Raw genomic sequence first — 56,071 nt, 5'->3', positions numbered from 1 at the left:
GGATGGTCAGGGTGACGCCCAGCGGCACGACGTTCGGATCGCGGATGGCGGGGTTCGCCTGGATCAGCGCCTGCGGGGTCACCCCGCAGCGCGCGGCGATGTTGGTGAGCGTGTCGCCGACGGCCACCGTGTGCGTCGCCCCGCAGCCGTTCGTCTGCGCGCCCGCGCTCGTCGCGCTCGCCGACAGCGCGGCGGCGAGCGCCACCGCCGTGGCGGTCCGCCTCGCCGTATTCGTGCCCCTGCCCGTCGCCATGCTCGGCAACGCCGATCCGAACCTGGCGTTCCGCCGCTTGCGCATCGCGCGCGGCTGCGCTTGATAGCGGGGCATGGACATCCTCGTCATCGGCGCCGGCGTGGTCGGCCTCGCAGCGGCCAGGAGCCTCGCGCTTCGTGGTCATACCGTGATCGTGGCCGAACGCACGACCGGCATCGGCTCCGGCGTTTCCTCGCGCAACAGCGAGGTCGTCCATGCCGGGTTGTACTACCCGTCGGGCTCCCTGAAGGCGCGACACTGCGTCGCCGGGCGCCGTATGCTGTACGCCTATTGCGCCGAGCGCGGCGTCCCCGCACGAAAGCTCGGCAAGCTGATCGTCGCGACCAGCGACGCGGAAGCGGAGAAGGTCGCCGCCATCCACGCCCAGGGCGAGGCGAACGGGGTGGAGAACCTGCACCTCGTCTCCGGCGAGGAGGCGCGGGCCATGGAGCCGGCGCTCGCCTGCGTCGGGGCGCTGCATTCGCCCGAGACCGGCATCGTCGACAGCCACGCCCTGATGCTGGCGCTCCAGGGCGAGATCGAGGATCACGGCGGCGCCCTCGCCGTCATGACGCCCATCGACCGGCTCGTCTTCCGGGACGGCGCCTGGGAGGTCGTGGTGGAAGGCGAGGCGCACCGCTTCGACGCGGTGGTCAACGCCGCCTCGCTCGGCGCCCAGGCCATCGCACGCGCCACCGAGGGCTTTCCGGCGGAGGCGATCCCGAAGCTCGTCCTCGCCAAGGGCAACTACTTCGCCTGCGCGGGAAAGCCGGCCTTCACCCGGCTGATCTATCCCGCGCCGGTGGACGGCGGGCTCGGCGTGCACCTCACCCTCGACCTCGCCGGGCGCATGCGCTTCGGCCCGGACGTCGAGTGGATCGAGGGGGAGGATTACGACGTCGACCCGCGCCGGGCGGAGAGCTTCTACGCCGCCATCCGGCGCTACTGGCCGGATCTCCCCGACGGCGCGCTCACCGCCGATTATTGCGGCATTCGCCCCAAGCTCACCGGCCCCGGCGAGCCGGCCGCCGATTTCATGATCGCGGGCGAGACGGCGCACGGCCTGCCGCGGCACGTGGCGCTGTTCGGCATCGAGAGCCCGGGGCTGACGTCGGCCCTGTCGCTGGGGGAGGCGGTGGCGGAGGCGGTGGAGGGGTGAGCCGGGCCGTTGTCGGCGGCTCGGATCGGGGGTAATCCTGATCTACGATGGCGCGCGAATCCGTGCGCCCCAGGAGCCCTCCCGGCCATGTGCCGCTTCCTCGCCTACCGGGGCGACCCGGTCTTCATCGCCGATCTCGTCTGCGCGCCGAAGCACTCGCTCGTGCACCAGTCGCTCCACGCCGAGGAGGCGAAGACCGAGACGAACGGGGACGGCTTCGGCATCGGCTGGTACGGCGAGAAGCCGGAGCCGGGGCTCTATCGGGAGATCCGCCCCGCCTGGTCGGACGAGAACCTGGCGAACCTCTCCGAGCAGGTGCGCTCGCGGCTGTTCTTCGCCCATGTCCGCGCCTCGACCGGCACGGCGACGACCCGGGCCAATTGCCACCCGTTCAAGCACGGCCGGCACCTGTTCATGCACAACGGCCAGATCGGCGGCTACGGCCGGATCCGAAGGCGGCTCGAGGCGCTGATCCCGGACGGGCTCTACGACGCGCGGGAGGGCGGCACCGATTCGGAGGCGCTGTTCCTCGTCGCCCTCGCGAACGGGCTCGCCGAGGACCCGATCGGCGCCATGGCGCGCACCCTCGCCGTCGCCCGCGGGCTCGTCCGCGCCGCCGACATCGACGAGCCGCTGCGCTTCACCGCCGCCTATACCGACGGCGAGACCCTCGTCGCCTGTCGCTGGGCCTGCGACGACCGCCCGCCGTCGCTCTATTGGCGCGAGACGGAGGCCGGCCTCCTCGTCGTGTCCGAGCCGATCGACGACAGCCGCGAGGGCTGGCGGGAGATTCCGCGCGGCTGCACGCTCGTGGCGCGGCCGGGAAAGCCCGTCGTCCTCGACTGCATGCGCAGCGCCCTCGCGCGGGAAGCGGCGTGACGTCGGCCGAGCGCCGGCTGTGCATCACGCAAAGTTAAGATGATCAGGCGCAAATACCTGCCGAGTCGAAGCGGGTATTCGCCATGCACCGAACCGCCCTTTCAGCTGCCTATATCCTGATCATTCTGCTTCTTTTCTGGTCAGGACCGGCCTACGCCGCGCAGGATCTCGCGGCGCGTCTCGACGCCACCTGGGTCATGACCGCGGCTGCGCTGGTCCTCCTGATGCAGATCGGGTTCATGCTGCTCGAGGCCGGCGCCGTGCGCACCAAGAACGCCGTCAACGTGGCGCAGAAGAACCTCCTCGACTTCGTCTTCGCCGTCCTCGCCTTCGCCGCGATCGGCTTCGCCATCGCCTTCGGCGGGGCCATGGACGACCTCGCGACCGTGCTGGACAGCCGGTTCGTGCTGTTGCGCGATCTCGGCCCCGAGGAGATCGGCTTCTTCGTCTTCCAGGTGATGTTCTGCGGCACGGCCGCGACCATCGTCGCGGGGGCCGTGGCGGAGCGGATGCGCCTGTCCGCCTACGTCGTGTGCACGCTCGTCCTCGCGGCGCTGATCTATCCGGTCTTCGTGCACTGGACCTGGGGCGCGGCCTTGTACCCCGCGCCCGGCGCCTGGCTCGGCGCGCTCGGCTTCGTCGATTTCGCCGGCTCCACCGTGGTCCATGCCACCGGCGCCTGGGTGGCGCTCGCCGCCTGCATCGTGCTGGGGCCGCGAGCGGGCCGCTTCGATGCGAACGGCGCGCCGGTGCGCATCGCCGGGCACAGCCCCGTGCTCTGCGCCGCGGGCGCGCTCGTGCTGTTCGTCGGCTGGCTCGGCTTCAACGGCGGCTCGACGCTCGCGGCATCCGACGCCGTGGCCGGCATCGTGCTGAACACCATCCTCGCCGGCGCCGCCGGCGGCGCCGCCGGCTATCTGCTCGGCTGGACGCGCCGGCGGCTGCCGCCGGAGCGTTCGGTCAACGGCCTTCTCGGCGGGCTCGTCGCCGTCACCGCCGGCTGCCACGTGCTCGAGCCGGCCGCGGCGGTGCTGGTGGGCTTTCTCGGCGGGCTCGTCGCGAACGCGGCGAACCGCCTGCTCGAGACTCGGCTGCGGATCGACGACGCCGTGGGCGCCATCGGCGTGCACGGCGCCGCCGGAGCGTTCGGGACGATCGCTCTGGCGCTGCTCGCGCCGCTGGCCGATCTGCCGGCGGGCGATCGCCTCGCCCAGCTCGGGATCCAGGCGCTGGGCGTCGGCGTCAACGCCGTCTGGGCCTTCGGCCTCGGCGTCCTCGCGCTGGCGACGCTCGCGCGCCTCGCCCCGATTCGGGTGGCGGTCGAGGAGGAGGAGGCAGGCCTGAACCAGGCCGAGCACGCCACCCGGCTCGGCACCGGCCATGTCGAGGACGCCATGCGCTCGCTGGTGCGCGGCGACATCGATCTCGCCGCGCGCCTGCCCGTCCAGGACGGCGACGACGCCCAGACGCTCACGCGGCTGTTCAACCGCCTGATGGACGCGCTTCAGGCCGCCGAGGCGCGACGCGGCGACGAGACCGAGCGACGGCGGGCGGAGGAGGAGGCGGCGCGCCTCGCGGCCTTCGCCGACGCGAGCTTCGAAGGCATCCTGCTCCTGCACGACGGCGTCGTCGCGGACGCCAATTCGGCCGCGGAGATCCTGTTCGGCGCGCGGGTCGCCGATCTGCGCGGCCGCGCGCTCGCCGCCCTGGTGCCCCCGAGCGACTGGCCGGACCTGCGCCGGCGTCTCGAGAGCGCCGACGGCGTGCCGCACGAAACGCGGGTGCGCGGCGCCGGCGGGGCGCCGATCCCGGTCGAGGTCCGCAGGCGGGTCATCACCTTCCGGGGCGCCGAGGCGCAGGTCCTCGCCGTCGCGGATCTGCGCGAGCGGCGCGCGGCGGAGGCGCGCATCTACCATCTCGCCCTGCACGACCCTCTCACCGACCTGCCCAATCGCGAATCCTTCAACCGTCGCCTCGCCGCCCTGATCGAGCGCCCGCAGCACGACCACACGACGGCGGCGCTGCTCCTCGTCGATCTCGACCGATTCAAGGACATCAACGATCTCTACGGCCACCCCGCCGGGGACGCCGTGATCGGCGCCGTGGCGGAGCGGCTGCGCGGCTTGTGCCGCTCGGAGGACTGCGCCGCGCGGCTCGGCGGCGACGAGTTCGCGATGATCCAGACCGGCCTCGTCTTCGCGACGCAGGCCGCGGACCTCGCTCATCGCGTGCTGCGCGAGATCGCGCGACCCGTGACGCTGCCGAGCGGCCAGGAGATCCGCCCCTGCGCCTCGATCGGGCTCGCGCTCTTCCCCGATCACGCCGGGGACGCGGAGGGGCTCTTCCACACCGCCGACACGGCGCTCTACGCCGCGAAGAACGCCGGTCGCAACGGCTACGCCGTCTACGAGCCCGGCATGGGCGAGGCCCAGCGCCGCCGCAAGCGCCTGGGATCGGCGCTCGCCGGGGCGGTGGAGCGCGGCGAGCTGACGCTGCACTACCAGCCGCGGCTCGATCTCGTCACGGGCCGGATCGTCTCCTACGAGGCGCTGCTGCGCTGGACCGCGGAGGACGGGCCGGTGCCGCCGAGCGACTTCGTTCCCGTGGCCGAGGAGACGGGCCTGATCGTGCCCGTGGGCGCCTTCGCCCTGCGCGAGGCCTGCCGTGCGGCGGCCCGCTGCTTCCCCGAGGCGGGGGTGAGCGTCAACGTCAGCCCGCGCCAGTTCCGCGATCCGGATTTCCTCGAGACCGTGACGGGCGCCCTAGAGCAGATTCTCACCACTCGGGTTCATATCCTGCTGCGGTGAAGAAGTTCGCGCATTCCTCTGGCGGGAAGGCTTCGATGGCGTCGGCGACGGCGCTCCAGAGGGCGTCGCGCGTCCGGGCGGCGACCTTCCTGAGCAGGGCCTTCAGCTTGGCGAAGGCGTTCTCGATGGGGTTGAAGTCCGGGCTGTAGGGCGGCAGGAAGCGCAGCTCGGCTCCGGCCGCCTCGATGGCCTCGCGCACGGCGGGGGTCTTGTGGCTGGCGAGGTTGTCCATGATCACCACGTCGCCGGGGCTCAGCGTCGGAACCAGGACCTGCTGGACGTAGGCGAGGAAGCTCGCCGCGTTGATCGCGCCGTCGATCAGCATCGGCGCGTCGATCCCGCCGATCCTGAGCCCGGCCACGAAGGTCGTGGTGCGCCAATGGCCGTGAGGGATGCCGGCGCGCAGGCGCTCGCCTTCGGGGGCGCGGCCCCGCAACCGCGCCATCTTGGTGTTGAGCCAGGTCTCGTCGATGAAGATCAGCCGCTGCGGGTCGAGCTCGGGCTGCTCCTCGAACCAGGCCTCGCGGGCCGCGGCGACGTCGGCGCGGTCCTGCTCGCTGGCGTGGCCGGACTTTTTTTGAACGTCAGGCCGTGGCGGCCGAAGAAGCGGTGCACCGTCGAGGGCGCGAAGCGCTCGCCGTGCTCGCGCTCGAGCCGCTCGGCGATCTCGACGAGGGTGAGATCCGGCGCCTCCTCCACCATCGCGAGGATGACCGGGCCGAGCGCCTCGATCCGCCCGGACCGCGTGTCGCCGCCTTGCGCCCGCGGCGCGACCGAGCCCGTCTCGCGCCGAAGGTTGAACCACTTCACCGCCGCGGACGGCGCGATCCCGAAGCGGTCCGCCGCGGCCCGGCGGCTCATGCCGGCATCGACCGCAGCGAGGACGCGCTGCCTCAGATCCATCGAGAGGGGCTTCGTCATGGCGGCTGGCCTCCTCCGCCAGCCTCTACCGTGAATCACGAACTGGCCTCGAAGGGAATCCCCCGCGCGATTCCATCAGGAAGCGATCTGCTCTAGAGGAAGCCGGCCTGCCGGCCGCGCGGCTCGAGCTCGAGGTCACCGAGAGCGTCCTCGTCGACGACGACAAGCGCGCGATCGCGATCCTCAAGGCGCTGGAGCGTCTGGGCGTGCGCATCGCGCTCGACGATTTCGGCACGGGCTATTCCTCGCTCTCCTACCTGACGCGGTTCCCCTTCGACGCGATCAAGATCGACCGCTCCTTCATCCGCGCCATGAGCGAGGACGAGAGCGCCTGGCACATCGTCCAGTCGGTGCTGCGGCTGTCGGAGGGGCTCGGCGTGCGCGTCGTGGCGGAGGGCGTGGAGACGCCCGGCCAGCTGCTGCGGCTTCTCGCGCGGGGCTGCGACGAGGTGCAGGGCTACCTGATCGCGCGGCCGGCGCCCCTGGACGCGCTCCTGCGCGCGACGCCGGACGGCCTGCTCGCCCTGCTTCGCGATCCGGGCGCGGCCGCGGCGGATCTCGGCGTCGTGCTCGAGGCGGCGGCGGAGCGGATGAAGCGTGGAGAGCGGGAGGGGGAGCGGCGCGCGGGGTGAGGCTAGAGACCGAATTGCGCCTTCAACGTCGCGAGGTCCGCCACCAAGGTGTCGCGCATCTTCATCGTGTAGATGCGCGCGATCTTCCCGTCGTTCTGCCGCTCCACGATCTTGCGTAGATCCGACAGGCGAGCCTGCCAGGTCGTGCCGTCCGTGACGAAAAGGAGCTGCTGATCGTGGCGCTTGGCGTCGATAATGGCGTCGAGGTCGCCGATGATGTCCGTCATCTTGGATCCCGTCGCACCGTAGCCTTTCGTCTCGACGATGATCCGTGGGCGCGTGCTGTCCGGGATGGCGAAGTCGCACTTGGCGCGACGGCCGCGAACGCCGTCGAAGACGCAACGAGCGCGATAGCCGTCCGCTCCGAAAACTTCGACCAGGGCCGCTTCGACGAAATCCTCCAGCCCTCGTCCCCGGCGCTGCCCCTGGATCGCCGAACCCCGCCCCGAGCGCAGCCGCTCGACCAAGATATCGCTCCAGACCGGCTCGTAATTCACGGCGCGCGTCATCGCCGCCGGGAGGCCGAGCCGCTCGAAGGCATCGAGAAACGCGGTGCGATCCGTGGCGAAGCGCTTCGCTCCGATGCCGCCGGGCCCGAGCTCCCCGCGCAGGGCGACCTCCATCTGGTCTTTGGAGAGCGCCAGGAAGAGGCGGGCGCATATCATGCCCTCCTCGAAGTTCGCGTCGAGAAGGGCCGAGATGTCCTCGCGGCCGAAAGCCTCCTTGATGGGGAGTGCCGCGAGCTTCGCGATCACGCCTCCTGCCACCTTGTCCATCCAATCGACGGCGAGCGGGCTGAGCGCCGCGACGACTTCGTCCAAGCTCTGTTCGACGACTTTCATTCGCGCCCGACGACGAGATATTCGGTGACCCGTGCACGTTCTACCGAAGCGTGCGTTCCGAAATGATATCGATGCGAACGCTCGAAAATGTCAACCCTGCGCTTGTAGCGGCGGAGGAGCTCCTCGAGAACGTCCAGGTCGGGATAGCCGTTGGAAGAGTAGGACAGCACGATGGTGCTCTTCGAGAAGCGCGCAAACATGCGCTCGAACGCATCCACGGCCGTCCGTCGGTAGCTGAACGGCGTGAAGCGCTTGGCGATCTTCTTCACCTTGGTCCCGTGCAGGATCTCGAGGCCCTGCCAGTAGCAGGATAGCCCTTCGAGGAAATGGTACCGCTTCACATAGCAATTGTCGTCCGAACGCGGCACGTAGGGGGGATCGAGATAGACGAGATCGAAGCCGACGGGGTCGACGGCGAAGACGTCGGCCTGGAGCGCGCGATTGATCCGCCCGTTGTCGAACACGGCGGCGTTGAACACGGCGACCTGCTCGCGGAAATGCTCCTCCAGCGAGAGACGCAGATCCCGCCTGCCGTCGTCGTAATGGGCGAGGTCCCCCGACACGGTGAACACTCCGCGGGGCTGCTTCTTCAAGCAGGAGCGAAACAGCGCGGCATAGGCGAGAGCGCGCGCGTCCTGATCGTCGAGCCCGCGCAGTCCTGCGGAAGCGCGATCGAGAAAGGCGCGGTCCTCCGCGGTGAAGAACACGCCTGCGAAGGTCCGTGCGACGAAGTCGTCGACATCGGCGCGCAAGGAGAGGATCGCATCGATATCGGCCGTGTCGAGGGTCCGCGTGCCGTTCGCAACCGTCGCCTGCGCGATGAGGCTCGTGAAGCTGAGGAAATCGGATGCCGTCACCCGCCGCCCCATCGCCTTCATCAAGTAGGCGACGCAGCCGGTGCCCGAGAACGGATCGAGCGCCGTCTCGAAATCGAGCGTCGCGAGCACGTCGTGGATCCAGGGGATCAGCCGGCGCTTCGACCCCATGTACCGGAGTTCCGGATAGACGAGCGCTCGCGCCGGCGCGCCGCTCGGCCGGACCGCATCGGCTGGAGCCGCGGTCGAACAGGTCTCGTCGTCGGGATCGCGCAGCAGCATGAGTGGAAGGCCGGTCAGGTCATGGCATTGCGTCCAGCCTAGCAGCGCACGCGCCTTCTGTGAACAAACAGGGAATATTTATCCCCGATCTTTTTTGCAAGCCGCGCGCGCCCGCCCCGTCACGGCCGATCCTCCGGCATGAAGTCGAGCCGCGCCGCCTTCACCTCGCGCACGAGGAAGTCCATCATCGCGCGGATGCGGGCGATGTCCTTCAGGTCGGCGTGGACGATCAGCCAGTAGGAGCGCGAGAAGCTGGTCTTCTCGGGCAGGATCTGGACGAGGCGGGGGTTTCGGGCGGCGACGTAGTACGGGAGCACGCAGACGCCCGCGCCGGCGAGGGCGGCCTCCATCTGGGTCACCAGGGAGGACGAGGCGATCTTGGCGCGCAGCCCCTTCGAGACCTCGTCGAGATAGTCGAGCTCGGGCGTGAAGATCAGATCGTCGATGTAGCCGATGACCGGATGGTCCTGCAGGTCCTCCGGCGTCTCGATCGGCTTCGAGCGGTCGAGATAGTCCTGGGTCGCGAAGACGCCGAGCTTGTAGTCGGTGAGCCGGCGGGCGACGATCTTGCCCTCCTTCGGCGGGGCGAGCGAGATGGCGATGTCGGCCTCGCGCTTCGAGAGCGAGAGCAGCCGCGGCATGGCGACGATCTGCAGCTCCAGGTCCGGGTACTGCTTGGCGAGATCCGCCGTGCGCGGGGCGAGGAACATGGTGCCGAAGCCGTCCGGCGCGCCGATGCGCACCGTGCCCGAGAGAGCGAGGTCCGCCCCGCCGATCTCCGAGGAGACCGCCAGCGCCTGCGTCTCGATCGCCTCGGCCTTGGCGAGGAGGCGCTCCCCGTGCTCGGTCAGCGCGTAGCCCTGGGGCCGGCGCTCGAACAATTTCGCCTTCAGCGCGTCCTCCAGGGCGGTGATGCGGCGCGAGACCGTGGCATGGTCCGCACCGAGACGCCGCGCGGCGACGGTGAGTCGGCCGACCCGCGCCACGGCGAGAAAGAAGCGCAGGTCGTCCCAATCGAAGCGACTCATGATAGACTCCACTCGAAGGTCCCGGCGGAGGCGAAGCGGCGGACCGGCCCCCGGGGGCGTTTCCCCAGCGTTATGGTGCGTGCAGTTTCGCACGTGACGGCTTCGATTTCTCCTATAGCTGTGCAAATATCGCAAATGATATCGGTATGCCGCGAGAGCAAGGGAGGCGTGCACAATGCGCACGGTTGGACATTTCATCGGCGGACGCGAGGTCGAAGGCTCCTCGGGGCGCTACGGCGACGTCTACGAGCCCATGACCGGCGAGGTGAAGGCGAAGGTCGCGCTGGCCACCCGTGACGAGGTGCGCGCCGCCGTCGAGAACGCGCTCGAGGCGCAGCCGGCCTGGGGCGCGACGAACCCGCAGCGCCGCGCGCGCGTGTTCATGAAGTTCGTCGACCTGCTCAACCGCAACATGGACGAGCTCGCCGACATTCTCGCACGCGAGCACGGCAAGACGGTCGCCGACGCCAAGGGCGACATCCAGCGCGGGCTCGAGGTCTGCGAGTTCGTCATCGGCATCGCCCATCTGCAGAAGGGCGAGTACACCGAGGGCGCGGGGCCGGGCATCGACATGTACTCGATGCGCCAGCCGCTGGGCGTCGTGGCCGGCATCACGCCGTTCAACTTCCCCGCCATGATCCCGATGTGGAAGTTCGCCCCGGCCATCGCCTGCGGCAACGCCTTCATCCTCAAGCCGTCCGAGCGCGATCCGGGCGTGCCCATGCGCCTCGCCGAGCTGATGCTCGAGGCCGGCCTGCCGGCGGGCATCCTCAACGTCGTCAACGGCGACAAGGAGGCGGTGGACGCCGTCCTGGAGGACCCGGACATCAAGGCGGTGGGCTTCGTCGGCTCCTCCGACATCGCCCAGTACGTCTATGCCCGCGCGGCGGCGACCGGCAAGCGCGCCCAATGCTTCGGCGGCGCCAAGAACCACATGATCATCATGCCCGACGCCGACATGGACCAGACGGTCGACGCCCTGGTCGGCGCCGGCTACGGCTCGGCGGGCGAGCGCTGCATGGCGGTCTCGGTCGCGGTGCCCGTCGGCCAGGCCACCGCCGACCGGCTGCTGGAGAAGCTGATCCCGCGCGTCGAGAGCCTGAAGGTCGGCCCCTCCACCGATCCGAGCGCCGATTTCGGCCCGCTGGTGACCAAGGCGCACCTCGACAAGGTGAAGTCCTACGTCGACCTCGGCGTGCAGGAAGGCGCGAAACTCGTGGTCGACGGCCGGGACTTCTCGCTGCAGGGCTACGAGAAGGGCTTCTACATGGGCGGCTGCCTGTTCGACGAGGTCACGCCGGACATGCGCATCTACCAGGAGGAGATCTTCGGCCCGGTCCTCTCGGTGGTGCGCGCCAAGGACTACGCCGAGGGCCTGCGGCTCGCCAACGACCACCAGTACGGCAACGGCGTCGCCATCTTCACCCGCGACGGCGACGCGGCCCGCGACTTCGCGGCCAAGGTGAACGTCGGCATGGTGGGCGTGAACGTGCCGATCCCGGTGCCGCTCGCCTACCACACGTTCGGCGGCTGGAAGCGCTCCGGCTTCGGCGACCTGAACCAGCACGGCCCGGACGCGATCCGCTTCTACACCAAGACGAAGACGGTGACGGCGCGCTGGCCCTCGGGCGTGAAGGAAGGCGCGGAGTTCGTCATCCCGACGATGCAGTGACGGCCGGCGCGGGTTCCCGCAGACGAGCGTCGAGAGGGGCGCCCGCCGGAAGGCGGGCGCCCCTCTCGCGTTTACGGCGGGCGGCGGGGTGCCGCTTCCGAGCGCCCGGCCGCGTGCGCACGAAAAAAGCCCGGGGCGCGGCAGCCCCGGGCTTCGTCGTGTCCGATCCTCGCGGGATCAGAACTTGTAGTTCAGGCCGCCGCGGACGGTCGAGAACTCGGCGCCGGCGCTGGGCGTGCCGGCGGCGCCGAGGTTGTAGGTCTCGTCGTCGAGGTCGGTGTAGAGGTACTCGACCTTGGCGGTGAGGTTGTTGGTGAAGGCGTGCTCCAGGCCGGCGCCCAGCGTCCAGCCGACATGCGTGTTGTCGTCGGACGCGATGCCCGGGAGCGTCACCTCGGCGCCGCCGTAGGCGAGACCGCCGGTGGCGTACAGGAAGGTGCGGTCGAAGGCGACGCCGCCGCGGGCGCGGGTCGTGCCGAACCAGTCGAGCTGGGCGTCCGAGCCCGCCGGGATGGCCAGCGACAGGCGGTCGGCCTCGAAGTTGGCCCACTGCAGGTCGGTCTCGAGGCCGACCACGAAGTTGCCGAACTGGACATTGTAGCCGAGCTGGCCGCCGCCGACGAAGCCGTCGGCGTCGCCGAACAGCGCGCCGCCGGTGCCGGTGAAGTCGCCCCAGGCGTAGCCCGCGTTCACGCCGGCGTAGAAGCCGGTCCAGGTGAAGACGGGGGCGACGGGGACGAAGGGGGCCGGCTCGGTGCGCACGGGCAGGTCGGCGGCGAGGGCGCCGGCCGAGAACGCGACGAGGGCCGTGGAGGCGATGAGCAGACGTTTCATTCTGAGGTCCTCATGTACTGGGATGTCGCCTCGATATCGCGACTCGGGGGCCTCGCGAAAGTGCTCCAGAATGGTTTCCAAGCAATTGATCCGGTGCGTGCTATTTCTGCAACGAAACCACAGATCAAACACTTGGCCGTCTTCAAGTCGTCCCACTAGTGGCGAAAATGTGGCGGTGAGATTACGGGTAAATACGCGCTCGACGACTTTAACCATTTGGTAACCGCTGTCCGCGCGGCGCGGTCGCGTTGACAGGTGGGCCGGCGGCTGCGATTGCCTCGTGCCATGCCGATCCTGCACGTCTGCCCCCTGTCCCGCCTGGAGGAGACCGTCTTCGAGACGGGCGCCTCGCATCTCGTCACGCTGGTGAGCGTCGGCACCGCCATGACGCGCCCCGCCGCCATCGCGGAGGGCCGGCACCTGACGCTGTTCATGTCCGACATCATCGAGCCGCGCGAGGGCCACGTCCTGCCGAGCGTCGAGCATGTCGAGCAGCTCCTCGCCTTCGTGAGCGGCTGGGAGCGCACGGCGCCGATGGTGATCCATTGCTGGGCCGGGATCAGCCGCTCCACGGCGAGCGCCTTCGCCGCCGCCTGCGCGCTCGCGCCCGAGCGCGACGAGGCCGCGATCGCGCGGGCCCTGCGGGCGGCCTCGCCCATGGCGACGCCGAACCGCCGGATCGTCGCCGTCGCCGACGACATTCTCGGCCGGCGCGGACGCATGGTCGACGCCGTCGACGCCATCGGCCGCGGCGCGGACGCCTTCGAGGGCGCGCCCTTCAGCCTCTCCCTGACCTGACGGATCGCCGCCGCCGCCACCGCCGCGTGGCGAGCGGACGCGGATTTCGCTCTCGCTTCGCCTCCGGAGCATCGTCTCGTCCACCGACCGGATACCGCTCGGTGGGATGATGCTCTATGGATGAGGCGCGATGCCGCACGAGCGGCCGTCCGGGGGCGCGATCCACGTGAGCGACGACCTGTTCTTCCTCCTCATCGGGCTCGTCCTCCTGGCGATCCCGTCGCTCGCCGTCGCGGGCGTGGTGATGGGCTACACCGCGCGCCAGCGGGTGCGCGCCCTGGAGACGCGTCTCGCGCTCGCCGAGCGGGAGATGGCCGCGTTGCGCAGCGCGCAGCACGCGCCGCCGCGCCGCGATGCCACGCCCGAGGAAGCCCCGCGTCCCGCGCCCGAGCAGGACCTCGCCGCGCGCCCCCCGCAGGCGACGCCCGCGCCGCCGCCGCTTCCCCCGCCGCTGCCGCCCGCGGCGGCCGCGGCGCGCCCAACGCCGGAGCCCGAGACGGCCGTGGCGCGGCCCGGCTTCGAGGAGCGCTTCGGGACCCGCTGGGCCGTCTGGATCGGCGGGCTGGCGCTGGCGCTCGGCGGGATCTTCCTGGTGCGCGCCTCGATCGAGGCGGGGCTGCTCGGCCCCGCCGCCCGCATCGGCCTCGGTGCGCTGTTCGCGCTCGCGCTCATGGCCGGCGGCGAGATCCTGCGCCGGCGCACGGCGCCGATACCGGCCTTCGGCGGCGCCTATGCGCCCGGCGCGCTCACGGCGGCCGGCGCGACCACCGCCTTCGCCGTCACCTATGCCGCCTTCGCGCTCTACGGCTTCATCGGCCCGACGCTGGCCTTCGCGCTGCTCGCCGCCATCGCGCTCGGGACGATGGTCGCCGCCGCCCTGCACGGGCCGGCGCTCGCGGCGCTCGGGCTGCTCGGCGCGCTCGTCGCGCCGCTCCTGATCGAGACCGACGCGCCGAACGCCTGGGCGCTGATCGCCTATCTCGCCTTCGTCGCCGCCTCCGCCTACGGCGTCGCGCGGCTGCGGCGCTGGCGCTGGCTCGCCGTATCGACGGCGGTCGGCGCGGGATTGTGGACCGTGCCCGTCGGCTGGATCTCGGTCATCGATCAGGCCCCGACCCTCGCCCATGTGGCGCTGCAGATCGCGCTGGCGGCGGGCGCCTTCGTCGTCCTGCCCTACGGGCGCGATCGCGCCCCGCGCCCGCAGGTCGACGCGGTGGCGACCGCCGTGCTCGCCGGCTTCGCCACGCTCGCGATCCTGATCTTCACCGATGATTGGGTCGGGCCGGTGGAGCGCATCGCCTTCGGCGGCGTCCTCGCCGCGATCCTGGTCGCGGCGGGCCTGCGCTTCGCGCCCGCGGCGGCGGGGCCGCTGATGGGCGCGGCGATCGTCGGCGGCGCGCTCGCCTTCTGGCCCGTGGCGGACGAGATCGTCGACGAGCCGACCCGGGTCCTTCCCGGCGGGATCTCCCGCCCGCCCCTGCCGGAGGCGCTCGAACTCTTCCTCGCCTTCGCCGCGCTCGCGTCCCTCGCCATCGCGGGGGCGGCGATCGCGCGCCTCCTGCGCGGCGCGGCCCTGCCCCGCTGGCCCGCTTCCCTCGTCGCCGCGGCGGCATCCGGCGCGCCGCTCTTCGTGCTCGTCGTGGTCTATTGGGCGCTCACCGACCAGTTCCGCGTGCTGGAGGCCGCGCCGGTCCTGCCCTTCGCGGCCGTGGCGGGCGCGATCGCCGCGGCCTACGCGGCCCTCGCCGCCTGGCTTCAGCGCACGAGCGCCGAGGCCGACGGCGAGACGCCGGCGCGGCTGCTTCTCGCCGGCTCGGCCGCGGCGGCGCTCGCGGCGCTCTCCGCCGGCTTCGTCTTCACCCTCGACCGCGGCCTGCTCACGGTCGCCCTCGCCCTCGCGGCGCTGGGGAGCGCCTTCGTCGCCGATCGCACCCGCATCCCGACGCTGCGCCTGGCGGTGGGCGTGCTGGGCTTCGTCGTGCTGATGCGTCTCGTCGACGATCCGACCATCGCCGAGGATCCCGGCCGGACGATCCTCCTCAACTGGCTCCTCGTCGGCTACGGCGTCCCGGCGGTCGCCTTCGCGCTCGCCGCGCGCCTCCTCGACCGCACCCGTCGCGACAACGTCTCGCGCTTTTCCGAGAGCCTCGCCTTCGTCTTCGGCGCCTTCCTGGTCTTCTTCCAGATCCGCCACGCGCTCCACGGCGGCGACCCGCTCGCGCCGACGGTGGACCATCTGGAAGCCGGCCTGATGGCTACGGCGGCGCTCGCCTTCTCGACGCTGGCGACGCGGATCGACCTCCTGCGCCGGGACCCGGTGACAACCTGGGGCAGCCTCGCCTTCGCGGCGCTCGCGCTCGCCTTCGTGGCGGGCGGGCTCGGCATCGCCGCGAACCCGCTCCTCACCGACGAGGCGATCGTCGGCGGGCCGATCTTCAACTCCCTGCTTCCGGCCTACCTGCTGCCCGCCGCGCTCGCCGCCGGGCTCGCCTACGCCGCGCGGGGCGCGCGGCCGCCCTGGTTCGTGGAGGCCGCGGGCTGGCTGTCGCTGGCGCTCGGCACGGCCTGGGTCGGCCTGGCGATAAGGCAGGCGGCGCAGGGCGCGCGGATCGGGATCGAGCGGGCGGCGACCGAGGGCGAGATGTGGGCCTATTCGGCGGCCCTGATCGGGCTCGGCATCGCCGCGCTCGCCGCCGGCTTCGCGCGCGAGGACCGGCGCGCCCGCCTGGTCGGCGTCGCCTTCTTCGCGGCGGCGGTGCTGAAGGTGTTCCTGATCGACCTCGCCAATCTCGAGGGCGTGATGCGCGCCGTCTCCTTCATCGGGCTCGGCCTCGCGCTGGTGGCGATCGGCCTCGCCTATCAGCGCCTCGTCGCCCGCAGGCCTCCGCCTGCCGGCGCCGCGGGTGCGTGACGCGGGATCAGCCCTTCGTCCGGTCCGGCGGCAGGCCCCACGGGCCGGGGGCGCTCCCGCCGCCGCCCGGGAAGGGGGTCGGCAGCGGACCCCAAGGCCCTCCCGAAGCGCCTCCCGAAGCGCCTCCCGAGCCGGTGCCGCCCGAGACCGGCTTCGGCGTCTCCCCCGCCGCGCCCTCCGCCTCCGGGAACGGCACGGCGGGGCTCGTCTGCGGCGGCGGCAGGCGGCCGCCGGCGTTCTTCACCAGGGCCTCGACCCGGTCCTCGATCGAGGGATGCGTCGCCATCAGGGCCATGAAGCCGCGGCGCGGGTTCTCGACGCACATCTCCATCACCATGGCCGGCGCGCGCTCGAGATCGGCGTTGCCCTTGATCTTGAGCAGCGCCGAGATCATCGCGTCCGGCTTCTTCGTCAGCTCCACCGCGCCCGCGTCGGCCATGTATTCCCGCGCTCGCGACAGCGCGAAGCGGATCACCAGCGAGAACACCCAGGCGATCACGATGATGGCGATGGCGATCAGGAAGGCGATCGCCGCGCCCTTGCCGCCGCGCCCGCCGCGATTGCGCGAGACGCCGCCCCGCGGGCGCATGCCGAAGCGCATGGAGCGGAAGGTGAGCTCGCCCACGAAGCTGATCACCCCGGCGACGACGACGGCGATCATCATCAGCCGGACGTCCTCGTTGCGGATATGGGTGAGCTCGTGCGCCATCACGGCCTCGATCTCGTCGTCGTCGAGGCGCTCGATCAGACCCCGCGTGAGGGTCACGGCGTATTGCTTCTGCGTGATGCCGGAGGCGTAGGCGTTGAGCGCCGGGCTCTCGACGATCTTCAGCCGCGGCGTGGTCATGCCGCGCGAGATGCAGAGGTTTTCCAGCATCCGGTAGAGCCTCGGGTCGTCCTCGCGGGAGAGCTCCCGCGCGCCGGTCGTGGCGTCGACCACCTTGGCGTTGATCATCACCGAGAAGCCGACCCAGACCAGGGTGCCGACGACGAGCCCCGGCGCCCAGAAGACGAGATCCTCCAACGCGCCGGCGAGCAGCACGTCCAAAGGCGCGCCCTCGAGGTCGGCGCTCGCGCGCACGAGCAGCGCCAGCGCGTAGCCGAGCAGCAGCACCAGCACGAACAGGCCCGCGATCAGGAGGCCGGAGCGGAACCGGTTCGCGCGGATATGGCTGTAGAGCCCGAAGACGGGCGTCATCGCCGCCTCCTCGTTGGTCTGCGCAGGACGCGCGCGAGGTCCGGAACCTCCCGCGCGCGGGTCAGAACTTCACCTGCGGCGCGACGTTCATCTCCGCCCGGCGGTCCTCGCCGACGTCGAAGAACTCGCGTTCGGAGAAGCCGAGCGATTTCGCGAACAGCACGGCGGGGAAGGACTGGATCGCGGCGTTGAACTCGCTCACCGCGTTGTTGAAGAAGCGCCGCGCCGCGGCGAGCTTGTCCTCGACGTTGGAGAGCTCGCTCTGGAGGCCGAGGAAGTTCTGGTTGGCCTTGAGGTCCGGATAGGCCTCCGCCAGCGCGAACAGCCGCCCCAGCGCGCCGGTGAGCATGGTCTCCGCCGCCGCCTGGTCCGCGGGGCCCTGCGCCTGGGTGGCGCGGTTGCGCGCCGAGATCACCGCGTCGAGCGTCTCGCGCTCGTGCGCGGCGTAGCCCTTCACCGTCTCCACCAGGTTCGGGATCAGGTCGTGGCGCTGGTGCAGCTGCACGTCGATGTCGGCATAGGCCTGGTCCACGCGCTGGCGCATGGCGACGAGGCCGTTGTAGGTGACGATGCCGTAGACGACGATCAGCGCCACGACGCCGAGGATGATCCATTCCATTGCCGTCGCTCCCCCGAAGCGCGCTGTTTTCCGGTGGCGGCGAGCCTAGCCGCGCAGTGACGAAAATCCAGTGAATAGACGGGGGATGGCGGCGCGGGGTTCACTGCGCCGCCAGCAACGCCCGCCCGTCGCTCGCCGCGATCGTCGTCTCGACGAGCCGGCCCGGCTGCGGCGCCTGCGGGAAGCGCACCAGCGCGAAGGTCTCCGTGCGTCCCACGCCGCCGCGCTCGGTGAGCACCAGCCGGCGCGCGCCGACCTCGGCCGCGAGATGGGCGGCGAGCGCGGCCTCGCCCGCCTCGCGCAGGCGCCGCGCGCGCTCCTTGACCACCGGACCGGGGACCGGGGGCATGCGCGCGGCCGGGGTGCCGGGGCGCGGCGAATAGGGGAAGACGTGGAGATGGGTGAGCCCGCATTCCGCCACGAGATCGAGGGAGCGGGCGAACATCGCCTCGGTCTCGGTGGGAAAGCCCGCGATGACGTCCGCCCCGAACACGATTTCGGGCCTGGCCGCGCGCAGCTCGGCGCAGAGGCGGATCGCGTCCGCGCGGGAATGGCGGCGCTTCATGCGCTTGAGGATCAGGTCGTCGCCCGCCTGCAGCGACAGGTGCAGGTGCGGCATCAGCCGGGGCTCGGTGGCGATCGCCTCGACGAGATCGGGGTCCACCTCCACCGAATCGATGGAGGAGAGGCGCAGCCGCGGCAGGTCCGGGACCGCGGCGAGGATGGCCTTCACCAGCGCGCCGAGGCGGGGCGCGCCGTCGAGATCGCCGCCCCAGCTCGTCAGGTCGACGCCGGTGAGGACGACCTCCAGCGCGCCGGCTTCCACCTGGGCGCGCACGGTCTCGATCACGACCGGCAGCGGCACGGAGCGGGAATTCCCCCGGCCGAAGGGGATGACGCAGAAGGTGCAGCGGTGGTCGCAGCCGGTCTGGACCTGGACGAAGGCGCGGGTGCGCCCCCGCGGCGGCGCGGCGTCCGGGGCGCGGGCCGTGCGCGCCTGCATCACGTCGGAGAGGAGGCGGCGCGGCGCGTCGGGCCGCGCGAGGCGCGTCCAGGTTTCGGCCTCGAGCTTCTCTTCGTTGCCGACGAGGTGGGCGACCTCCGGCATCGCCGCGAAGGCGTCCGGCTCCACCTGCGCCGCGCAGCCGGTGACGACGACGCGCGCCCCGGGCCGCTCGCGCCCGATCCGGCGGATCGCCTGGCGGGCCTGGCGCGTCGCCTCGGTGGTCACGGCGCAGGTGTTGACGACGACCGCGTCGGTGAGGCCCGCCGCCTCCATGCGCCGGGCGATCGCCTCGCTCTCGGCGATGTTCAGCCGGCAGCCGAAGGTGTGGATCTCCGGCGCGGGAGGGGCGTCGGCCCCCGCCATCAGGCGCTCTCCGCGCGATCCGCGAACAGAGCGGGGGCGAACCGGCCCTCGTGCTCGAGCGCGACGGGCCCCGTCATCAGCACGTGGTCGTCGCGCTCGCGCCAACGGATCGTCAGCTCGCCGCCGGGCAGCGCCACCACGGCCTCGCGCCCGGTGAGCGTCTTGCGCGCGGCGGCGACGAGGGCGGCGCAGGCGGCCGAGCCGCAGGCCCGGGTGATGCCCGCCCCGCGCTCCCAGACGCGCAGCCGGATGCGGCTCTCCGAGACGATCTCGGCGAGGGAGATGTTCGCGCGCTCGGGAAAGATCGGGTGGTTCTCGAGCAGCGGGCCGATCCTGGCGAGATCGTAGGCGTCGACGTCGTCGACGAAGAAGATCGCGTGGGGATTGCCCATGTTGACCGCCGCCGGCGAGTGCAGGATCGGATCGTCGATCGGGCCGATCTGCAGCTCGATGGTGCGGGTATCCGGGAAGGGGTCGCGCAGGGGGATGTCCTGCCAGGCGAGCTTCGGCGCGCCCATGTCGACGGTGAAGGTCCACTCCCCGTCGATCGTGACGGGCAGGACGCCCGCCTTCGTGCGCAAGGTCAGCGTCGTCCTCGCGGGGTCGCCCATCGCGGGATCGCGCGTCAGCGCCCAGGCGACGCAGCGGGTGCCGTTGCCGCAGGCGCCCGATTCCGAGCCGTCGGTATTGTAGATCTTCATGTCGGCGTCGACGCCGGTGATGCGCCCATCGTGCACGACCATCAGCTGGTCGAAGCGCGAGGCCGGATCGCGCGCGATCGCCCGCGCCTCCTCCGGCCGCACGCGTATGTCGGTCCCGCGCAGATCCAGCACGACGATCTCGTTGCCGATGCCGTTCATCTTGAGAAAGCGGCGGTGCGCGAGGGGGGACATGGGGCGATACCTGGGAAGCTGCCTGGGCGAGCCGGAACGGACGCGGCTACATATGCGACAGGGTGGAGCGGAATGCCAGGGGGGCTCGCCCCGCCGTACCGCTCCGTATATCGTCGCGGAGCCACCGGCAGGGGAGGAGGTCGCTTGGCAGGCATTCGCACGCAGGCACGGCATGCTCTGACGGCGCTCGCGATCGCCCTCGCGTCGGAATCCTCCGCCGCCGCGGCGCAGGACGGCGTCTTCGTCGCGCCGACGGTGGAGACGGTGCGGCTGGTGGACCGGCCGGCGGCTCTCCTGCGGGAGCGCGCGCCCTGGGACGACGTCTTCGCCGCCCTGCAAGAGGCCACGCGCGTCCTGGAGGACGGCCTCGCCGCCGGCGGGCTCTCCGCGGCCGGGGCGCCGCTCGTCGCCTTCGAGGGCGGCGACGATCTCATGGTCGGCTTCGTCTTGCACCTGCCGCTCGCCCGCGCGCCGGAGCCGGAAGAGGCGGACGCCGCGCTCGCCGCCGCCCCGCGTCTCGTTTTCGGGGCGACGCCGTCCGGCTACGCCATGCGCACGGTGCACGCGGGCGCCTACGCCGAGATCGGCGACGCCTACGAGGCGCTCACCGCCCATCTCGACCAGGAGGGGCTCGTCGTCGAGGACGTCTATTACGAGGAGCTGCTCGCGCTCGCCGCCGACGCCGAGGCGCCGGGATCGCGGATCGCGATCCTGGTCGTCCCGGAATGACGCCTCCTCTCAGAAACGGTTTCGGTGCTCCCATTGCCGCTCGCCGATCAGGCAGTCGGTCGGAACGTCGACCTGGGCGAGCTCGATCAACGGCTCGTCGGGCGCCTCGCCGGCGATCTCGAGCACGAGCTTGGTGCGGATCGCGTCGACGAACTCCTCGGGCGCGCGCACGGGCACGACGAAGGCCCCCGGGCCGCCGATGACGCAGTCGATGTAGTATTCGTCCAGATTGTGAATATCGAGATAGCCCGGCCGCTTGAGCATGATCGGGAGGCCGTTGATGGTCACGCCGCGCTCGATCGCGCGATCGCGCGCCACCGTCACCCAGCGACCCTCGTTGTTCGGCCCGTCGCCGGAGATGTCGATCACCTGGCGCAACGCCCGCACGCCGCTCTCCTCGAGCATCTCGAGCCCGAACTCGATGGCGTTGGAGATCGAGGTCCGGCGCGCCCGGTGGATGCGCTCGAACTCGAGGTCCTCGGCGAAGCGGACGGCGCTCTCCGGGCCGTCGACCAGCGTCCAGGGCACGATCACGTGCCGATCGGCGACGCCCGCCCATTCGACATAGGTAACCGCGATCTGCCCGATCAACCCGCGATCGATCGCCTCGTGCACTTCCGGCGAGCGCAGGGCCTCGACGAAGCCGGCGCGCTGGAGCTCCTGCTCGTCGGTGTCCATGGAGAAGGAGATGTCGACGGCGAGCACCAGCGCGACGTCCACCTCGGTCTCGGCCTGCGCGGTCCGAGCCGGCCCGACGCTCGCGACCGCAGCCGCGAGGAGAAGGGCGGTCAAGCCGCCCAGGCGGGAACTCCCGCCGACACGCAACGCCCACATCGCCTCGGCCTCCTCGTCTGGAGAGCCCCCCGAGCGCGGTTCAAGCGAGGAGCATGCCAGCCGGCGACGGATCGAGGCTAGTGGGCGCCTTACGGAAGCGACGAAGCGCCGCGCACCTCCTCGACGACGGCGATCGCCCGGGCGAGGGCGGCGTCGATGTCGAGCTCGGTCGTGTCGAGCAGGATCGCGTCCTGCGCCTGACGCAGCGGCGCGGACGCCCGGCCCGTATCGCGGGCGTCGCGGGCGCGGATGTCGGCGAGCACGCTCTCGTAGGGCGGCGCGTCGCCGCGGTCGACGAGCTCGCGGTGCCGTCGCCGCGCCCGCTCCTCCGGGCTCGCCGTGACGAACAGCTTCACGGCGGCCTCCGGGCACACCACCGTGCCGATGTCGCGGCCGTCGAGGACGGCGCCGGGTTCCTGGGCCGCGAAATCGCGCTGCCGGTCGAGCAAGGCCGCGCGCACGGCGGGGATCACCGAGACGCGGGAGGCCGCCTCGCCCATCTCCGCTCCGCGCAGCCGGCTCTCGTCCATGTAGGCGAGGTTGAGCGCGTAGGCGGCCGCGGCGGCGGCCTGCTCGTCGTCGAGCGCGCGGCTCTTGTCGAGCAGGAGCCGCGCCACCGCGCGATAGAGCAGGCCGGTATCGAGATGCGCGAGCCCGTAATGCGCGGCGATGCGCTTCGACAGCGTCCCCTTGCCGGAAGCGGCCGGCCCGTCGACGGCGATCACGAACCCCATGCGGGAGGCTCCCTCGTTGCGAGCGCGTCGGCGTCGGCGCCGGGCCGCTCGGATGGCGAAAGCGGCGAGGCGCCGGCCACGGCGTCCGCGCGGACGTGAACGCCGTGCAGCTCCGGCTGGCCCTCGAGGACGATGGCGCACGTCTCGTCGCGCGTCTCCAAGGCGACGCGCGCGCCGAAGCGGCGCAGAAGGTCGACCAGCGGATCCAGCGCGCCGACGGGCGCGACGACCGTCACGCGTCCCGGGGAGTTGAGCCCGGCCAGCAGCACGGCCGCCGCCGGGGACGGCCCGCCTGCCGCGTCGACCGCCGCCTCGAACGCGATCGGGACCGTCTCTCGCGGTCCCGTCACGGCGAGGCCGACGGAACCGTTCTCCTCCCGCGGCTCGATCGCGGCGCCCATGCGCCGGAGCGCGGCCGCGACCGGCGCGAGCGGCGCGGCGCGTGCCGTGACGACGAGCCGGGCCGTGATCGGATGCGATCCGACGAGGGCGGCCACGAGAGCCGCGGCGTCCATGTCCGGCCCGAGATCGAGCGGGGCCCGGGGCGTCACGAGCCCGCCGACGCCCACCCCGGCCAGCGCCCAGGACGCGTCGCCCAGCCGCTCGACCCGTGCGCCCAGAGCGGCGCAGACCTTCGCCACGCGCGTGACCTGCGGACCGTCCCCGACGCCGTCGATGGTCGTCTCGCCGATGGCGAGGAGGCCGAGGAGAAACGCCGCGAGATCCGGCGCCACCGGCGCGCAGGCGCCGTCCGCGCGCGGAGCGTCGGCTGTGCCGGCGGCGGCGATGGCGGACGCTCGGGCGAGCTCGGGCACGGGGGGCTCCGGCAGAGGACCTCGGGACGGGCGGACGGTTAGCATGCGTTCGCCGTCGCGTCACGATCCGCCGTGCGCCGTCCTCGCGTGCCTTCGCGCCCCGTCGCGACCCGTCGCGACCCTTCGCGCGCACGGCCGTTGACAAGCGCCGCCGACGCGCCGACATAGCGGGTCCGCGTTGACAAGGCGTCGCGGAGGCGCTAGCCGCGCGTCTTCCCCAAGTTTCAGCTTCAACGAAGGTTATACCGTGGCCAGACCGGAACTCGGCACAAAGCGGACCTGCCCCGAGACCGGGCGCAAGTTCTACGATCTCGACCGCGACCCGGTCGTGTCTCCCTATACGGGCATCGCCTATCCCCGCTCGTCCTTCGAGGCCGTCGGCGCCAAGGGCGGGCGCGTCGTCCCCGTTCAGGCGGCCGAGGAGGAAGAGGAGGAGGTCGTCGAGAAGGCCGACGTCGAGCTCGTCTCCCTCGAGGAGGCCGAGGGCGAGGAGAAGAAGGCCGAAGGCGAGGAGGACATCGACCTCGGCGACGACGAATCCGACGACACGTTCCTCGCCGAGGAGGAGGAGAGCGACGACGACGTCTCCGGCCTCATCGACAGCGATATCGAGGACGAAGAAGAGGGTTGACATCCCCTCCGGACCGTCTAAACAGGCGCTCCGTCGCGGGGAGATCGACACCGACCTCCCCGCCGCGGACCACCCCGCGGGACCCAATCCGCGGGACGAGAGTGGGGCCATAGCTCAGTTGGGAGAGCGCTTGAATGGCATTCAAGAGGTCGGCGGTTCGATTCCGCCTGGCTCCACCAATCTTCCAGACGCAGGGCTGACGCCGTACCGAAGAGCCGCCGCGAGGCGGCTTTCCGCGTTTCGGAGCCCGGATCGCTGGACAGACGCGGCGATTGTGGGACGGTCGACGACGCGACATCGACCTGCGGGGGCGAGCATGGCGCGCGAGACGGCACGGCCCGACGGCGGGAATCCCACCCCGGCCGCGCGCGCCCGCGCGCGGTTCCGCAAGCCGACGACCGTGAAGGCGCCGCTCTCGGCCCGCGCCGAGGCGCAGCGGGAGGAGGGGCGCGACGTCGATTATTCGGCGCTGATCGAGCAGGCTATGGACGACTTTCCGAAAATCAGGGCTCGCCTTGCCGAGTGAGGTGGAACCGGGCTGGCTGACCGCGGCGACCGTCGTCGAGATCAATCGTCGCGAGGTCGCGCGAACAGGCGAGCCGTTCGGCCTTCTTCGCCCCGCCCTGCTCGAGAGCGCGGTCGCGAGCCCGCGCAACCTCTTCGCCTATTCCGGCGAGCGCGCTCTGCCGGTTCTCGCGGCGCGACTGCTTTTCGGGATCGCACCAAACCACCCGTTCGCGCAAGGGAACAAGCGCGCTGCCTTCACAGCCTCCGTCGTCTTTCTGCGCTCCAAAGGGCGGCGTGTCGCGCCGCCCGACGATCCGAGCATCGCGGATCTGGTCATCGCCGTCATCGAGGGCTCGAGGACAGAAGCCGAGTTCATCGCGGCCATGACGCCGCACTTGGCAGCGCCGGCCTAGTCCTCGAGAGCAATCCGAAACGTCCGCCCGGCTTCGCCGTTCTCTCCCTCGGCACCGCGATCGGGGGAGCGACGACGCGTGGACGGAAACACCATCCTGATCGGCTTCGGCGCGGCGACGGCGGCGGGGCTCGTCACCGGACTGGGCGCGGTGCCGGTGCTGTTCGTCAAGCGCCTGCCGAAGCGGCTCGAGGATGCGGCGCTCGGCTTCGCCGCGGGCGTGATGCTCGCCGCCTCGTTCTTCTCGTTGATCGGGCCGGGGATCGAGTACGGCCAGAGCATCTTCGGCGTCGGCGCCGCCGTCGCGGCGGCGATCGTGGTCGCGGCGGTGCTCGCCGGCGCCTGGGCGCTCGACCTCCTCAACCATTACGCCCCGCACGAGCACTTCATCGGCGGGCGGCAGGGGCCGCAGGGAGCGAAGCTCTCGCGCATCTGGCTCTTCGTCGTCGCCATCGCGCTGCACAACCTGCCCGAGGGGCTCGCGGTGGGGGTCGGCTTCGGCGGGGAGACCATCGAGGAGGGCGTGCCGCTGGCCGTCGCCATCGGCCTGCAGAACGCGCCGGAGGGCCTCTCCGTCGCGCTGGCGCTCGCCGGACTCGGCTATTCGCGGCGGGCCGCGCTGGGCATCGCGACGGCGACCGGAGCGGTGGAGGGCGTGACCGGGCTCCTGGGCGTGACCATCGTATCCGTGTCCGAGCCCTTCCTGCCGATCGGCCTCGGCTTCGCCGCCGGCGCCATGCTGTTCGTGATCTCGCACGAGATCATCCCCGAGACGCACCGCTCGGGCCACGAGCGGCTCGCGAGCGCGGGGCTGATGGTGGGGCTCGCCGTGATGACCTTCCTGGACACGTCGCTGGGATAGCGAACGGCGCCCGGCCGAGCTCCCGCGTCAGCGCAGGCGCAGCCCCCAATCCGCGAAGGCGACGTCGGCGCTCTCGTGCGCGCCGGGCCGCGAGGGCGGCAACGGCGTCGCCGGGGCGGCGGCGGCTCTGGCAGCGTCGATACGGAGCGCGGCCTGCGGATGCGCGCGGCGCCAGGCGGCGAGGCGCTCGGCCCGGGCGGTGAGCCCGAGCCTGTCGTCGATGCGTCCGCGCAGGGCCGGCGAGGCGGCGCGCGTCTCGTCTGGGTCGACGAAGCGAGAGCCGTCGAAGACGAGCGCGCCGTTCGTCGTCACCAGCACGTCCCCGCGCCGCAGCGTCGCGTCGCCCGACGCCCAGCGCGCCGCCGGACCCGCATCGGGCGCGGCGCAGGTGCAGCCGGCGACCCGCTCGGTCCGATGCCGGAAGGCCGCCGGATGCACGCCGTAGGGCGCTCCGGTCGCGACCGCGCGGGCCTTTGCGAATCCGCCGGCGCGCGAGCCGACGTAGAGCTCCGTCGCCGCGCCGGGGCAGGCGGCGGCGCAGCCGCGGGCGTGGGCCGCGGCGTCGCCGCGCCCGCGCATGGTCCCGAGGGGGAAGGCGTAGCCGTCGCAGCGGCGCACGCAATAGCTCACGCCCCAGGCCGCCGGCATCGACGCAACGGGCGCCTGCGGCTGTCGCCGCGGCGCGATCGGCATCGGCCGAGCGGCCCGGCGCGGCGCGGGCTCGGCCCGCGGCGCCCGCTCGACCCGCGGTGCGGGCGCCCGCGCGCCGCCCAGCAGGAACTCGATGAATCCGCCGCCCAGATCCGCGACGCGGACCGGCTCCGCCGTCGCCGCACCGGGCGCGGCGAGCACGAGCGCTGCGGCGAGCAGCGCGTGTCGCGCTCGGATCGTCATGCGCGCATCGCGTCGCGCCGGCATCGTCGCCCCTCCATCGATCAACGGGTCGACGATCGCGGGCCACGTCTTTCCACGTGGTAATTCCACCTGGTATTTTACTGGATTTTCACCGTAACTCTCGGCGTTTACCTAAACGCTTCTTGAGCTTTTACCATTAACGCCCGCCGCAATCGCCCCGGCGGGCTTGATCCAGCTCAACGCGCGATGCGGCCGATGCGGCCATGGTCCGGCCACGCTCGTTCGCGGGAGGCCCCGCGCGTCCAGGAGAGGACCCATGCTCAAGCTCGCCGTGCTGATCTTCATCCTCGTCGCCCCGACGTTCGCGGGCACGCTCGTCATCGGCGTGCTCACGGCGAACATGGCGCTCGACAGCGCGACGCCGATCGTCGTCGCCTCGGCGCTCGGCGTGCTGGCGGCGGTCCCCGCGAGCTGGCTGATCGCCAAGGCCATCCTGCGGGACGGCCGGGGCAGCCACACCCACGCCTGAGGGCGCGCGCGCCTATTCGGCGGCGGCGCGCCCGCCGCTCCGGGCGGTCTCGACGAGAGGCACCTCGAGGCTGAAGGTCACGCCTTCGGGATCGAAGCGCATCTCGACGTCCGAGTTGAACTGACCGCCGAGCATGTGCCGCAGGAGGCGCGTGCCGAAACCCTGGCGCGCCGGCGGGGACACCGCCGGGCCGCCGCGCTCGACCCACCAGAACAGGAGCGCCCGGCGGCCGTCGCGCGTGTCGACCGACCAGGTCACGGAGAGCGTGCCGGTCGGCGCGGAGAGCGCGCCGTACTTCACGGCGTTGGTGGCGAGCTCGTGCACGGCCATGCCGAGGGAGAGGGCGACGTCGGAGGGCAGCGCCACGTCGGGCCCCTGCATGAAGACGCGGCGCCCATCCTCGGCGTCGCCGGGCCGCAGGCCGCCCGGGGCGGTCTCGTAGGGCGCGAGCTCGGTCGCGAGCAGGTCGCGCAGCGGGATCACGCCCCAGGCGTTCTCGGTCAGCAGCGTGTGGGTGCGCGCCAGCGAGATGATCCGCGCGTTGAAGGCCTCGCGGAACGCCGCGATGTCCGTCGCCGTGCGCGCGGTGGCGTTGGCGATGGCCTGGACGGTGGCGAGCGAGTTCTTCACGCGATGATGCAGCTCGCGCACCATCAGCGCCTGACGCTCCTCGGCGCGCTTGCGGTCGGAGATGTCGGTGGCGACGCAGACGAGGCCGGATACGCGCCCGCGGGCGTCGCGCATCGGGGTCTTCGAGACGAGATAGGTGCGCCGGTGCTCGCGCGGGGGCGTCGCGTCCTCCTCGACGACCTGCGGGACGCCCCCTGCGATCACCGCCATGTCGGCCGCGAAGCCGGCGATGCGCGGGTTCGGCGCGCGGGCCTGGTCCGGGCTCTCGTCCTCCGCCGCGGGCTCGGTCGCCGGCGTCTCCCCGGGACCGGTCTCGCCGATCAGCGCCGAGGGCTCCGTCCCGAGCAGGCGGCCGAGCGCCGGATTGGCGAAGGCGAAACGGCCTTGCGCGTCGCGCACGTAGATCGGGTCGGGCGCGGTCTCGCCGATGACGGTCAGCAGATCGACGGCGCGGCGCAGCTCCTCCTCCGCCCGCCGCTCGTCCGTGACGTCGAGATGCACGCCGACGACGTGGGCCGCCCGCCCGGCGGGATCGCGCTTGATCAGCGCGCTCGAGGCGACGAAGCGGATCTCGCCGGACGGACGCACCACGCGGAAGACGACGCGGTAGGGCGCGTTCGTCGCGATCGCCTCGCGCATGGCGTCCTGTACGACGGCGCGATCCTCGGGGAGCACGAACTGGAGCCAGTCGGCGTGCAGCGCGAGGTCCTGCGGCTGAACGCCGAAGATGGCGGCGGTGCGCGGCGAGACCAGGCAGCGGTCGGTGGCGAGATCCACGTCCCAGGAGCCGAGCCGCCCGGCCTCGACGGCGAGGCGCAGCCGCTCCTCGCTCTCGCGCAGGGAGGCGCTCGCCGTCTCGCGCTCGGTGATGTCCAGCGCCGAGACCACGAGCCGCGCGATCGCGCCGCCGGCGTCCCGCAGCGGCGCGATCTGGAGATCGAGCACGATGCGGCTGCCGTCGCCGCGGGGCGCGGCGAGGTCGATCCGCGGCGTCGCCCCGGCGGCGGCCTCGCGCACCATCCGCCGCAGGACGTCGCGCGCCCGCGCGTCGCCGCTCCAGGGAAAGGCGTCCCAGAGCTCGCGACCGATCACGTCGGCCCGTGATCGTCCCGTGGCGCGCAGCGGGGCCCGGTTGATCTCGACCAGCGTCCCGTCGGGCTCGAGCACGCCGACGAGCGCGATCAGGTTGTCGAGCGTGTCGCGCAAGCGGCGCTCGCTCTCGCCGAGCGCCGCTTGCCGCTCGGCGAGATCGCGCGCGGCCTGGGCGAGCGCTTCGCCCACCTCGTTCGCCTCGCGGACCGGCGTGACGACCGGGTCCGGCGTGTCGCCCTGGCCGACGAGGCGCGCCATGCGCCGCACGCGCCGCACCGCGGCGGCCGCGCGCCGGCCGAACAGGGCCGCGAGGGCGGCCGAGAGCGTCGCGAGCCCGAGACCCACGACGGAGAGCGTCGCCAGCATGGTCTGCGAGGCCGCCTGCGCGACGCTCTCCGGCACCATGGCGAGCACGGTCCACTGGCCGAGCCGGGTGCGCGCGTAGCCGGCCAGCGTCGGCACGCCGTCGAAATTGGGCTTGATGACGTGGCCGCGCGCGCCCGTCGTCAGCGCGAGCAGCTCCTCCGACGCCTGGACGCCGACATAGCGATGATGCTCGACGCTGCGCGCCAGCAGCACCGCGCGGCGGTCGAAGACGGAGGCGACGAAGGGCGCCGCGATCTCCTGCTCGAAGAGGATGCTGCCCGCGGGCACGGCGATGCTGACGAGGACCGGCGTGCTGTCCCCGATCAGCGAGCGGGCGCTGACCGCGATGCGCGGATGGGCCGGCGCGCCGGGGGCGTCCGGCTCGGTGGCGATCAAATCGGAGACGATGGCCCCGCCGGGGGACAGCCGCTCCCAGGAATAGACCTCGGTCGGCGGCGCGGGAAGCGCGGTCGCGGGCAGGCGCGTGTCGAGCAGGCGCACGCCCTCGCGGGTGGTGACGAGAACGTCCGCCTCGGCCGCCCCGAGCGCCATGCGGGCGCGCCGGGCGAAGGCGTCGAGGCGGCCCTCGTCGAGAGCCGGATCCGTGGCGAGCGCCCGCGTCGCGGCTGCGAGCCCCGCGAGCTCGCGATCCACCGCCGCTGCGATCTCGCTCGCGCGGTCGGCCGCCTCGCGCTCGTAGCGCGCCTGCTCCGCCTGCGCCAGCTGCCACATGAGCACGGCGACGAAGACGAAGACCGGCGCCGCCAGAGCCGCGGCGAACACGGCGAGATGCCAGACGAGCGGACGCCCCTGTCGTTTCGCGCCGAAGGTCGCGCCCAAGCCTCTTCCCCGTGATCCTCGCGTCCCGCGCCCCGCGGCACTGTGCGGGGCCGGGTCGCGATTGACAACGTCAAAAGCGGCGGCGCGGCGCGACGTCTCATCAGAAAGTAGGGTCTTGCCCGCCTTCGCCGTGTCGTGACAAATACCCATGGCCAGCGTCGAAACGGGGTCCAAACGCCCGGCGAGGCTGGCCGGTAACGGATAGAACGCGGTAAAACCGCGCGTCCGGTGAGGGAACACTCGCTCGAGACCGGCGCGGCCGATCGGGCGACCACAGAGGGAGAGGCCCTTGACGACGGCCGACGCCGCGCGCGAGGACACGTTTCCGAAGCTGATCGCGCGCAACCTCCGCGTTCGCCCGAACCGCATCGCCTTCCGTCACAAGGATCTGGGCATCTGGCAGTCCTGGGACTGGAAGCGCGTGCACGATTCCGTGCGCGGCTTCGCGGCCGGGCTGCACGGTCTCGGCGTGCGCAAGGGCGACAAGGTCGCGATCGTCGGCGCCAACCGGCCGCGTCTCTACTGGGCGATGGCGGCGGCGCAATGGATCGGCGCGGTCCCTGTGCCCGTCTACGCCGACTCGGTCGCCGAGGAGATGGCCTACGTCCTCGCCCATGCCGAGGTCGTCACCGCCGTCGTTCAGGACCAGGAGCAGGTCGACAAGCTGCTCTCGGTCGCCGAGCAGGTGCCGACGCTCTCCCACATCCTCTACGACGAGCCGCGGGGCCTGCGCGACTACGACCATTCCCGCCTGCATCCGCTCGACGGCTTCATCGCCGAGGGCGAGGCGCGGCTCGCCCGCGACGCCGAGATCGCCTCCGTGATCGACGGGGCGCTCGCGGCGGGCAAGGGCGAGGATCTCGCCATCATCCTCTACACGTCCGGCACGACGGGCCGGCCGAAGGGGGTGATGCTCACCCACGACAACGTCCTCGCCGCCGCCAAGATGGGCTGCGACTTCGACAAGCTCGACGAGAGCGACGAGATCATCGCCTACCTGCCGCTCGCCTGGGTGGGCGACCACATCTTCTCCTACGCCCAGGCGATCCTGGCGGGGCTGTGCGTCAACTGCCCCGAGAGCCCGGACACCGTGGTCGAGGACCGGCGCGAGATCGGCACCACCTACGCTTTCGCGCCGCCGCGCGTGTTCGAGAACATGCTCACCCTCACCATGGTGCGCATGGAGGACGCGAGCGCGCTCAAGCGGCGGATGTTCAAGTACTTCATCGATCACGCGAACAAGGTCGGCGAGAGGATCCTCAACGGCGCGGACGTCGGCGGCATGGACCGGCTGATCTACGGGCTCGGCGACTTCCTGGTCTACGCGCCCCTGCGCAACCGCTTCGGCCTCACCGACATCAAGGTCGGCTACACCGCCGGCGAGGCGATCGGGCCGGAGATCTTCCGCTTCTACCGCTCGATCGGCGTGAACCTGAAGCAGCTCTACGGCCAGACCGAGGCCTCGGTCTACGTCACCATGCAGCCCGACGGCGAGATCCACGCCGACACCGTGGGCCGCCCGGTGCCCGGCGTCGAGATCAAGATCGACGAGAACGGCGAGGTGCTGTTCCGCTCGCCCGGCGTCTTCCAGGCCTATTACAAGGACCCGGAGAAGACCGCCGAGACCAAGACGCCGGACGGCTTCGTGCGCTCGGGCGATGCGGGCTTCTTCGCCGAGAACGGGCACCTGAAGATCATCGATCGCGCCAAGGACGTCGGCAAGCTGAACGACGGCTCGCTGTTCCCGCCGAAATACGTCGAGAACAAGCTCAAGTTCTACCCCAACATCAAGGAGGCCGTCGCCTACGGCCACGGGCGCGACCACGTGGCGGCCTTCGTCAACATCGACCTGACCGCGGTGGGGAACTGGGCCGAGCGCAACAACGTGATCTACGCCTCCTACCAGGAGCTGGCGCAGCACCCGCAGGTCTACGAGATGATCGCCGGCCACGTCGACGAGGTGAACCGGTCGCTGGCCGCCGAGCCGATGATGGGCGGCGCGCAGATCAAGCGCTTCCTGATCCTGCACAAGGAGCTCGACGCCGACGACGGCGAGCTCACCCGCACCCAGAAGGTGCGCCGCGGCTTCATCGCAGAGCGCTACCAGCCCCTCATCGACGCGCTCTACGACGGCTCCGCCGAGGCCGACATCAGGACCGAGGTCACCTTCGAGGACGGCCGCAAGGGCGTCATCGCCGCCCGCGTGAAGATCCGCGACATGACGGTGTATCCGGTCGAGGGCGCCGGCGTGATGAAGGAGGCGGCGGAATGATACGGGCTCACATGCAGGAGATCGCCCGATGACCGCGAACGCCAACGCCGCCGAGGCGACCGCGCATTCCTTCGCCGCCGAGGAGACGCCGGGCGCGGGCCTCGCCGAGAGCGCCGCCGGGCCGGTGGCGCGCCCGCGCTCCGAGGAGGTGCTCCTCGCCGTCGAGAACGTCTCCCTCGGCTTCGGCGGGGTGAAGGCGCTCACCGACGTGTCCTTCGACATCAGGAAGGGCGAGATCCGCGCCATCATCGGCCCCAACGGCGCCGGCAAGACCTCGATGCTCAATTGCATCAACGGCTTCTACCACCCGACCGAGGGGCGCATCACCTTCAAGGGGAAGACGCGCCCGAAGATGCGGCCCTACGAGGCGGCGGCCGGCGGCATCGCCCGCACCTTCCAGAACGTGGCGCTGTTCAAGGGCATGTCGACGCTCGACAACATCATGACCGGCCGCTCGCTGAAGATGCGCGCGAACCTGTTCTGGCAGATCGTGCGCTTCGGCCCGGCCATGCGCGAGGAGGTCGAGCACCGCAAGAAGGTCGAGGACATCATCGACTTCCTGCAGATCCAGCACATCCGCAAGACGCCGGTGGGCAAGCTGCCCTACGGCCTGCAGAAGCGCGTCGAGCTCGGCCGGGCGCTCGCCATGGAGCCCGAGCTGCTGCTGCTCGACGAGCCGATGGCCGGCATGAACCTCGAGGAGAAGGAGGACATGTCGCGCTTCGTCCTGGACGTGAACCAGGAGTTCGGCACCACGATCGCGCTGATCGAGCACGACATGGGCGTCGTCATGGACCTGTCCGACCGCGTGGTCGTGCTCGAATACGGCCGCAAGATCGCCGACGGCACGCCCGACGAGGTGAAGGCGAACCAGGCCGTCATCGACGCCTATCTCGGCGTCCCGCACTGAGGAGCGACGCGTTTCCATGGACCTCCTCGCACAGATCTTCGTCGAGCCTTTCGCGCTCATGGTCGAGATGCCCGACCTCCTGGTGCAGACGCTCTGGGAGGGCTTCGTCTCGGGCGTGCTCTACGCGCTCATCGCGCTCGGCTTCGTCCTGATCTTCAAGGCGTCCGGCGTGTTCAACTTCGCCCAGGGCATCATGGTCGTGTTCGCCGCGCTGACGCTGGTGGGCTTCTACGCCATGGGCGTGCCGGCCTTCCTCGCGCTGATCCTGGCGATCGGGGTGATGTTCGTCCTCGCCTTCACGGTGGAGCGCGTGGTGCTGCGCCCGCTCGTGAACCAGCCGGACATCATCCTGTTCATGGCGACCTTCGGGCTGACCTACTTCCTCATCGGCTTCGGCGAGCTGGTCTTCGGCGGCGAGCCGAAGGTGATGATCACGGAGGAGCTGATGCTGCCCACCGGCGCCAGCGACTTCGACTTCGCCGGCGGCTACGTGCGCATCCAGCACCTCGACATCGCCGCGGCCGTGATCGCCTCGATCATGATCGCGACGCTCGGCGTGTTCTTCTCGAAGACGCGCATCGGCCGGGCCCTGCGCGCGGTGGCGGACAGCCACAAGGCGGCGCTGTCGGTCGGCATCTCCTTGAACCAGATCTGGGTCATCGTCTGGTTCGCGGCCGGCATCGTGGCGCTGGTGACGGGCATCATGTGGGGCGCGCGCTCGGACGTGTCCTTCGCGCTGCAGATCATCGCGCTCAAGGCGCTTCCGGTGCTGATCCTCGGCGGCTTCACCTCGATCCCCGGCGCCATCGTCGGCGGGCTGATCATCGGCATCGGGGAGAAGCTCGGCGAGTTCTACTGGGGCCCGGTGATCGGCGGCGGCATCGAGAGCTGGTTCGCCTACGTCATCGCGCTGATCTTCCTGCTGTTCCGGCCGCAGGGCCTGTTCGGCGAGAAGATCATCGAGCGGGTGTAGCGCCACGGCGCGAACGGGGCGGCTCGGGCGGCGAGCCGGGTATCGGGGTCGGTCAGGTGAGGAAACGGTCGTGATCTATCGCGAAGCAGGCCAGTACAAGACGAGCTACCAGGCGGACCGGGCGGTCTTCCCGCTCAGGCAGGACCGCATCGGCATCGCGGTGATCGTCGCGGCCGCCTACGCCGCGGGCGTGTTCGGCTCGGACTTCCTGCTCCAGGCGGTGCTGATCCCCTTCCTGATCTTCTCGCTGGCGGCGATCGGGCTCAACATCCTCGTCGGCTACGCCGGCCTGCTGTCGCTCGGCACCGGCGCCTTCATGGGGGTCGGCGCCTACGCCTGCTACAAGCTGATGACCGCCTTCCCCGAGGTGAACGTCGTCGTCTGGATCCTGATGTCGGGCTTCTTCTCGGCGGCGGTGGGCGTGTTCTTCGGCCTGCCGTCCCTGCGGATCAAGGGCTTCTATCTGGCGGTGGCGACGCTCGCGGCGCAGTTCTTCCTCCAGTGGTGCTTCAACCGCATCCCCTGGCTCTACAACTACAACATCTCCGGCGCCATCGAGGCGCCGCTGCGCACGCTCTTCGGCGTGCCGATCACCGGCGCCACCGCCACCTTGGAAGCGCGCTACTTCGTGGTGCTGACCCTCGTCATCGTGCTCACCTGGCTGGCGTCGAACCTGGTGCACGGGCGCATCGGCCGGCAATGGATGGCGATCCGCGACATGGACATCGCCGCCGAGCTGATCGGCATCCGCCCGCTCCACGCCAAGCTGATGGCCTTCGCCTGCTCGTCCTACTTCGTCGGCGTGGCGGGCGCGATGATGGTGTTCCTCTGGTACGGCGGGGCGGAATACAACGTCTTCAACATCGACCAGTCGTTCTTCATCCTGTTCATGATCATCATCGGCGGGCTGGGATCGCTGATCGGCTCGTTCATGGGCGCGGCGCTGATCTTCATGCTGCCGATCGGGCTCGGCATCGTGCTGCCGGCGCTCGGCGCGCCCTTCGGCATCGCGGTCGACGCCGCCACCATCGAGCACCTGCGCTTCATGATCGTGGGCGCGCTGATCATCTTCTTCCTGATCGTCGAGCCGCACGGCCTCGCGCGGCTCTGGCAGATCGGAAAGCAGAAGCTCCGGGTCTGGCCGTTCCCCTATTGAGGGCGGCGCGACAACAACCATACCGCCCGGAGCGGGAGAGAGGGAACGGGCCGGACCTCCGGCCGTGACGAGGACCAAAGGGAGGAGTGACACGTCATGTCGTTTCGCAACCTGACAATCGCCGCGATCGCCGGCGCGATCGTGTCGACGACCGCGCTCGTCGTCCCGGCGAGCGCGCAGGAGGAGGGCATCTACGTGCCGCTCCTCACCTACCGCACGGGGCCGTTCGCGGGCTCAGGCATCCCGATCGCCGACGGGATGCACGACTACCTGACCATGCTCAACGAGCGCGACGGCGGCATCGGCGGCGTGAAGCTGATCATCGAGGAGTGCGAGACCGGCTACAACACGACGAAGGGCGTGGAGTGCTACGAGTCGGTGCGCTCCAAGAATCCGGTGGTCGTCAACCCCTACTCGACGGGCATCACGCTGCAGCTGATCCCGCGTGCGGCGGTGGACGGGGTCCCGGTCCTCTCCATGGCCTACGGCCTCTCCGCGGCGGCCGACGGCGAGACCTTCCCGTGGGTGTTCAACCCGCCGGCGACCTACTGGGACGGCGCCTCCGTCTTCGTGAAGCACATCGCCGAGCGCGAGGGCGGCTTCGAGAACCTCGCCGGCAAGACGGTGGGCCTGCTCCACCTCGACGCGCCCTACGGCCGCGAGCCGATCCCGGTGCTCGAGGCGCTCGCCGAGCAGCACGGCTTCGACGTGGCGCTCTACCCGGTGGCCGCCCAGGACATGCAGAACCAGGGCTCGGTCTGGCTGCAGGTCCGCCGTGACCGGCCGGACTACATCTACCTGCAGGGCTGGGGCGCGATGAACCCCACCGCCGTGCGCGAGGCCATCCGCACCGGCTACCCGATCGAGAACCTGATCGGCGTGTGGTGGGCCGGCGGCGACGAGGACGCCCGGGCCGGCGGCTCCGACGCCGCGGGCTACAAGGCGCTCTCCTTCAACGGCGCCGGCGCCGACTTCCCCTTCATCGACGACGTGATCACCCACGTCCACGACAAGGGCCTGTCGCAGTTCCCGCGCGAGCGAATCGGCGACATGCTGTACAATCGCGGCATGTACAACTCGATGCTCATCGCCGAGGCGATCCGCATCGCGCAGGAGATCACCGGCAAGAAGGTGGTCACCGGCGAGGACGTCCGCCGCGGCCTCGAGAACCTGAACATCTCCGAGGAGCGCCTCGCCGAGATGGGCATGGAAGGCTTCGCCGCGCCGCTGAACGTGACCTGCGAGAACCATTCGGGCCACCACCAGGTCTTCCTGGCCGAGTGGGACGGCGAGAAGTGGACGCAGGGCTCGGAGTGGATGGACCCGATGACCGACATGGTCCGCCCGCTGATCCTCGACGCGGCGCAGGAATACGCCGCCGCGAACGAGGGCTGGCCGCAGCGCACCGAGGTCTGCGACAATTGATGCCGCCAGCCGGCGCCGGGGAGCGATCCCCGGCGCCGCGACCGAGCCTGGAGCGCTCCGCACGCGGAGTGCTCCCCACCGTCATCCCCGGCCGGAGCGAGCGTAGCGAGCGCAGGGGAAGGGGACCCAGCGCAAAACTCTGCGCCGAAGGCGCTCTGCCGCCGCCGACCAGGCGGCTGGTCGCCGCCGATGGCCGCCGCTCCGCGGCGAAGAGTTCCGCTGGGTCCCCTTCCCCTCCGCCGCTCCGCGGCTCCGGCCGGGGATGACGGGCCCGAACCCCGCCCATACGACGAAAGCCCCTCCGATGACCGCACTCGCCACCCCGTCGGCTACCGAGACGCCCGCCCCGGCCGCCGAAGCGCCGATCCTGTCGGTGAACAACATCGAGGTCATCTACGACCACGTCATCCTCGTCCTGAAGGGCGTCTCGCTGACCGTGCCCAAGCGCGGCATCGTCGCGATCCTCGGCGCGAACGGCGCGGGCAAGACCACGACGCTCAAGGCGATCTCCAACCTGCTGCGGGCCGAGCGCGGCGAGGTCACCAAGGGCTCCATCGAGTTCGACGGCGCGCGCATCGAGAGCCTCTCGCCAAACGAGCTGGTGCGCCGCGGCTGCATCCAGGTGCTGGAGGGCCGGCACTGCTTCGGCCACCTCACCATCGAGGAGAACCTCCTCACCGGCGCCTTCACCCGCCGCGACGGCGCCGCCGCCATCAAGGCGGACATGGAGAAGGTCTACGCCTACTTCCCGCGCCTCAAGGAGCGCCGCGGGTCGATGGCCGGCTACACGTCCGGCGGCGAGCAGCAGATGTGCGCCATCGGCCGCGCCCTGATGAGCCGCCCGAAGATGATCCTGCTCGACGAGCCCTCCATGGGCCTCGCGCCCCAGATCGTCGAGGAGATCTTCGAGATCGTGAAGGACCTCAACGCCAAGGAGGGCGTGTCCTTCCTGCTGGCCGAGCAGAACACCAACATGGCGCTGCGCTACGCCACCTACGGCTACATCCTCGAGACCGGCCGCGTCGTCATGGACGGCGACGCCAAGATGCTGCGCGAGAACGAGGACGTGAAGGAGTTCTACCTCGGCGTCTCCGGCGCCGACCGCAAGAGCTTCCGCCAGGTGAAGAGCTACAAGCGCCGGAAGCGCTGGCTGGCGTGAGGGAGAGTCGATGCGGTCGGGGCCACGGGTCACCTTGAGCCCGCCCGCCCCAGCGCCTATCTCCGCTCCAGCGAAAGCGTGACCGAACGCCCGCCACAGGAGCCGCCATGCCCGTCGCCCATCTCGCCGACCGCGCACTCGTCAAGGTCTCCGGGCCGCAGGCCGCGAGCTTTCTCGACGGGCTCGTCACCTGCGACATCGAGCCCGACGGCGACGGCCTGCCGCAATTCGGCGCGCTGCTGACGCCGCAGGGCAAGATCCTGTTCGATTTCATCGTCCACCGGACCCGCGACGCCGACGGTCCCGCCTTCTTCCTCGACACCGCCCGACCCCAGGCGGCGGATCTCGCCAAGCGGCTGACCTTCTACAAGCTGCGCGCCAAGGTGGCGGTGGCCGACCTCTCGGAGGAGCTCGCGATCCTCGCCGGCTGGGACGCGCCCCCGATCCCGGCCGAGGCGGGGCTCGTCGGGCCCGATCCGCGGCTGTCGCGGCTCGGCTGGCGGGCGGTGGTGGCGGCGGGCGACGCGTCCGAGTTCGCGACCGCCGAGCCGCGCGCCTATCACGCCCACCGTATCGCCTGCGGCGTGCCCGAGGGCGGCAAGGACTTCCTGTTCGGCGAGGCCTTCCCGCACGAGGCGCTGATGGACCAGCTCGGCGGCGTGGACTTCCGGAAGGGCTGCTACGTCGGGCAGGAGGTCGTCTCGCGCATGCAGCACCGGGGCACGGCCCGCACCCGCATCCTCCCCGCCCGCTACGCCGACGACCTCGCGCCGGAGACCGGCGTCGATGTCATGGCCGGCGAGAAGGTCGCCGGCAAGACCGGCAGCGCCGTCGACGGCGCGGGCCTCGTCATGGTGCGCGTCGACCGCATCGCCGATGCCATGGAGGCGGGTGCGCCCCTCTCCGCCGGCGGGCGCCCGCTGACGCTCCAGCGGCCGGACTGGGTGTCGTTCGAGACGCCGGGGGTGGGCTGAGCGGGCCGCGTGCTGATGCGCATTTGCCGCGATCGGCGGATTTCGCCCGCATCGTGACGCCCGGCGGCGCCGCGGCGTTAACAAAGCCTTGACCGCTCCTCCTTAAATCTCGCATTCGCTTCAGCGTCGCGTTTACGGAGCCCGCCATGTTCGCCCGTCCGCTCGTCCTCGCCATGGCCGCCGCCGCCGGCCTGACGATCACGACCGCCCCCGCCTCCGCGCTCGAGTTCCTGCGCGGCGACTGGACCGTGACCGTCGGTGCGCGCGGGGCCGCCGTGCCGGTCTTCGAGGGCTCGGACGAGATGCGCTTCCGGCCCCTGCCGATCTTCTCGCTGCGCCGGGCCGGCACGCGGTCGACCTGGAAGGCCCCGGACGACGGCCTGCGGCTCGGGCTGCTCGAGCACGATCGCCTGCGCATCGGCCTCGCCGGCGACCTGCGCGGCCCGCGCGACCAGGACGATTCGAACGACCTGCGCGGGCTGGGCGACGTCGACTGGACCGCCGAGATCGGCGTGTTCGCCGAGATCTGGGCCTCCGACGTGCTGCGCTTCTCGGGCGAGGTGCGCCGCGGCATCGGCGGCCACGAGGGGATCATGGCGGATCTCGGCGTCGACTACGTGGTGCGGCCCGAGCCGGCCTGGACGCTTTCCGTCGGCCCGCGCGTGCGGCTCGGCAGCGACGAGTACATGGACACCTATTTCGGCGTGACCCCCGCCCAGTCCGCGCGCTCGGGCCTGCCGGTCTACGATCCCGATGGCGGGCTGCGCTCGGTCGGCGTCCTCGCCTCGGCGCAGGTGGCGCTGACGCAGTCCTGGAACCTGCTCGGCTACGCCCGCTACGACCGCCTGATGGGCGACGTCGCCGACGCGCCGCTGGTGCGCTTCCGCGGAAGCCGCGACCAGTTCTCGGCGGGCGCGGGCCTGTCCTATTCCTTCGACGTCGCGCCCTTCGGCCCGCGGTGATGAGCGACGACGGCTCGCTGATCCTGCACGCCGACGGCCGCGCCCGCTGCTGGTGGCCGGGAACGGACCCGCTCTACGTCGCCTACCACGACACCGAATGGGGCGTGCCGGAAGACGACGATCGCGCCCTGTTCGAGAAGCTGATCCTCGACGGCTTCCAGGCCGGGCTCTCCTGGATCACCATCCTGAGGAAGCGCGAGAGCTTCCGCGCCGCCTTCGACGGCTTCCGGCCGGAGCTGATCGCCTCCTACGACGACGCGAAGGTCGCGGGCCTGATGGCGAATACGGGCATCGTGCGCAACCGCGCCAAGATCGATGCGACGATCCGCGGCGCGCGGGCCTGGCTCGCGATCCAGGAACGCGGCTCGTTCTCCGAGTTCCTCTGGGACTTCGTCGACGGCCGGCCCGTGCAGACGAACCTGACGAGCCGCGCAGGCGCGCCGACGCAGACCCCCGCGGCGGAGCGCATGTCGAAGGCGCTCAAGGCGCAGGGCTTCGGCTTCTGCGGCCCGACCATCGTCTACGCCTTCATGCAGGCGGTGGGGATGACCAACGACCACCTGGTCGGCTGCTTCCGCCACGCCGAGGTCGCGGCGCTCGCCGAGAGCCGCTGATCCGATGCCGCGCAGCGCGTCCAGCCGCAGGACCGAGCCCCCGCGCGCGTGGCAGCGCATGCTGTCGGGCCGGCGGCTCGACCTGCTCGACCCGTCCCCGCTCGACGTCGAGCTCGACGACATCGCCCACGGCCTCGCCCGCGTCGCCCGCTGGAACGGCCAGACGCGCGGCGCGCACATCTACTCCGTCGCCCAGCACTCGCTGCTGGTCGACGTCGTCGCGCAGGCTCTGGCGCCGGACGCGCGCGACGCCGAGCGGCTCGGCATCCTCTTGCACGATGCGCCCGAATACGTCATCGGCGACATGATCTCGCCCTTCAAGGCGGTGATCGGCGACGTCTACAAGGAGGTCGAGACGCGCCTGCTCTCCGCGATCCGCCTTCGCTTCGGCCTGCGCGCGATCCCGCCGCAGACGCTCGTCAAGCTCACGAAGCGCGCCGACCGCACCGCCGCCTATCTCGAGGCGACCCGCCTCGCCGGCTTCGCCGACGCCGAGGCCCGCGCCTTCTTCGGCGACCCGGACGGCGCACCGGCGGATCTCGACGTCTGGCTGACGCCCTGGCCGGCGGACGTGGCGCAGACGCGCTTCGCGGAGCGGTGCCGGGCGTTGATGGGGTGAGCGGACCGCGCCGTGGGATCGCGCCGCGACCATCGGCCGATATCGTTCGCCCGCCCGCTGTGCTATCGTTTTCGCAAGCATACCGACACCGGGAGCGCCGCCATGGGCCAGGTCCTGATCCGCAACGTCGACGACGCCACGATCGAGAGCTTCAAGACGAAGGCCCGCCTGAAGGGCCGCTCGCTCGAGCAGGAACTGCGCGAGCTGCTCGAGGCGAACCGTCCGTTCACGCCCGAGGAGCGGGTGGAGATCTCCCGCCGCCATCGCGCCGGGCGGCCCGTCACCGCGCCGCTCACGCTCGACGAGATCCGCGAGGGGCTGGAATGAGCGGCGCCGTCGTGGTGGACGCGAGCGTCGCCGTGAAATGGCTCCTGCCGGAGCCGGACAGCCCGATGGCGGAGACGCTTCTGTCCGGCGGCGTCCGGCTCATGGCGCCCGATCTCGTTCTCGTCGAGGTCGCGAACGCGCTCTGGCGCAAGCGCAGGGTCGCGCAGGTGACGGACGCCGCGGCGGCGGCGATGCAGGAGGACCTGCCGCAATTCTTCGCGCGTCTGCATCCGGTCGGCTCCTTGATGACGCGCGCGCTCGCCATCTCCTTCGCTCTCGACCATCCGGTCTACGACTGCGTTTACCTCGCGCTCGCCGAGCGCGAAGGCTGCCCGCTGGTGACGGCGGATAAACGCCTCCTCGCGAAGGCCGCCGGCTTCGACGCCGCCGAACTAGTCTCCCTCACCGACATCGCCCGGGACACCCCGCAATGACCACGCCCTTCGCCCTCGCCGAGGACCACGTCGCCATCCGCGACATGGCCCGCGCCTTCGCCGCCGAGAAGCTCGCGCCGGACGCCGTACGCTGGGACGAGGAGAAGCACTTCCCCGTCGACGTCATGCGCGAGGCCGCGGCGCTCGGCATGGGCGGGGTGTACATCGCCGAGGACGTCGGCGGGACGGGGCTCGGGCGGCTCGACGCGGCGCTCGTCTTCGAGGCGCTGGCCACCGGCTGCCCGACGATCTCGGCCTACATCTCCATCCACAACATGGCCGCCTGGATGATCGACCGCTACGGCTCGCAGGCGCAGCGCGAGCGCTGGCTGCCCGGGCTCGTGACCATGGATCTGCTCGCGAGCTACTGCCTCACCGAGCCCGGCGCCGGTTCCGACGCCGCCGCGCTCAAGACCCGCGCCCGGCGCGAGGGCGACCATTACGTGGTCGACGGGGTGAAGCAGTTCATCTCCGGCGCGGGCGTCTCGGACGTCTACGTCACCATGGTCCGCACCGGCGACGAGGGCGCGAGCGGCATCTCGACCCTCGTCGTCGAGAAGGACACGCCCGGCCTCTCCTTCGGCGCCAACGAGCGCAAGATGGGCTGGAACGCCCAGCCGACCCGGCAGGTGATCCTCGAGGGCGCGCGGGTTCCGGTCGAGAACCGGCTCTCGGAGGAGGGCATGGGCTTCAAGATCGCCATGGCCGGCCTCGACGGCGGGCGGCTCAACATCGGCGCCTGCTCGCTCGGCGGCGCGGACGCGGCGCTGGAGAAGTCCCTCGCCTACGCCCGCGAGCGCCGCGCCTTCGGCAAGGCGCTGACCGACTTCCAGGCGCTGCAGTTCAAGCTCGCCGACATGGCGAGCGAGCTCGAGGCGGCGCGCACCTTCCTCTGGCGCGCCGCCGCGGCGCTCGACGCCAAGGCGCCCGACGCCACCAAGCTCTGCGCCATGGCCAAGCGCATCGCCACCGACCGGGGCTTCGAGATCGCCAACGAGGCGCTCCAGATCCACGGCGGCTACGGCTACCTCGCCGATTACGGCATCGAGAAGATCGTCCGGGACCTGAGGGTGCACCAGATCCTCGAGGGGACGAACGAGATCATGCGGATGATCGTGGCGCGGGGGATCGTGGGGCGGTGAGACCGATGAACGAGCAAAGGAAGCCCTGGCCGTCCCTCCCGAGCGACGAGGCCGCTGAGCGGTTCGTGGCGGAGGCGGACCTGAGCGAATACGACCGGAGCCGCATGCAGCCCGTCAGCCACGAGCTTTCCGCCCAGGAAGCGTCGATCGAGTTCCGCCTGCCGCGTCGCCAGCTGGACGAGCTGAAGGCCGAGGCGGAGAAGCGCGGCATTCCCTACCAGCTCTTCATGCGCGACCTGCTTTCGGCGCCCTGAAGACCCTCTGACCGCAAATCGGCGACCCGCGAGCGCACCGACCCCGTCTCCCTCCCATCCCCCCGCATGACAGCCGCCGCGCCCGGTGCTATCCAATCCCCATGGGTGCGCGGCGTGACCAGGACGGGGACGGAGCGGCGCGGGGCGGCGGGGCCGCCCTGCGGGAGGCGACGCGCGAGGGGCGGGTGCGCCAGGGGCTCGGGACGCGGCCGATCGTGCTGATCGGCCTGATGGGCGCCGGCAAGAGCACCGTCGGGCGACGGCTCGCGGCGCGGCTCGGGTTGCCCTTTCGCGACGCCGACACCGAGATCGAGGAGGCGGCGGGGATGACCATCCCCGACATCTTCGAGATGTACGGCGAGGCGCATTTCCGCGACGGCGAGCGGCGGGTGATCGATCGGCTCCTGCGAGAGGGCGCCATCGTGCTGGCCACCGGCGGCGGCGCGTTCATGGACGAGACCACCCGCGCGGCGGTGAAGGAAAGCGGCGTCTCGGTCTGGCTCAAGGCCGATCTCGACACCCTCATGCGCCGCGTGCGCAAGCGCGCCAACCGGCCGCTCCTGCAGACTCCCGATCCCGAGGGCACCATGCGCGCCTTGATGGACAAGCGCTATCCGGTCTACGCCATGGCGGACGTCGTCGTGGAGAGCCACGACGGCGCCCACGAGGAGGTGGTCGAGGCCGTAGTCGCGGCGCTCGATGCCCATTTCGACACGACCGCAGGAGACGCGCCGTGAGCGCCATCGCAGACGCCGCAAGCTCCGCGCCCGCGCGCGAGACCGTCCGCGTCGCTCTGGGAGAGCGCGCCTACGACATCGTCATCGGCCGCGGCGTCGCCGCGGAGGCGGGCGCGCGCGCCGCGGCGCTGGGCGCCCGCGCGGTGGCGCTCGTCACCGACGACACCGTGGCCGAGCTGCATGCGGAGGCGGTGCGCAACGGCGTCGCCGCGGCCGGGCTGCGGGCCGAGCTCGTCACCGTGCCCTCCGGCGAGGGCTCGAAGAGCTACGCGACGCTCGCGCGGGTCTGCGACGCGATCCTCGCCCAGCGCATCGAGCGCGGCGATCTCGTGCTCGCGCTCGGCGGCGGGGTGGTGGGCGATCTCGCCGGCTTCGCGGCCGCGATCGTGCGCCGCGGCGTGCGCTTCGTGCAGATGCCGACGACGCTCTTGGCCCAGGTGGATTCCTCGGTCGGCGGCAAGACCGGCATCAATTCCGCCCACGGCAAGAACCTCGTCGGCGCGTTCCACCAGCCGAGCCTCGTGCTCGCCGACACGGCGCTGCTCGACACGCTCTGCGAGCGGGAGCTGCGCGCCGGCTACGCCGAGATCGTCAAGTACGGGCTCATCGACGACGCCGCCTTCTTCGCCTGGTGCGAGGCGAACGGCGCCGCCGTCCTCGCCGGCGGGCCGGAGCGGGAGCGGGCGGTCGCCCATTCCTGCCGCGCCAAGGCCGCCATCGTCGCCCGCGACGAGCGCGAGGAGGGCGATCGCGCGCTCCTCAATCTCGGCCATACCTTCGCCCATGCGCTGGAGCGCCTCGCGCACTACGACCCGTCGATCCTGGTGCACGGCGAGGCGGTCGCCGCGGGCCTCGCCCTCGCCTTCCGCTTCTCGGCGATGCTCGGCCTGTGCGCGCCCGCCGACGCGGAGCGCGTCGAGCGCCACCTTGCCGCGACGGGGCTCCCCACCACATTACAGGCGTTCGCGGGGCTCTCCCCCGATCCCGAGCGCCTGCTCGACGCCATGGCGCAGGACAAGAAGGTCGTCGCCGGGCAACTGACCTTCATCCTCGCGCGCGGCGTGGGGAACAGCTTCATCGCCAAGGGCGTCGACGTCGCGGCGGTGCGGACCTTCCTCGCGCGCGAATGCGCCGGCGGAGGGCGATAGAGCCGCAGGCGCGCGCGGGCATTTCACGAGGGACGACATGGACGGTTCGATCTGGCTGTCGATACTGGCGGTGCTGTTGTGCTTCGTCTTCTCGGGCTTCTTCTCCGGCTCCGAGACGGCGCTCACCGCGTCCTCGCGCGCGCGCATGCACGCGATGGAGAAGGGCGGCGACAAGCGGGCCTCGCTGGTGACGCGGCTCCTGTCCGCGCGCGAGCGGCTGATCGGCGGCATCCTGATCGGCAACAACATCGTCAACACGCTCGCCGCCTCGTTGACGACCGGCGTGCTGCTCTCGGTCTTCGGCGAGGTGGGCATCGTCTACGCGACGATCGTGGTCTCGGTCTTCGTGATCGTGTTCTCGGAGATCCTGCCGAAGACCGTGGCGATCAACTATCCCGACAAGGTCGCGCTGATCGTGGCGAAGCCGATCTCGTGGATCGTCGCCCTGTTCGGACCGATCACGCTCGCCATCGAGGCGTTCATCCGCGGGCTGGTGAGCCTGTTCGGCCTGAAGCTCGGCGAGAACACCAACATCCTCTCCGCCACCGAGGAGCTGCGCGGCCAGGTCGACCTCCTGCACAAGGAGGGCGGCGTCGCCAAGGCCGAGCGCGACATGTTCGGCGGCCTGCTCGACCTGCGCGAGCTGGCGGTCGAGGACGTCATGGTCCACCGCACCCGCATGCGCATGATCGACGCCGACCTGCCGCCGGACGCGATCGTGCGCGAGGTCCTGACCTCGCCGCACACCCGCCTGCCGCTCTGGCGCGGGCGCCACGAGAACATCGTCGGCATCCTCCACGCCAAGGACCTGCTGCGCGCGCTCGACGCGGTGGGCGGCGAGGCGGCGAGGCTGAAGATCGACCAGATCGCGCTCGAGCCGTGGTTCGTGCCGGACCGCACGACGCTGCGCGATCAGCTGCGCGCCTTCCTGACGAAGAAGACCCACTTCGCCCTCGTCGTCGACGAGTACGGCGAGGTGCAGGGGCTCGTCACGCTGGAGGACATCATCGAGGAGATCGTCGGCGACATCAAGGACGAGCACGACGTCGCCGTGTCCGGCGTGCGCGTCCAGGTCGACGGTTCGGTCAACGTCGACGGCTCGGTGCCCATCCGCGACCTCAACCGGGTCATGGAGTGGAACCTTCCCGACGAGGAGGCCACCACCATCGCCGGTCTCGTCATCCACGAGGCGCAGCTCATCCCCGAGACGGGCCAGGCCTTCACCTTCCACGGCTTCCGCTTCCAGGTGCTGCGCAAGACCCGGAACCGCATCACGCTGGTGCGGATCACGCCGCTGGAGCTCTTGAAGCCGCGGCGGACGCAGGCCGCGGCGGCCGAGTAGGGCGTCAGCCCACCGCCTCCACCGCCCCCACCGCCGATGCCCGCCTCGCCTCCTCGGCGATCAGCTCCCGCAGCCAGCGCATGGCGGGGTCGGCGTCGTAGGCTTCGGGCCAGATCAGGGTCGGAGTGAAGCGCGTCTCGGCGACCGGCGGCTCGCGGATCGCGAGATCGAGGCCCGGCGCGAAGCGGGCGGCGAGGGTTTGCGGCAGCGTGACCACCCGATCCGAGCGGGCGACGACCTCCATGGCGGCGTAGAAGTGCGGCAGGCGCAGCGCCAGGCGGCGCTGGAGGCCGAGCTGCGCCAGCTGATCGTCGAGAAAGCCGCGTCCCTCCCCCAGAACCGTCACCAGGACGTGGTCGAGCCCCGCGTAGTCCGCCGCGGTCCAGTCGAGCGCGGCGGCCGGGTGATCGCGACGCAGCACGGTGACGAAGCGATCCCGATACAGCACCCGCCGGCGCAGGCCCGGCGGGAGCGGCGCTTCCACGACGCCGAAGCTCAGCTGCGTGCGACCGTCGCGCAGGGCGTCGAGCTCGCGGGCGCGCAGCGGCGTGACGTCGAGGTCGAGATCGGGGGCTTCGCGCGCGAGCCGCGCGATGACTGCCGGGAGGAGAATGATCGTCTGGTGGTCCGTCGCCGAGATCGTCACGCGCGCCCGCCACGCGGCGGGGTCGAAAGCGTCCGGCGCGAGGAGGTCGCGCACCTCCGCGAGGATGCGCCTCAAGGCGGGCTGCAGCGCCCGGGCTCGCGCCGTGGGTACGAACCCGTCGGCGCCCCGCACCAGGATCGGATCGTCGAGGAGCGCCCGCAGCCGCGCCAGCGCCCGGCTCATCGCCGGCTGGCTGAGATGCGCCGCGGCCGCCGCGCGGGTGACGTTCCGCTCCGCGATCAGGTGGTCGAGCAGGACCAGCAGGTTGAGGTCGATACCCCGTAAATTCGTCTCGCGCATGGTGTAGATACCAACGATGCATTGGACGCATGACGAGGCTCTTCCTACCCTCCGTCCATCGGCTCGTCGAGAGCCATCACCGCGAAAGGGAGATCCGTCATGTTCCTCGTCACCGGCATCACCGGAAACACCGGCGCCGCCGCCGCGCGCGCCCTGCTCGCCTCGGGCCGGCGCGTGCGCGCCCTCGTCCGCTCGCCCGAAAAGGCGCGGGCCTGGGCCGCGCAGGGCGTCGAGATCGTCACGGGCGACGTCGCCTCGGCCGACGACCTCGCCCGCGCCATGGCGGGCGTCGAGGGCGCCTACCTCCTCGCTCCGCCGGATTATTCCGCGAGCGGCTTCGTCGCCCGCGCCGCCGCCATCGCCGGCGCCGCGCGAGCGGCCGCCGAAGCCGCGGGCCTGCCGCGCCTCGTCTTCCTGTCCTCTGAAGGCGCGCATCTGCCGGACGGCACCGGCGTGATCGAGAGCCTGCATGCGGCCGAGCAGGCGCTCGCCGGCCTGCGCACCCCGCACACGGTGCTGCGCGCCACCTACTTCCAGGAGAACTGGGCCTCCGTCTTCGGCCTCGCCGCGGCCCAGGGCGTGCTGCCGACCCTGCTGACCGACCTCGACCGGCCCCAGCGCATGGTGGCGGCGGCCGATATCGGGCGGATCGCGGCCGAGCTGCTGACGGCGGACGCACCGCCCGCTCTCGTCGAGCTGGCCGGCCCCGAGGATCCGACGCCCCGCGCCGTCGCCGCCGCGATCGCGCGCGTCGTCGGCCGTCTGGTCGAGCCCGTCGTCCCGCCGCGCGAGGCGTGGGAGGGCATCCTGCGCGAGGCCGGCCTCGGGGAGGAGGGCGCGCGGCTCCTCGCCGCGATGTACGACGGCATCAACGCCGAACGCGTGCGCTTCTCGGGCGACGTGCCCCTCACCCGCGGGCGAATCGGGATCGAGGAGACCGTGCGCGCCTGGGCCGTGCCGGCGGCGTGAGCCGACCCATCCCTGCGCCTCCTGCGCCCACCCGCCCCCTTGCCTCCCCGCCGCCTTCCCGCTACAGCCCCGCGCGTGACAACGCTCCCGCGCGGGGCCGGCCCGAGGGCGAGACCATGACGCAGTTCAAGGACCTGGTGTTCTCCGGCATGCAGCCGACCCATTCGCTGCATCTCGGCAATTATCTCGGCGCCATGGTCAACTGGGTGCGGATGCAGGACACCCACGCGTGCATCTACTGCGTCGTCGATCTGCACGCGATCACCATGCCGCAGGACCCCAAGGCGCTCGCCCGGAACATCCGCGAGGTGGCGGCCGCCTACATCGCCTGCGGCATCGATCCGCAGCGCTCGATCCTGTTCAACCAGTCGCGCGTCCACCAGCACGCCGAGCTCGCCTGGGTGTTCAATTGCGTCGCGCGCATGGGCTGGATGAGCCGCATGACGCAGTTCAAGGAGAAGGCCGGCAAGGACCGCGAGAACGCCTCGGTCGGCCTGTTCGTCTATCCGACGCTGATGGCCGCCGACATCCTGCTCTACCGGGCGACCGCGGTACCCGTGGGCGAGGACCAGAAGCAGCACCTGGAGCTCACCCGCGACATCGCGCAGAAGTTCAACAACGACTTCGCCGACACCATCGCCGAGGCCGGCTTCGGCGAGGCCTTCTTCCCGCTGCCCGAGCCGATGATCCAGGGCCCGGCGACCCGCGTCATGAGCCTGCGCGACGGCACCAAGAAGATGTCGAAGTCGGACCCCTCCGACTATTCGCGCATCAACCTCACCGACGACGCCGACGCCATCGCCCAGAAGGTGCGCAAGGCCAAGACCGATCCCGAGCCGCTGCCGAGCGAGGCCGCCGGCCTCTCCGGTCGACCGGAGGCGGACAACCTGGTCGGCATCTACGCCGCGCTCAAGGACGTGAGCCGCGACGCCGTGCTCGCCGAGTTCGGCGGCGCGAACTTCTCGACCTTCAAGGCCGCGCTCGTCGACGTCGCGGTGGAGAAGGTCGCGCCCATCACCGCCGAGATGCGCCGCCTCACCGCCGATCCGGGCCACATCGACGCGATCCTCGCCTCGGGCGCCGAGAAGGCCTCCGTCATGGCGGAGGAGACGATGAAGGCGGTGAAGGAGATCGTGGGGTTCGCGCGGGCGTGAGGGGCGGGCCGGCGGGCAGGCGGGGTTGACGATCGGTTAACCCTGCGCTCGCATCGTCGGGCCATGAGACACGCCCGCCGCCTCTTCCTCGCCGCCGTTCTCGCCCTCGCGCCGTCCCTCGCGAGCGCGCAGACGCCGGGGACGCTGAACCCGCAGCCGCTGCCGCAGCTGACCAATCCCGACGATCCGTCGCTGCCGGCGAAGGAGCTGTTCGGCCGCGCCGCCGCACCCGCGCCGCTCGCGGCCCGGGCGCTCGGCTCATACGCCCGCGGCTGCCTCGCCGGGGCCGTGGCGCTGCCGATCGACGGGCCGAACTGGCGGGTGATGCGGGTCTCGCGCAACCGCAACTGGGGCCATCCGGAGCTGGTGGCCTTGCTCGAGCGCCTCGCCGCGCGCACGCCGGAGGCGCTCGGCTGGCCCGGGCTCCTCGTCGGCGACCTGTCGCAGCCGCGCGGCGGGCCGATGCTGTGGGGCCACGCCTCGCACCAGGTCGGCCTCGACGCCGACGTCTGGCTCACGCCGATGCCGGAGGACGGCGTCACCCGCGCCGAGCGCGAGACGATGATGGCGACGTCGGTCGTGCGGGCCGACCGCCGCGACGTCGACGACGCCGTCTGGACGCCGGCCCACGCCCGCCTGATCGAGCTCGCCGCCCGCGAGCCGCGGGTGGAGCGGCTCTTCGTCAACGCCGCGATCAAGAAGGCCTTGTGCCGCGACACGACCGGCGACCGCTCGTGGCTCTCCAAGGTGCGCCCGATGTGGGGGCACGACTACCACGTCCACATCCGCATGGCCTGCCCCGCCGGCGAGAGCGGCTGCGATCCCCAGACCCCGGTTCCGCGGGGCGACGGCTGCGACGAGACGCTGGACTGGTGGTTCACGGACGAGGTGCTGAACCCGAAGCCCGGCGGCGGAGGCGGGCGGCGCGAGAAGGTGATGGCGGATCTGCCGGAGGAATGCCGGCGGGTGCTGGTGGCGCGATAGGGGTGCGCGCTTCACCAAACCGGGCACAACCAAAAGAAAGCGATCTGGTGCAGATTCCAATAATGGAGCCGGACTCACGCTCGCCGCGTTTTTCCCCTATATGACCGCGATACCCCGCGAACGAAGGTCCACGGTCCCATGTCCCACGCGCTCGACATCGCGCGCCAGAACCCGAACGCCCCGGCGCTCTCCCCCGACGCCATCGAGAAGGCGGCGGAGGTGAAGCTCGCGCCCGGCGCCCAGGCCGGGCAGCCCTCGCTCGTCGGCCTGACGCGGGAGGAGCTGAAGCAGCGCCTGCTGGAAGCCGGCGTGGCCGAGCGCGAGGCGAAGATGCGCGTCGCGCAGATCTGGCACTGGATCTATTTCCGCGGCGCGCACGACTTCGCCGAGATGACGAACGTCTCGAAGCACCTGCGCGCGACGCTCGCCGAGCACTACACGCTGGCGCGTCCCGAGGTCGTCTCCGAGCAGGTCAGCCAGGACGGCACCCGCAAGTGGCTCCTGCGCATGCCCTCCACCGGCCCCTACGACAAGGGCGCGGAGATCGAGTGCGTCTACATCCCCGAAAGCGACCGCGGCACCTTGTGCGTCTCGAGCCAGGTCGGCTGCACGCTCACCTGCTCGTTCTGCCACACCGGCACGCAGAAGCTCGTTCGCAACCTCACTTCGGCCGAGATCGCCGCGCAGCTCGTCGTCGCCCGCGATCGGCTCGGCGACTGGCCGCACGCGACCCCGCCGGAGGGCGCCTTCGTGCCGACCGACGGCGGGCGCTTCGTGACGAACATCGTCTTCATGGGCATGGGCGAGCCGCTCTACAACACCGACAACGTGGTCGCCGCCATCGGCGTGATGGCGGACAACGAGGGCTTGGGCCTCTCGCGCCGGCGCATCACGGTGTCGACGTCGGGCGTCGTGCCGCAGATCGGCCGGCTGGGCGAGGAGGCGCACAGCGCGCTCGCCATCTCGCTCCACGCGGTGCGCGACGAGCTGCGCAACGAGCTCGTGCCGCTGAACAAGAAGTATCCCATTGCGGAGCTGATGCAGGCCTGCCGGGACTATCCCGGCCTCTCCAACGCCCGGCGCATCACCTTCGAGTACGTCATGCTCGACGGGGTGAACGATTCGGACGCCGACGCGCGGGCGCTGGTGAAGCTGCTCCAGGGCGTGCCGGCGAAGATCAACCTGATCCCGTTCAATCCCTGGCCCGGCTCGAAATACCAGTGCTCGTCCTGGGAGCGGATCGAGCGCTTCTCGGAGATCGTCTACCGGGCGGGCTACGCCTCGCCGGTGCGCACGCCGCGCGGGCGCGACATCCTCGCCGCCTGCGGCCAGCTCAAGAGCGAGACCGAGAAGCTGCGCGCCCGCGCCCGGATGATGCTCGAGAGCGGCATCGGCGCCGAGGGCGTCTACGCCGCCGCCGCCGCCGAGGCGTCGGACTGACGAGGCGAGCGCGCTCCCCATGCACGCGCTCGGGCGTCTCCTGTTCTGGCTCGTCGGGCTCGTGCTCGCCATCCCCGCCGGCGCGAGCGCGCTGGCGCTCGGCGTGCTCAACGAGCCGGCGGCGCGCGACACCATCGCCCGGCTCGGGCTCGCAGCCTTCGCCGCGATCTTCCGCATCGCCGCGGCCGGCGGCGACCCGCAGCCCGTGGTCGAGACGCTGTTCCTCGGCTTCTGGACGCTCTCCACCGTTCTCGTCGTCGCCCCGGTGACGCTGGTCTCGGCGGTGGGCGAGATCGCGGGCGCGCGCTCCTTCCTGCTCTACGGCGGCGCGACGGCGCTCTTGACCGCGGCCATCCCCTGGCTCGCCCGCGGCGGGGCCGGAGATCCGGGCGCGCTCGGGGCCGAGGGACGGCTCACCGCGATCCTGTTCGTGACGGGCGCAGCGGCGGGGCTGGTCTATTGGGCGGTGTCGGGGCGCAGCGCGGGGCGGGCGCCCGCGCGCTGAGAGCGCGCCCTCGCCGCGCCACGCTTCGGCCGCGCTCCAGCTGCTGCGACGCCGCAAAGGGGGGGGGTTGCCCGCCGCGGCCACGCATGAGACGACTCGGGCCCGAATGCCGGGAGGTCGCGAAGAAGCGTGCGGATGCCGCCTCAGCGACAGCGGCGCGAGCGTGGCCGTGGCAGGAATGGACGCGAGCGCCACGCGATCGGCGGCCGGGGGAGCGCGACATGATTCAGGTCTTCGCCGGCGTCTGGGCCCTGCTTCTGGGCATCGTGCTGATCATGCTGGGCAACGGCATGCACTTCACGCTGATCGGCCTGCGCGGCGGGATCGAGAACTTTTCGGCCGCCGAGCTGGCGATCGTCACCTCCGGCTATTTCGTCGGCTTCCTGTCGGGTGCGCGCTATACGCCGCTCCTGATCCGGCGGGTCGGGCACGTGCGCGTCTTCGCGGCGCTCGGCAGCTTCATGTCCGCCGGCCTGATCTCGTTTCCGCTCCTGCCCGAGCCCTGGGCGTGGACCATCCTGCGCCTCCTCATCGGCTTCTGCATGTCGGGCATCTACGTCGCGGCGGAGAGCTGGCTCAACAACGCCGCCACCAACGAGACCCGCGGCAAGCTCCTGTCGGCCTACATGATCGCGCAGACGCTCGGCATCATCGGCGCGCAGGGTATCCTGACGCTCGGCGATGCGGGCACGGCGGTGCTGTTCATCGGCGCCTCGATCCTGGTGTCGATCTCGTTCGCGCCGATCCTCCTCTCCGTCGCCCCGGCGCCGGTGGTGGAGGTGACCCGGCCCATGGGCCTGCGCGCGCTGTTCGCCGGCTCGCCCCTCGGCACCGTCGGCATCTTCCTGCTCGGCACCGTCTACGCGACGCAGTCCGGCATGGGCGCCGTCTTCGGCACGCAGATCGGGATGACGGCCTCGCAGATCGCGTTGTTCATCGCCATGCTGTTCGCGGGCGCGCTCGTCTTGCAATACCCGATCGGTTGGCTCTCGGACCAGGTGGACCGGCGCAAGCTGGTCTTCGCCTCGGCCTGCGTCGGCGCGGCGGCCTGCGCGCTGGGCTACGCTACCGGCGGCGCGCTCGGGCCGCTGATGGCCGCGGCCTTCCTGGCCGGCGGCGTGACGACGCCGCTCTACGCGCTGCTCCTCGCCTACACCAACGATTACCTCTCGACGGAGGACATGCCGGCGGCTTCCGGCGGCCTCGTCTTCACCTTCGGTCTCGGCGCCATCGTCGGCCCGCTGGCCACGGGCTGGGCGATGCAGGCGCTCGATCCCTTCGCGTTCTGGCTCGTGCTCGGCGCCACCTTCGTCGCGATCGCCGTCTACGCGCTTTATCGCATGACGCAGCGTGCGATCGTGCCGGTCGACGAGACGCAGAGCTATCTCGGCGTGGTGCCCACCGCCTCGCCGGTCGCGGTCGAGGCGGCGAGCGCCTGGGCCGTCGAGCAGGCGGAGGCGGAGAGCCGGCAGGAGACGGAGGAGAGCGAGGGGGAGATCGAGAAGGCGGAGGCCGAGCGGAAGCGCGAAGCGGAGCCGCATCCGCAGAAGTGATGCGCACCGGAGAGCGCGTGTCACTCCTCTCTCCCTCGCGGCTAATCGATGCGCACATCTCATGAGGCGAATGCTCATCGTCTGACGGGCGCGACCTGAAGGCAGGGCGCCGTCGGACTCCCCTCGCCCTTGTGGCTGTTCAGACTGGAGAGAAGGTGGACGCCTGTTCGGAGACATAGTGGACGCTTTTGGCATGCGGTCGAGGAGGGCCCCATGCCGTTCGAGGAGCGTTCACGAATGACGTCACGCATCGCGTTCTGCCGCGAGGCGAGCTTGCCGGATGCCAACGTTCGGGCATGCTGCCGGCGGTACGGGATCTCGCAGACCACCGGCTACAAGTGGCTGGCCCGCTATGCGCAGGGCGGGGAGGCCGCTCTGGAGGAGCGGTCGAGACGCCCTGCGCATAGCCCGGCTCGCACGCCGCCGGACATCGAGGGGCGCGTCGTCGCGATCAGGCGCGCCCATCCGGCATGGGGCGGGCGCAAGATCAGCGCTCTTCTCGAGCGCGAGCTCGACGTCGCGCCGGCCCCCTCGACGGTGACCAAGATCCTCCGGCGCCACGGCCTGCTGGACGGCCCGGGCGCAGGGGAGCCGAGGGCCTATCAGCGCTTCGAGCATGCCGAGCCGAACGACCTCTGGCAGATGGACTACAAGGGTCACTTCGCCCTCGCCGCCGGCGGCCGCTGTCATCCGCTCACCGTCACCGACGACCATTCCCGCTTCGCCCTCGTGCTGGAGGCCTGCTGCGACCAGCGCGGAGCGACCGTCCGGCAGAAGCTCGAACGGGCTTTCGAGGAATACGGCCTGCCCCTGCGCATGCTGTTCGACAACGGGCCGCCCTGGGGCACGGGAGGCCCCGAACGCTTCACCCCGCTGACCGTCTGGCTGATGGATCTCGGCATCCGCATCAGCCGCGGCCGACCCTATCATCCCCAGACCCAGGGCAAGGAGGAGCGCTTCCATGGCACGATCCAGCGCGAGATCCTCGATCGGCACGCCTTCGCCACGCTGGAGGACGCGCAGGCCGCCTTCGACGCCTGGCGCCGGATCTACAACACGATCCGTCCCCACGAAGGCATCGACCTCCAGCGTCCCGCCGATCGCTATCGCCCCAGCCGAAGGCCGATGCCCAAGAAGGTCGAGGAGCCCCGCTACGGCCCGACGACATCGTGCGCAAGGTCCAGAACTCGGGCCGCATCCACCTGCGCGGACGCCAGCTCCCAGCCCCCAGGGCCCTCGTCGGAAAGCCCGTCGCCCTGCGCGCGACCGACATCGATGGTGTCTTCACCCTCTGCTACCGAAACACCAAGATCGCGACAATCGATCTGCGACAGGCTATCGTCCAACCCGTCCACGATGTCCGTGAACACCCGTCCACCATGTCCGGCGTCTGAACACAGCGTCTGAACATCCACAAGGGAGACGGAAAAGCGCCTGATGCCGCTGCGACAACCCGACAAAGTCGCGGGAGACGATGTGTGACTCGGCTAGCCCTCGCGGAGAGGGGAACTCCGCCGCGTTCTCACGCGCGCCGCCCTTGCCCCTCCGGTCCGGGCTGCGCCCGGCCCACCTCGCCTGCGGGGAGATGGCGGGCGCTTCATCGAGGGCGGCGGCTCACGCCTCGCCCTGCTCCAGTGCCGTAAACGAGCCCGCCGCGGCGGCCTCGCGCAGGGCCTCGGAGGGCGCGAACACGTCGTCCGCCTCGAGCGCCGCGACGATCTTCGCCAGGCCCTGGCCCTCGGCCCAGAACAGCAGCCCGCCGCTCGTGCGCGGGAAGCCGAAGCCGAGCGTCTCGACGAGATCGACGGCGGCGGCGCTGCGGGCGATTCCTTCCTTCAGGATCGTCGCGCCCTCGTCGGCCATGGGGTAGAGGATGCGCCGGCGGATCGCCTCGGCGTCGAGAGCGCGCGGCGTGCGGCCGGCCTTGGCGCATTCCTCGGCGACGATGGCGGCGACCGTCTCCGAGGGCTGCTTGTCGCGCGATCCTTCCGGATAGTCGTACCAGCCCGCTCCCGCCTTGCGGCCGATGCGGCCCTCCGCCACCAACCGGTCGGAGACGGGCGCGTGGACGGTCTCGCCGCGCTCGCGCGCCGCCTTGCGCATGGCGGCGGCGATGTCGTGGCCGGCGAAGTCCTGCATCTCGAACGGGCCCATCGGCATGCCGAAGCCGCGCATCGCGGCGTCGACCGCCTCCGGGCGCACGCCGTCGAGGAGCAGCGCCTCGGAGGCGCGGCGATAGACCTTGAGGATGCGGTTGCCGATGAAGCCTTCGCAGACCCCCGCCAGCACCGGCACCTTGCCGATCGTCTTCGCCACGGCCCAGG

54 protein-coding genes and 1 tRNA gene (2 of these 55 cut by a window edge) are annotated in these 56,071 nt (G+C 71.4%); 38 read left to right on the top strand and 17 right to left on the bottom strand.

All coding sequences use genetic code 11. The features are described 5' to 3' along the window. On the bottom strand, window positions 1-328 hold the 5' portion of the coding sequence (locus tag ABL310_RS23680; RefSeq protein WP_349369450.1) for a LysM domain-containing protein. 359 nt of this gene lie to the left of the window's left edge; 328 of the gene's 687 nt are visible here — the first part of the coding sequence; the start codon lies at window positions 326-328; the stop codon falls past the left edge of the window. Between ABL310_RS23680 and ABL310_RS23675 the strand changes: the two genes are divergently transcribed. The 3 genes from ABL310_RS23675 to amt all read left to right on the top strand — a co-directional run bounded on the left by ABL310_RS23675 (window position 327) and on the right by amt (window position 5,098). Beyond that, a complete protein-coding gene (locus ABL310_RS23675) occupies window positions 327-1,412 on the top strand; it encodes an NAD(P)/FAD-dependent oxidoreductase (protein ID WP_349369449.1) in 1,086 nt (361 codons plus the stop codon). The genes ABL310_RS23680 and ABL310_RS23675 overlap by 2 nt on opposite strands. A gap of 87 nt (window positions 1,413-1,499) precedes the next feature. Beyond that, window positions 1,500-2,291 carry a class II glutamine amidotransferase gene (locus ABL310_RS23670; protein ID WP_349369448.1) on the top strand — a complete coding sequence of 264 codons (792 nt, stop codon included), beginning with the start codon at window positions 1,500-1,502 and terminating at the stop codon, window positions 2,289-2,291. Window positions 2,292-2,374: 83 nt separating this feature from the next. Beyond that, window positions 2,375-5,098, top strand: a complete 2,724-nt coding sequence (amt, locus tag ABL310_RS23665; protein ID WP_349369447.1) for an ammonium transporter — start codon at window positions 2,375-2,377, stop codon at window positions 5,096-5,098. Here the strand turns inward: amt and ABL310_RS23660 are convergent. Next, window positions 5,067-6,019, bottom strand: a protein-coding gene (locus ABL310_RS23660) for an IS630 family transposase (protein WP_349368028.1) whose coding sequence is annotated in 2 segments (ribosomal slippage) — window positions 5,067-5,677 and window positions 5,677-6,019 — 954 coding nt in all. Because the reading frame shifts where the segments join, the coding sequence is not laid out codon by codon here. The genes amt and ABL310_RS23660 overlap by 32 nt on opposite strands. A gap of 5 nt (window positions 6,020-6,024) precedes the next feature. Between ABL310_RS23660 and ABL310_RS23655 the strand changes: the two genes are divergently transcribed. Then, a complete protein-coding gene (locus ABL310_RS23655; protein WP_349372112.1) occupies window positions 6,025-6,651 on the top strand; it encodes an EAL domain-containing protein in 627 nt (208 codons plus the stop codon). Window positions 6,652-6,653: 2 nt separating this feature from the next. Here the strand turns inward: ABL310_RS23655 and ABL310_RS23650 are convergent, their stop codons facing one another. The 3 genes from ABL310_RS23650 to ABL310_RS23640 form a co-directional block, all read right to left on the bottom strand. Further along, window positions 6,654-7,472, bottom strand: a complete 819-nt coding sequence (locus ABL310_RS23650) for a DpnII family type II restriction endonuclease (protein ID WP_349369446.1) — start codon at window positions 7,470-7,472, stop codon at window positions 6,654-6,656. Window positions 7,473-7,489: 17 nt separating this feature from the next. Continuing rightward, window positions 7,490-8,479, bottom strand: coding sequence for a DNA adenine methylase (locus tag ABL310_RS23645; protein WP_349369445.1), 990 nt, complete (start codon window positions 8,477-8,479; stop codon window positions 7,490-7,492). A gap of 230 nt (window positions 8,480-8,709) precedes the next feature. Continuing rightward, a complete protein-coding gene (locus ABL310_RS23640) occupies window positions 8,710-9,618 on the bottom strand; it encodes a LysR family transcriptional regulator (RefSeq protein WP_349369444.1) in 909 nt (302 codons plus the stop codon). A 175-nt stretch (window positions 9,619-9,793) separates the two neighbouring features. Between ABL310_RS23640 and ABL310_RS23635 the strand changes: the two genes are divergently transcribed. Further along, complete coding sequence (locus ABL310_RS23635; protein WP_349369443.1) at window positions 9,794-11,290, top strand: CoA-acylating methylmalonate-semialdehyde dehydrogenase; 1,497 nt, start codon at window positions 9,794-9,796, stop codon at window positions 11,288-11,290. Window positions 11,291-11,467: 177 nt separating this feature from the next. Here the strand turns inward: ABL310_RS23635 and ABL310_RS23630 are convergent, their stop codons facing one another. Next, the gene (locus tag ABL310_RS23630) at window positions 11,468-12,124 is read right to left on the bottom strand and encodes an outer membrane protein (RefSeq protein WP_349369442.1); all 657 of its coding nucleotides are present in this window, start codon (window positions 12,122-12,124) and stop codon (window positions 11,468-11,470) included. Window positions 12,125-12,409: 285 nt separating this feature from the next. Between ABL310_RS23630 and ABL310_RS23625 the strand changes: the two genes are divergently transcribed. Next, window positions 12,410-12,922 carry a protein tyrosine phosphatase gene (locus ABL310_RS23625; protein WP_349369441.1) on the top strand — a complete coding sequence of 171 codons (513 nt, stop codon included), beginning with the start codon at window positions 12,410-12,412 and terminating at the stop codon, window positions 12,920-12,922. Window positions 12,923-13,052: 130 nt separating this feature from the next. Further along, complete coding sequence (locus tag ABL310_RS23620; protein WP_349369440.1) at window positions 13,053-15,833, top strand: DUF2339 domain-containing protein; 2,781 nt, start codon at window positions 13,053-13,055, stop codon at window positions 15,831-15,833. 7 nt (window positions 15,834-15,840) lie between these two features. On the opposite strand, the gene ABL310_RS23615 is transcribed toward ABL310_RS23620, so the two are convergent. The 4 genes from ABL310_RS23615 to dapF all read right to left on the bottom strand — a co-directional run bounded on the left by ABL310_RS23615 (window position 15,841) and on the right by dapF (window position 19,912). Continuing rightward, entirely contained in the window at window positions 15,841-17,031 is a 1,191-nt protein-coding gene (locus ABL310_RS23615) for a M48 family metallopeptidase (protein WP_349369439.1), read from the bottom strand. A 61-nt stretch (window positions 17,032-17,092) separates the two neighbouring features. Then, a complete protein-coding gene (locus ABL310_RS23610; protein ID WP_349369438.1) occupies window positions 17,093-17,650 on the bottom strand; it encodes a LemA family protein in 558 nt (185 codons plus the stop codon). A gap of 100 nt (window positions 17,651-17,750) precedes the next feature. Continuing rightward, window positions 17,751-19,019, bottom strand: coding sequence for a tRNA (N(6)-L-threonylcarbamoyladenosine(37)-C(2))-methylthiotransferase MtaB (gene mtaB / locus ABL310_RS23605; RefSeq protein WP_349369437.1), 1,269 nt, complete (start codon window positions 19,017-19,019; stop codon window positions 17,751-17,753). Further along, on the bottom strand, window positions 19,019-19,912 hold the full coding sequence (gene dapF, locus ABL310_RS23600) for a diaminopimelate epimerase (RefSeq protein WP_349369436.1): 894 nt from the start codon (window positions 19,910-19,912) through the stop codon (window positions 19,019-19,021). The genes mtaB and dapF overlap by 1 nt, the downstream gene beginning before the upstream one ends. Before the next feature lie 144 nt (window positions 19,913-20,056). Here dapF and ABL310_RS23595 point away from each other — a divergent pair, with 144 nt between their 5' ends. Beyond that, a complete protein-coding gene (locus tag ABL310_RS23595) occupies window positions 20,057-20,641 on the top strand; it encodes a hypothetical protein (protein ID WP_349369435.1) in 585 nt (194 codons plus the stop codon). Window positions 20,642-20,650: 9 nt separating this feature from the next. On the opposite strand, the gene ABL310_RS23590 is transcribed toward ABL310_RS23595, so the two are convergent. From ABL310_RS23590 to ABL310_RS23580, 3 genes are all read right to left on the bottom strand, one after another. Continuing rightward, on the bottom strand, window positions 20,651-21,475 hold the full coding sequence (locus ABL310_RS23590; protein ID WP_349369434.1) for a DUF1194 domain-containing protein: 825 nt from the start codon (window positions 21,473-21,475) through the stop codon (window positions 20,651-20,653). 89 nt (window positions 21,476-21,564) lie between these two features. Continuing rightward, window positions 21,565-22,209, bottom strand: a complete 645-nt coding sequence (cmk, locus tag ABL310_RS23585) for a (d)CMP kinase (RefSeq protein ID WP_349369433.1) — start codon at window positions 22,207-22,209, stop codon at window positions 21,565-21,567. Next, window positions 22,197-23,024, bottom strand: coding sequence for a hypothetical protein (locus tag ABL310_RS23580; protein WP_349369432.1), 828 nt, complete (start codon window positions 23,022-23,024; stop codon window positions 22,197-22,199). Before ABL310_RS23580 ends, cmk begins: the two co-directional genes overlap by 13 nt. A gap of 247 nt (window positions 23,025-23,271) precedes the next feature. Here ABL310_RS23580 and ABL310_RS23575 point away from each other — a divergent pair, with 247 nt between their 5' ends. From ABL310_RS23575 to ABL310_RS23555, 5 genes are all read left to right on the top strand, one after another. Further along, on the top strand, window positions 23,272-23,655 hold the full coding sequence (locus ABL310_RS23575) for a TIGR02300 family protein (protein WP_349369431.1): 384 nt from the start codon (window positions 23,272-23,274) through the stop codon (window positions 23,653-23,655). A gap of 103 nt (window positions 23,656-23,758) precedes the next feature. Then, a tRNA-Ala gene (locus tag ABL310_RS23570) sits at window positions 23,759-23,834 on the top strand. 137 nt (window positions 23,835-23,971) lie between these two features. After that, complete coding sequence (locus ABL310_RS23565) at window positions 23,972-24,181, top strand: hypothetical protein (protein ID WP_349369430.1); 210 nt, start codon at window positions 23,972-23,974, stop codon at window positions 24,179-24,181. Window position 24,182: 1 nt separating this feature from the next. Next, window positions 24,183-24,575, top strand: coding sequence for a type II toxin-antitoxin system death-on-curing family toxin (locus ABL310_RS23560; protein ID WP_349369429.1), 393 nt, complete (start codon window positions 24,183-24,185; stop codon window positions 24,573-24,575). 78 nt (window positions 24,576-24,653) lie between these two features. Next, the gene (locus ABL310_RS23555) at window positions 24,654-25,436 is read left to right on the top strand and encodes a ZIP family metal transporter (protein WP_349369428.1); all 783 of its coding nucleotides are present in this window, start codon (window positions 24,654-24,656) and stop codon (window positions 25,434-25,436) included. Between the two features lie 27 nt (window positions 25,437-25,463). Here ABL310_RS23555 and ABL310_RS23550 read toward each other — a convergent pair whose 3' ends face one another. Then, window positions 25,464-26,330 (bottom strand): DUF2865 domain-containing protein, encoded by an 867-nt coding sequence (locus tag ABL310_RS23550; RefSeq protein ID WP_349369427.1) that lies wholly within the window; start codon window positions 26,328-26,330, stop codon window positions 25,464-25,466. Window positions 26,331-26,607: 277 nt separating this feature from the next. Between ABL310_RS23550 and ABL310_RS23545 the strand changes: the two genes are divergently transcribed. After that, complete coding sequence (locus tag ABL310_RS23545) at window positions 26,608-26,820, top strand: hypothetical protein (protein ID WP_349369426.1); 213 nt, start codon at window positions 26,608-26,610, stop codon at window positions 26,818-26,820. Window positions 26,821-26,832: 12 nt separating this feature from the next. On the opposite strand, the gene ABL310_RS23540 is transcribed toward ABL310_RS23545, so the two are convergent. Next, window positions 26,833-29,748 (bottom strand): PAS domain S-box protein, encoded by a 2,916-nt coding sequence (locus tag ABL310_RS23540; protein ID WP_349369425.1) that lies wholly within the window; start codon window positions 29,746-29,748, stop codon window positions 26,833-26,835. 289 nt (window positions 29,749-30,037) lie between these two features. Here ABL310_RS23540 and ABL310_RS23535 point away from each other — a divergent pair, with 289 nt between their 5' ends. From ABL310_RS23535 to ABL310_RS23455, 17 genes are all read left to right on the top strand, one after another. Continuing rightward, complete coding sequence (locus tag ABL310_RS23535) at window positions 30,038-32,020, top strand: AMP-binding protein (protein ID WP_349369424.1); 1,983 nt, start codon at window positions 30,038-30,040, stop codon at window positions 32,018-32,020. A 28-nt stretch (window positions 32,021-32,048) separates the two neighbouring features. Continuing rightward, the gene (locus tag ABL310_RS23530; RefSeq protein ID WP_349369423.1) at window positions 32,049-32,930 is read left to right on the top strand and encodes an ABC transporter ATP-binding protein; all 882 of its coding nucleotides are present in this window, start codon (window positions 32,049-32,051) and stop codon (window positions 32,928-32,930) included. Window positions 32,931-32,946: 16 nt separating this feature from the next. Further along, window positions 32,947-33,903, top strand: a complete 957-nt coding sequence (locus tag ABL310_RS23525) for a branched-chain amino acid ABC transporter permease (RefSeq protein ID WP_349369422.1) — start codon at window positions 32,947-32,949, stop codon at window positions 33,901-33,903. Between the two features lie 70 nt (window positions 33,904-33,973). After that, window positions 33,974-35,059 carry a branched-chain amino acid ABC transporter permease gene (locus tag ABL310_RS23520; RefSeq protein ID WP_349369421.1) on the top strand — a complete coding sequence of 362 codons (1,086 nt, stop codon included), beginning with the start codon at window positions 33,974-33,976 and terminating at the stop codon, window positions 35,057-35,059. Window positions 35,060-35,155: 96 nt separating this feature from the next. Continuing rightward, a complete protein-coding gene (locus ABL310_RS23515; protein ID WP_349369420.1) occupies window positions 35,156-36,484 on the top strand; it encodes an ABC transporter substrate-binding protein in 1,329 nt (442 codons plus the stop codon). Between the two features lie 304 nt (window positions 36,485-36,788). Further along, window positions 36,789-37,643 (top strand): ABC transporter ATP-binding protein, encoded by an 855-nt coding sequence (locus ABL310_RS23510; RefSeq protein WP_349369419.1) that lies wholly within the window; start codon window positions 36,789-36,791, stop codon window positions 37,641-37,643. A 107-nt stretch (window positions 37,644-37,750) separates the two neighbouring features. Next, on the top strand, window positions 37,751-38,617 hold the full coding sequence (locus tag ABL310_RS23505; RefSeq protein ID WP_349369418.1) for a folate-binding protein: 867 nt from the start codon (window positions 37,751-37,753) through the stop codon (window positions 38,615-38,617). 146 nt (window positions 38,618-38,763) lie between these two features. Continuing rightward, on the top strand, window positions 38,764-39,579 hold the full coding sequence (locus ABL310_RS23500; RefSeq protein WP_349369417.1) for a MipA/OmpV family protein: 816 nt from the start codon (window positions 38,764-38,766) through the stop codon (window positions 39,577-39,579). Continuing rightward, complete coding sequence (locus ABL310_RS23495; RefSeq protein ID WP_349369416.1) at window positions 39,579-40,193, top strand: DNA-3-methyladenine glycosylase I; 615 nt, start codon at window positions 39,579-39,581, stop codon at window positions 40,191-40,193. Before ABL310_RS23500 ends, ABL310_RS23495 begins: the two co-directional genes overlap by 1 nt. Before the next feature lie 4 nt (window positions 40,194-40,197). Next, window positions 40,198-40,812 carry an HD family hydrolase gene (locus ABL310_RS23490; RefSeq protein ID WP_349369415.1) on the top strand — a complete coding sequence of 205 codons (615 nt, stop codon included), beginning with the start codon at window positions 40,198-40,200 and terminating at the stop codon, window positions 40,810-40,812. A 102-nt stretch (window positions 40,813-40,914) separates the two neighbouring features. Continuing rightward, window positions 40,915-41,139, top strand: coding sequence for a hypothetical protein (locus tag ABL310_RS23485; protein ID WP_349369414.1), 225 nt, complete (start codon window positions 40,915-40,917; stop codon window positions 41,137-41,139). Then, window positions 41,136-41,573, top strand: coding sequence for a type II toxin-antitoxin system VapC family toxin (locus tag ABL310_RS23480; protein WP_349369413.1), 438 nt, complete (start codon window positions 41,136-41,138; stop codon window positions 41,571-41,573). The genes ABL310_RS23485 and ABL310_RS23480 overlap by 4 nt, the downstream gene beginning before the upstream one ends. Continuing rightward, entirely contained in the window at window positions 41,570-42,715 is a 1,146-nt protein-coding gene (locus tag ABL310_RS23475) for an acyl-CoA dehydrogenase family protein (RefSeq protein WP_349369412.1), read from the top strand. The genes ABL310_RS23480 and ABL310_RS23475 overlap by 4 nt, the downstream gene beginning before the upstream one ends. Window positions 42,716-42,720: 5 nt before the next feature. Further along, window positions 42,721-42,969 carry a CopG family antitoxin gene (locus ABL310_RS23470; protein WP_349369411.1) on the top strand — a complete coding sequence of 83 codons (249 nt, stop codon included), beginning with the start codon at window positions 42,721-42,723 and terminating at the stop codon, window positions 42,967-42,969. 101 nt (window positions 42,970-43,070) lie between these two features. Further along, on the top strand, window positions 43,071-43,706 hold the full coding sequence (locus ABL310_RS23465; RefSeq protein WP_349369410.1) for a shikimate kinase: 636 nt from the start codon (window positions 43,071-43,073) through the stop codon (window positions 43,704-43,706). After that, window positions 43,703-44,854, top strand: coding sequence for a 3-dehydroquinate synthase (gene aroB / locus ABL310_RS23460; protein ID WP_349369409.1), 1,152 nt, complete (start codon window positions 43,703-43,705; stop codon window positions 44,852-44,854). Before ABL310_RS23465 ends, aroB begins: the two co-directional genes overlap by 4 nt. Before the next feature lie 37 nt (window positions 44,855-44,891). After that, window positions 44,892-46,196: an HlyC/CorC family transporter gene (locus ABL310_RS23455; protein WP_349369408.1), complete on the top strand. Its 1,305-nt coding sequence runs from the start codon at window positions 44,892-44,894 to the stop codon at window positions 46,194-46,196. A gap of 4 nt (window positions 46,197-46,200) precedes the next feature. On the opposite strand, the gene ABL310_RS23450 is transcribed toward ABL310_RS23455, so the two are convergent. Beyond that, complete coding sequence (locus ABL310_RS23450; RefSeq protein WP_349369407.1) at window positions 46,201-47,142, bottom strand: LysR family transcriptional regulator; 942 nt, start codon at window positions 47,140-47,142, stop codon at window positions 46,201-46,203. A gap of 99 nt (window positions 47,143-47,241) precedes the next feature. Between ABL310_RS23450 and ABL310_RS23445 the strand changes: the two genes are divergently transcribed. The 7 genes from ABL310_RS23445 (at window position 47,242) to ABL310_RS23415 (ending at window position 55,154) form a co-directional block, all read left to right on the top strand. Continuing rightward, window positions 47,242-48,111 carry an NAD(P)H-binding protein gene (locus ABL310_RS23445; RefSeq protein ID WP_349369406.1) on the top strand — a complete coding sequence of 290 codons (870 nt, stop codon included), beginning with the start codon at window positions 47,242-47,244 and terminating at the stop codon, window positions 48,109-48,111. Window positions 48,112-48,227: 116 nt separating this feature from the next. Further along, a complete protein-coding gene (gene trpS, locus ABL310_RS23440; protein ID WP_349369405.1) occupies window positions 48,228-49,265 on the top strand; it encodes a tryptophan--tRNA ligase in 1,038 nt (345 codons plus the stop codon). A 63-nt stretch (window positions 49,266-49,328) separates the two neighbouring features. Next, window positions 49,329-50,249: a penicillin-insensitive murein endopeptidase gene (gene mepA, locus ABL310_RS23435; RefSeq protein ID WP_349369404.1), complete on the top strand. Its 921-nt coding sequence runs from the start codon at window positions 49,329-49,331 to the stop codon at window positions 50,247-50,249. Window positions 50,250-50,387: 138 nt separating this feature from the next. Then, window positions 50,388-51,689: a 23S rRNA (adenine(2503)-C(2))-methyltransferase RlmN gene (rlmN, locus tag ABL310_RS23430; RefSeq protein WP_349369403.1), complete on the top strand. Its 1,302-nt coding sequence runs from the start codon at window positions 50,388-50,390 to the stop codon at window positions 51,687-51,689. Window positions 51,690-51,708: 19 nt separating this feature from the next. Beyond that, window positions 51,709-52,194 (top strand): hypothetical protein, encoded by a 486-nt coding sequence (locus tag ABL310_RS23425; protein WP_349369402.1) that lies wholly within the window; start codon window positions 51,709-51,711, stop codon window positions 52,192-52,194. A gap of 221 nt (window positions 52,195-52,415) precedes the next feature. Then, window positions 52,416-53,747 carry an MFS transporter gene (locus ABL310_RS23420; RefSeq protein WP_349369401.1) on the top strand — a complete coding sequence of 444 codons (1,332 nt, stop codon included), beginning with the start codon at window positions 52,416-52,418 and terminating at the stop codon, window positions 53,745-53,747. 213 nt (window positions 53,748-53,960) lie between these two features. Next, window positions 53,961-55,154: an IS481 family transposase gene (locus ABL310_RS23415; protein WP_349369400.1), complete on the top strand. Its 1,194-nt coding sequence runs from the start codon at window positions 53,961-53,963 to the stop codon at window positions 55,152-55,154. Window positions 55,155-55,361: 207 nt separating this feature from the next. Here the strand turns inward: ABL310_RS23415 and ABL310_RS23410 are convergent, their stop codons facing one another. Continuing rightward, window positions 55,362-56,071, bottom strand: partial view of a 3-hydroxyacyl-CoA dehydrogenase NAD-binding domain-containing protein gene (locus ABL310_RS23410; RefSeq protein WP_349369399.1) — the 3' end only. Its footprint extends 1,351 nt past the window's final position; the window shows 710 of its 2,061 coding nt (coding positions 1,352-2,061); the start codon falls outside the window, past its right edge; it ends in the stop codon at window positions 55,362-55,364.

The organism is Salinarimonas sp. (assembly GCF_040111675.1).
Taxonomy (GTDB): Bacteria; Pseudomonadota; Alphaproteobacteria; order Rhizobiales; family Beijerinckiaceae; genus Salinarimonas.
The sequence above is the reverse complement of the archived record's forward strand: the minus strand, read 5'-3'. Positions and strand labels throughout refer to the sequence as shown.

Coding starts and splice junctions, on each gene's coding strand:
- ABL310_RS23675 (WP_349369449.1), top strand. CDS start 327: ATGGACATCCTCGTCATCGGCGCCGGCGTGGTCGGCCTCGCAGCGGCC.
- ABL310_RS23670 (WP_349369448.1), top strand. CDS start 1,500: ATGTGCCGCTTCCTCGCCTACCGGGGCGACCCGGTCTTCATCGCCGAT.
- amt (WP_349369447.1), top strand. CDS start 2,375: ATGCACCGAACCGCCCTTTCAGCTGCCTATATCCTGATCATTCTGCTT.
- ABL310_RS23645 (WP_349369445.1), bottom strand. CDS start 8,479: ATGGGGTCGAAGCGCCGGCTGATCCCCTGGATCCACGACGTGCTCGCG.
- ABL310_RS23640 (WP_349369444.1), bottom strand. CDS start 9,618: ATGAGTCGCTTCGATTGGGACGACCTGCGCTTCTTTCTCGCCGTGGCG.
- ABL310_RS23635 (WP_349369443.1), top strand. CDS start 9,794: ATGCGCACGGTTGGACATTTCATCGGCGGACGCGAGGTCGAAGGCTCC.
- ABL310_RS23630 (WP_349369442.1), bottom strand. CDS start 12,124: ATGAAACGTCTGCTCATCGCCTCCACGGCCCTCGTCGCGTTCTCGGCC.
- ABL310_RS23625 (WP_349369441.1), top strand. CDS start 12,410: ATGCCGATCCTGCACGTCTGCCCCCTGTCCCGCCTGGAGGAGACCGTC.
- ABL310_RS23620 (WP_349369440.1), top strand. CDS start 13,053: ATGCCGCACGAGCGGCCGTCCGGGGGCGCGATCCACGTGAGCGACGAC.
- ABL310_RS23615 (WP_349369439.1), bottom strand. CDS start 17,031: ATGACGCCCGTCTTCGGGCTCTACAGCCATATCCGCGCGAACCGGTTC.
- ABL310_RS23610 (WP_349369438.1), bottom strand. CDS start 17,650: ATGGAATGGATCATCCTCGGCGTCGTGGCGCTGATCGTCGTCTACGGC.
- mtaB (WP_349369437.1), bottom strand. CDS start 19,019: ATGGCGGGGGCCGACGCCCCTCCCGCGCCGGAGATCCACACCTTCGGC.
- dapF (WP_349369436.1), bottom strand. CDS start 19,912: ATGTCCCCCCTCGCGCACCGCCGCTTTCTCAAGATGAACGGCATCGGC.
- ABL310_RS23590 (WP_349369434.1), bottom strand. CDS start 21,475: ATGTGGGCGTTGCGTGTCGGCGGGAGTTCCCGCCTGGGCGGCTTGACC.
- cmk (WP_349369433.1), bottom strand. CDS start 22,209: ATGGGGTTCGTGATCGCCGTCGACGGGCCGGCCGCTTCCGGCAAGGGG.
- ABL310_RS23565 (WP_349369430.1), top strand. CDS start 23,972: ATGGCGCGCGAGACGGCACGGCCCGACGGCGGGAATCCCACCCCGGCC.
- ABL310_RS23550 (WP_349369427.1), bottom strand. CDS start 26,330: ATGACGATCCGAGCGCGACACGCGCTGCTCGCCGCAGCGCTCGTGCTC.
- ABL310_RS23545 (WP_349369426.1), top strand. CDS start 26,608: ATGCTCAAGCTCGCCGTGCTGATCTTCATCCTCGTCGCCCCGACGTTC.
- ABL310_RS23530 (WP_349369423.1), top strand. CDS start 32,049: ATGACCGCGAACGCCAACGCCGCCGAGGCGACCGCGCATTCCTTCGCC.
- ABL310_RS23525 (WP_349369422.1), top strand. CDS start 32,947: ATGGACCTCCTCGCACAGATCTTCGTCGAGCCTTTCGCGCTCATGGTC.
- ABL310_RS23515 (WP_349369420.1), top strand. CDS start 35,156: ATGTCGTTTCGCAACCTGACAATCGCCGCGATCGCCGGCGCGATCGTG.
- ABL310_RS23510 (WP_349369419.1), top strand. CDS start 36,789: ATGACCGCACTCGCCACCCCGTCGGCTACCGAGACGCCCGCCCCGGCC.
- ABL310_RS23505 (WP_349369418.1), top strand. CDS start 37,751: ATGCCCGTCGCCCATCTCGCCGACCGCGCACTCGTCAAGGTCTCCGGG.
- ABL310_RS23500 (WP_349369417.1), top strand. CDS start 38,764: ATGTTCGCCCGTCCGCTCGTCCTCGCCATGGCCGCCGCCGCCGGCCTG.
- ABL310_RS23495 (WP_349369416.1), top strand. CDS start 39,579: ATGAGCGACGACGGCTCGCTGATCCTGCACGCCGACGGCCGCGCCCGC.
- ABL310_RS23490 (WP_349369415.1), top strand. CDS start 40,198: ATGCCGCGCAGCGCGTCCAGCCGCAGGACCGAGCCCCCGCGCGCGTGG.
- ABL310_RS23485 (WP_349369414.1), top strand. CDS start 40,915: ATGGGCCAGGTCCTGATCCGCAACGTCGACGACGCCACGATCGAGAGC.
- ABL310_RS23480 (WP_349369413.1), top strand. CDS start 41,136: ATGAGCGGCGCCGTCGTGGTGGACGCGAGCGTCGCCGTGAAATGGCTC.
- ABL310_RS23475 (WP_349369412.1), top strand. CDS start 41,570: ATGACCACGCCCTTCGCCCTCGCCGAGGACCACGTCGCCATCCGCGAC.
- ABL310_RS23470 (WP_349369411.1), top strand. CDS start 42,721: ATGAACGAGCAAAGGAAGCCCTGGCCGTCCCTCCCGAGCGACGAGGCC.
- ABL310_RS23465 (WP_349369410.1), top strand. CDS start 43,071: ATGGGTGCGCGGCGTGACCAGGACGGGGACGGAGCGGCGCGGGGCGGC.
- ABL310_RS23455 (WP_349369408.1), top strand. CDS start 44,892: ATGGACGGTTCGATCTGGCTGTCGATACTGGCGGTGCTGTTGTGCTTC.
- ABL310_RS23450 (WP_349369407.1), bottom strand. CDS start 47,142: ATGCGCGAGACGAATTTACGGGGTATCGACCTCAACCTGCTGGTCCTG.
- ABL310_RS23445 (WP_349369406.1), top strand. CDS start 47,242: ATGTTCCTCGTCACCGGCATCACCGGAAACACCGGCGCCGCCGCCGCG.
- trpS (WP_349369405.1), top strand. CDS start 48,228: ATGACGCAGTTCAAGGACCTGGTGTTCTCCGGCATGCAGCCGACCCAT.
- mepA (WP_349369404.1), top strand. CDS start 49,329: ATGAGACACGCCCGCCGCCTCTTCCTCGCCGCCGTTCTCGCCCTCGCG.
- rlmN (WP_349369403.1), top strand. CDS start 50,388: ATGTCCCACGCGCTCGACATCGCGCGCCAGAACCCGAACGCCCCGGCG.
- ABL310_RS23425 (WP_349369402.1), top strand. CDS start 51,709: ATGCACGCGCTCGGGCGTCTCCTGTTCTGGCTCGTCGGGCTCGTGCTC.
- ABL310_RS23420 (WP_349369401.1), top strand. CDS start 52,416: ATGATTCAGGTCTTCGCCGGCGTCTGGGCCCTGCTTCTGGGCATCGTG.
- ABL310_RS23415 (WP_349369400.1), top strand. CDS start 53,961: ATGCCGTTCGAGGAGCGTTCACGAATGACGTCACGCATCGCGTTCTGC.